The organism is Lonsdalea iberica (assembly GCF_002111585.1).
Taxonomy (GTDB): domain Bacteria; phylum Pseudomonadota; class Gammaproteobacteria; order Enterobacterales; family Enterobacteriaceae; genus Lonsdalea; species Lonsdalea iberica.
Map to the genome: position 1 here is coordinate 1 of NZ_LUTP01000012.1, position 57,671 is coordinate 57,671.

Below are 57,671 nucleotides of genomic sequence, written 5' to 3' on the forward strand. Positions count from 1 at the left end.
TAGTTTCCAGCAGCGCCGCTTCCACGATGGAACGCAAGCCACGTGCTCCGGTCTTGCGCGCCATGGCTTTTTTCGCGATGGCCGTCAACGCGTCGTCACGAAACTCCAGCTCAACGCCTTCGAGTTTGAACAGCGCCTGATACTGCTTGGTCAGCGCATTCTTAGGCTCACGCAGAATCTGAATCAGCGCCGCTTCATCCAGCTCTTTCAGCGTCGCCACTACTGGCAGACGACCGATAAACTCAGGAATCAGACCAAACTTGATCAGATCGCCCGGCTCTACCTGTCCCAGCAACTCGCCTTCGGTCACTTTCTGCGAAAGACCTTTCACCGTCGCATTGAAGCCAATACCGCGCCCAGTGTCTGTACGCTGCTCGATAACCTTATCCAATCCCGCGAACGCACCGCCGCAGATGAATAGGATCTTCGAGGTATCGACTTGCAGGAACTCCTGCTGCGGATGCTTACGACCGCCCTGAGGCGGAACGGCGGCGATAGTCCCTTCAATCAACTTCAGCAGGGCCTGCTGCACGCCTTCGCCAGAAACGTCACGTGTAATCGACGGGTTATCCGACTTACGGGAGATTTTGTCGATTTCATCGATATAAACGATGCCGCGCTGCGCTTTCTGTACATCATAATCACATTTCTGCAGCAGTTTCTGGATGATGTTCTCAACGTCCTCACCCACGTAACCGGCTTCGGTCAACGTCGTGGCATCAGCCATGGTGAAAGGCACATCAAGGAATCGAGCCAGTGTTTCTGCCAGCAAGGTTTTACCGCTACCGGTGGGGCCAATGAGCAGGATGTTGCTTTTGCCCAGCTCAACGCCGTTACTGCTGTCACCGTTGCGTAAACGTTTGTAGTGGTTGTATACGGCCACGGCCAGCACTTTCTTGGCCTGCTCCTGACCAATCACGTAATCGTCAAGGTGATGACGAATTTCGTGCGGGGTCGGCAACGCACTGCGTTCACGATGCGGGGCCACTTCTTTAATCTCTTCGCGAATAATGTCGTTACACAAGTCAACACATTCATCGCAGATATACACTGACGGCCCGGCAATCAGCTTACGAACCTCGTGCTGGCTTTTGCCGCAGAAAGAGCAGTACAGCAACTTTCCTGAACCGTCTTTGCGCTTATCTGTCATCAGTAAACCTCTTCTTTAGTCTCTTGCCCGCAGGCTAACCATACAGCGATAGCGCCACAGCGAACGCCACTATTTCATAGCCAATAAGCGCAATCACACTCGCACAAAAGACTATCGGCCGAACACCGTCTACAGCTATATAGAGCGACCATCATCAAATGGATTTAGTCGCGATGAGTCAATACGGAATCGACTAATCCGTAGTCTACTGCCTCATCGGCAGAGAGGAAACGGTCACGTTCCGTGTCTCTTTCTATTTCTTCAAGAGACCGTCCCGTATGTTTAGCCATCAATTCGTTCATCCGCGACTTCACTTTCAGGATTTCTTTGGCATGAATTTCAATATCCGTCGCCTGTCCCTGATAACCGCCCAGCGGCTGGTGAATCATAACGCGCGAGTTCGGCAGGCAGAAACGTTTCCCTTCCGCACCGGAGGTCAGCAGGAACGCCCCCATTGAGCACGCCTGTCCCATACAAATAGTACTTACGTCCGGCTTGATGAACTGCATGGTATCGTAGATGGACATTCCCGCAGTGATCACCCCGCCCGGCGAGTTGATGTACAAATAAATGTCCTTCTCAGGGTTTTCAGCTTCCAGAAACAGCATCTGGGCCGTGATCAGGTTGGCCATGTGGTCTTCGACCTGGCCAGTCAGGAAGATCACACGCTCTTTTAACAAGCGGGAATAGATGTCGTAAGAACGTTCCCCACGTGCAGTCTGCTCTACGACCATTGGCACCAGGGCCATATGCGGAGCCTGTTTTACTTGTTCGCCACTGTATGACATCAACGTCTCCTAGATAAAATGCATTTGGCGCATATTGCCCGATTCTACTTGAGATACGAAGTGAAAACCACGCCCAGACCCTATGTGGTCGCCCTACCTCGAGCCCTCAGAATATCCAGCGATACGTCATCGATTATCAGACAATTGGGCGTCTTGTATCTATTTTCAAGCTTACAGCACCGATTATTTTCGATTAACCCGGCATTACTCTGAAAGAAGCGCTGAAGATTCGGCTCACGCTTAAATTAATGATAGTGCAAATAAATGCTTAGCAGGCGTAATTTCAGGACAAACCGTCACATAATCAGGCGGAAAAAAAAGCCCGCAGCGTTAAAACTGCGGGCTGTGTCAGACTGACAACCTTGAAAGGTTAACGCGATTAGGCGTTGTTAGTCTGGTTCATCAGATCGTTGAACCCAACTTCTTTCTCAGTCACTTTAGCCTGAGACAACAGCGTTTCGATCGCCTGCTCTTCCAGAGCGACGTTACGCATGTTGTTCATCATTTCTTTGTTCTTTTTGTAGAACTCAACCACTTCCTGCGGATCTTCGTAGGCAGCTGCCATTTCGTCGATCATTGCGGTAACGCGGTCTTCATCGGCTTTCAGCTCATTAGTGCTGATGACTTCACCCAGCAGCAGACCGACAACAACGCGACGTTTAGCCTGAGCTTCGAACAGTTCGCGCGGCAGTTCCAGAGCCTGTTTTTCATCGCCACCGAAACGCTGTGCAGCCTGACGGCGCAGTACGTCGATTTCACCGTCGACCAGCGCAGCCGGTACATCGATGTCGTTGGCGTCAACCAGGCCGTCGATAACCTGAGTTTTTACACGGTTACGCACAGCGGATTTCAGCTCACGCTCCATGTTTTTGCGCACTTCGGTACGCAGGCCGGCGACAGAACCATCTTCAACGCCGAAACGTTTGATGAAGTCAGCCGTCAGTTCCGGCAGCTCACGCTCTTCGACTTTTTTCAGTACGATAGCGAACTGAGCGGCTTTACCCTTCAGGTTTTCAGCGTGGTAGTCTTCCGGGAAGGTGACTTCGATAGTGAACTCTTCACCTGCCTTGTGGCCGACAACACCGTCTTCGAAGCCCGGGATCATACGGTTCTGGCCCATCGCCAGCACGAAGTCAGAGGCTTTGCCGCCTTCAAACTCTTCTCCGTCGACAGAACCGCTGAAGTCGATGGTGACGCGGTCTTCAGCTTCTACTGCGCGTTCAACCTCTTTCCAAGTCGCCTGCTGCTTACGCAGGGTGTCCAGCATGGCATCGACGTCTTCGTCTTTAACTTCCACCAGCGGTTTTTCGACTTCAATGCTATCCAGACCTTTCAATTCAACTTCTGGATACACTTCAAACTCAACGCTATAGGTAAAATCAGATCCCGCATCGTACTCGCCCGGAACATACTTCGGCGCACCTGCAGGAGTGATATTTTCCTTGATGATCGCATCGACAAACTGACGCTGCATCAAGTCGCCCAGCACGTCCTGGCGCACGGAAGCGCCATAACGCTGAGCAACGATATTCATCGGCACTTTGCCTTTACGGAAGCCGTCGATACGAACTTTTTTTGCCACGTTGACCAGCTCGCTCTTAACAGCATTCTCGATGCTGTCAGCAGCAACGGTAATCGTTACGCGGCGCCCAAGGCCTTGGGTGGTTTCAACTGAAACTTGCATCTTGTTACCTCAAAAAATCACAGTGCTCGGTCAACCTCAAAAGCCGTTTTCACAAAGCGCCCGAAGGCAAGCTTTCTGATCACAGACTCACATCACCAGGACGGCCTCGCGAACCAGACCCGTTCCTTGTAGTCAGAAGCGTCCCGAATACATTCAGGAAAAATAAGACGCGGCATTATAGCGGCATAGGCTGACCGAGTCGAGGAGAGTCACCCGCGTATTGCCGCACGGATAATTACGGCTTTTGAATGTGCTCTGGGAGCCTTTACACCGTGGCATCACCGGCGTTAACGGCCGATTCCCGCGCCGCCGCAGGCCGGTGATGCAGGGGCGGTTTGGTGCTGATCGCGCCACTCCTGCGGAGTGTAGACGTACAGCGCGAGCGCATGAACGGCGCCGGCCATCTCCTCAGTCAGCAGCTCATAGACCGCCCGATGGCGCTGAATGAGGCGCTTACCTTCGAAAAGATCGCTGACCAACACCACTTTGAAATGGCTCTCCGACCCCGCGGGCACCCGATGGCGATGACTTTCGTTGATGACCTCAAGGTATTCCGGCGCCAATCCGGCGTGCAGCTTGGCTTCAATGGTTTCTCGGGTCATGGGATAACCTTAAATAGTAGTTTGGGAACCGGGCAAGTTAGGGGCCATTTTTACATGACAGGTGTGAGCGATCACGGGAATTTTCTCTCGCTGGCAACGATGTCGCGCTATGTTTTCACAAGGCAACAGCATGCAGAATAATCCGCTAATGCCGGTGTGGAGGGGTCTCCGACAAGATGTGGCATATCTTTTCTTCGGGAAGTTGTGATAAAAACAGAATCGATTGCCCTATAGGCAAAGAGCTTCCGTCGCGAGCGATTCTCCGTTCTTTCTCTTGCCTGGGGCAATGGTATGATGTCGCGCGTTTTTAACGATTAACTTTCTTATTATTACTGAGAACATTCGCATGTATAAAAAATTTATTTTTCCGCTGCTCGCCGTCATGGCGCTGGCGGGCTGCGCAGGCAAAGGTAATACGCTGAATATCAACCCTAACATCGCGTTGCCTTCTCAGGATCCCAGCCTGATGGGCGTGACAATCAGCATTAACGGAGCCGATCAACGTCAGGATCAGGCGCTTGCCAAAGTAAACCGCGACAGTCAGTTAGTGACGCTGGTCCCTTCACGCGATCTGCGGTTCCTGTTGCAGGAAGCACTTGAGAAGCAAATGTCCGCACGCGGCTACATGATTGGCACCGGCGGTCCGGTCGCGCTGCAGATCGTGGTGAACACGCTGTATGCGGACGTCACCGAAGGCAACCTGCGTTACACCATCACCACCAAAGCGGATATTTCGATTATCGCCCAGGCCGCCAACGGCAATAAGCAGGTCAAAAACTACCGCTCCACCTACAATATTCAAGGCGCATTGACGGCCACCAACAACAAGATCACCACCGCGGTGAATCAAGTGTTAGGCGATGTCATCAGCGACATGGCGCAAGACACCAGCGTCAACGAGTTCATCAAGACCAACGCACGCTAATTTCACCGCAGTTCCCCTTGCCCCGTCACCGGGGCAAGCAAAAGGATGTTGCATGCCTAGTCAGCTCCACACGCTTTTCAAGCAACGTAATTCTCTGATTCTGCTCATTCTGGGTTTTGCCTCGGGCCTCCCTCTGGCATTGACCTCCGGCACGCTACAAGCCTGGATGACCGTAGAGAACGTCGATCTCAAAACCATCGGCTTCTTTTCGCTGGTCGGCCAGGCCTATGTCTTTAAATTCCTATGGTCGCCGATGATGGATCGCTATACGCCGTCTTTCCTCGGTCGCCGCCGAGGCTGGCTGCTGCTTACGCAATTAGGCCTCGTGGCGGCCATCGCGGCCATCGGCACATTATCCCCCGCGGAGGATCTCTGGTGGCTGGCGGCGCTGGCCGTCGTTATCGCTTTCTTCTCCGCATCTCAGGACATTGTCTTCGACGCCTACAAGACAGATTTATTGCCTGCACAGGAGCGCGGCAGCGGGGCTGCTGTCTCTGTACTGGGGTATCGACTGGCGATGCTGGTCTCGGGCGGACTGGCGTTGTGGATTGCCGATCGCCTGCTGGGTTGGCAGTCGACTTATTGGCTGATGGCGGGTCTGATGCTGCTGTGTACGCTGGCGACCTGGCTGGCCCCGGAGCCGGACAATACCCAGCCTGCGCCACGCTCACTGGAACAGGCCGTGATGGCGCCGCTGCGGGATTTCTTCGGTCGTAATAACGCCTGGCTTATTCTGCTGCTGATTATTTTTTATAAGCTCGGCGATGCGTTCGCGGTCAGCTTGAGCACCACGTTCCTTATTCGCGGCGTGGGCTTCGATGCCGGCGATGTCGGGCTTATCAATAAAACGCTCGGCCTCTTCGCCACCATCGTCGGCGCCCTATACGGCGGGATCCTGATGCAGCGCTGGTCGCTTTTCAAGGCGCTGATGATTTTCGGGCTATTGCAGGCGGTCTCCAACGCGGGCTATTGGCTGCTGGCGATCACGGACAAGCATTTGTTCTCCATGGGCGCCGCCATTTTCATCGAAAACCTGTGCGGCGGTATGGGGACGGCGGCATTTGTCGCTCTGCTGATGACCTTGTGCAACAAGTCGTTCTCCGCTACACAGTTCGCCCTGTTGTCCGCGCTAGCTGCCGTCGGCAGGGTCTACGTCGGTCCTTTAGCCGGTTGGTTCGTCGCGGATTACGGCTGGGCCTGGTTCTATTTATTCTCGGTCGGGATCTCTTTCCCCGGTCTGCTGCTGCTCTTACTGTGTCGCCGCACGCTGGAGTACACCCAGGCTCACGATGATTTTCTGCCGCGACGCACTTACTCGCGCGGATATACGCTAGCAGTACGTACGCTGTTTTCCGGCGCCGCATGCTTCGCGCTCGGCGCGGCGGTTTGGGGTATGTTCGGACTGGGGTGGATACATAGCGCATCCGCGGCTGAAACGTTAATGACCCTGGGCGTGGCGCTGGCCGCGATCGGACTCACTCTGGGCAGTCTCTTGGATTATCTGTCACTCAAACGAACGTAAACAAAACAAACGGGCTGTGTCACAGCAGCCTATTCCTTCCTTTTACTCCTGCCACCGACCCGATGTCACCCACGGCCGCCCTCGCATGAGGGGCGTTTTTCGGCAGTCGTCATCTTCTTTTTACTGATTTTTTACTTTGACAAACCGTCATCTCGCACTAGACCTTAATAGCAGTGGCACGATAATTTTCGAGGACGCGTTGTCATTTTTCATACGGATATACCATTCCCTGAAGAAACTATTACCCACTGTTTTTAAATATGTTTTTTTACAAACCACCACATTGGTGACACAAAGAGAAAATCAGAGCAACAATCCGCTGACAACACTTTAATCATGTTTACAGTGTGGTAACCTTCCCGTAAAATGCCCGCTCGCGTGAAATAATGGATAGAGCCCCTTGTCATTGAGGTCGCTAGATGAGACTCAGGAAATACAATAAGTTTTTGGGGATGTTCTCTTTATTCGCAGCCACCCTGCTCCTTAACGGCTGTGATATGGCATTGATGAACCCCAAAGGACAAATTGGGCTTGAACAGCGTTCGCTAATACTGACTGCCTCGGCTGATGTTGATCGTTGTCATCCCCGTAATCATTATGGCGATAGTATTTGCCAGGAAGTACAGAGCTTCCAACGATAAGGCCAAATACACGCCAAACTGGTCACACTCCAACAAGATTGAAGCCGTTGTTTGGACGGTACCCATCATCATCATCGTCATCCTCGCTACCCTTACCTGGAAGACAACTCACCAGCTTGATCCTTACAAACCGTTGGATTCCGACGTCAAACCCATCAACGTCGAAGTCGTATCGCTTGACTGGAAATGGCTGTTTATTTATCCCGATCTGGGTATTGCCAGCGTGAACGAACTTGCCTTCCCGGCCAACGTTCCCGTCTCGTTTAAAATCACGTCGAACTCCGTCATGAACTCGTTGTTCATCCCTCGCCTCGGCGGGCAGATTTACGCCATGGCCGGTATGCAGACGCAGTTGCACCTGATTGCGAATGAGCCCGGCAAATACGACGGTATTTCCGGTGCTTACAGCGGCAAAGGTTTCTCCGGCATGAAGTTCACCGCTATCGCGACGCCGAATCAACAGGCGTTCGACCAGTGGGTGAATACGGTGCGTCAGTCTTCCCATACGCTGAGCAACATGAGCGAATTTGAAAAACTGGCACTCCCCAGTGAATACCATCCCGTCGAGTACTTCTCGCAGGTACAGCCGAACCTGTTCCGACAGGTGATTACTAAATTTACTGGCAACGAAATGCACATGCAGCACCATGCGGAAAGCGCGCCGAAAGACGAAGGCATGCAGTCTCATGAAGGCATGGACATGAGCGAGCACTCCTCTCATTAAAGGAGCCGAGGGATAATACGATGTTCGGAAAATTAACTCTTGATGCGGTTCCATACCATGAACCGATTATCATGGTCACCGTGGCAGCAATCATTCTAGGTGGGCTGGCGCTGCTGGCCCTGATTACCTATTTTGGCAAATGGAAATGGCTGTGGACTGAATGGTTCACAACCGTTGACCATAAAAAAATCGGCATCATGTATGTCATTGTCGCGCTGGTGATGATGCTGCGCGGCTTCGCCGACGCCATCATGATGCGTACTCAGCAGGCTCTGGCCTCGGCAGGTGAGGCCGGCTTCCTGCCTCCTCACCACTACGACCAGATCTTTACCGCGCACGGCGTGATCATGATTTTCTTCGTGGCGACGCCATTTGTGGTCGGCCTGATGAACCTGGTCGTTCCGCTGCAAATCGGTGCTCGTGACGTTGCCTTCCCTTTCCTGAACTCACTCAGCTTCTGGATGTTTGTCGCCGGGGTCATCCTGGTCAACCTCTCGCTGGGCGTGGGCGAATTCGCTCAGACAGGTTGGGTCGCCTATCCTCCCCTTTCGGGTAAGGAGTATAGTCCCGGCGTCGGGGTCGACTACTGGATATGGAGTCTGCAGATATCCGGGCTGGGCACCACGCTGACCGGCGTGAACTTCTTCGCCACCATCATGAAAATGCGCGCGCCCGGCATGAGCATGATGAAGATGCCGGTATTCACCTGGGCGTCACTGTGCACCAACGTTCTCATCATCGCTGCATTCCCCATCCTGACGGTCACCATTGCATTGCTGACGTTGGACCGTTATCTGGGCACCCATTTCTTCACCAACGATATGGGCGGCAACATGATGATGTACATCAACCTCATCTGGGCCTGGGGCCATCCTGAGGTGTACATCCTGGTACTGCCGGTCTTCGGCGTGTTCTCCGAGGTGACCGCGACCTTCTGCCGCAAACGCCTGTTCGGCTATACGTCTCTGGTGTGGGCGACCATCGCCATCACCGTGCTGTCATTCATTGTGTGGCTGCACCACTTCTTTACGATGGGGTCCGGCGCGAACGTGAATGCCTTCTTCGGCATCGCCACCATGATCATTTCCATCCCGACCGGGGTGAAAATCTTCAACTGGCTGTTCACGATGTATCAGGGCCGTATTCAGCTAAATTCGGCGATGCTGTGGACCATCGGTTTCATCATCACCTTCTCTATCGGCGGAATGACCGGGGTACTGCTGGCCGTACCGGGCGCGAACTTCGTGCTGCACAACAGCCTGTTCCTGATCGCCCACTTCCATAACGTCATTATCGGCGGCGTGGTGTTCGGCTGCTTCGCAGGGATCACCTACTGGTTCCCGAAAGCCTTCGGCTTCACCCTGGATGAAACCTGGGGTAAGCGTGCCTTCTGGTGCTGGATTATCGGCTTCTTTGTCGCCTTCATGCCGCTTTATGCGCTGGGCTTCATGGGCATGACTCGTCGCCTGAGCCAGCAGATCAATCCGGAATTCCACCCGCTGCTGATGGTGGCTTCCGCCGGTGCCGCGCTGATCGCGCTGGGTATTCTGTGCCAGCTGATTCAGTTCGTCGTCAGTATCCGCGACCGTGAACAGAACCGCGATATGACCGGTGACCCGTGGGATGCGCGTACGCTGGAGTGGGCGACGTCCTCCCCTGCCCCGTTCTACAACTTTGCGGTCGTCCCGCAGGTTCATGACCGTGATGCGTTCTGGGAAGAGAAAGAGAAGGGCGAGGCCTATCGCCGACCAAACGGCGGCTATGAAGAGATTCATATGCCCAAGAACACTGCCGCAGGCCTGGTCATCTCCGCCTTCGCCCTGGTGTTCGGTTTCGCCATGATCTGGTACATCTGGTGGCTGGCCGCCGTCGGTTTCGTCGGCATGATAGCGACCTGGATTGTGCACAGTTTCAATCAGGACGTGGACTACTACGTTCCCGTGGAAGAAATCGAGCGCATTGAAAACGCAAATTTCGAGAAACTCAGCAAGGCAGGCGTGAAAAATGTCCACTGATACTATGAGTCACACGAATACCGCCCATGCAGAGCATGGGCACCACGATGCGGGAGCCACGAAAGTGTTCGGCTTCTGGATCTACCTGATGAGCGACTGCATCCTGTTTGCCTCGCTGTTCGCCACCTACGCCGTCCTAGTGGACGGCGTTGCCGGCGGACCGACGGGTAAAGATATTTTTGAGCTGCCGTTCGTCTTGGTCGAAACCTTCGCCCTGCTGTTCAGCAGCATCACCTACGGCATGGCGATGATCGCCATGAACAAGGGCGACAAGTCGCGGGTTAACCAGTGGCTGGCGATGACGTTCCTGTTCGGTCTGATCTTCATCGGCATGGAGCTTTATGAGTTCCATCACCTGATCGCGGAAGGATACGGACCGGATCGCAGCGCATTCCTGTCCGGTTTCTTCGCGCTGGTCGGCACGCACGGTATCCATGTCACCAGCGGTTTGATCTGGCTGGCTATCATGATGATTCAGGTCTCACGCCGCGGACTGACCGCGACCAATAAAACCCGCCTGATGTGCCTCAGCCTGTTCTGGCATTTCCTGGACGTGGTGTGGATCTGCGTCTTCACCGTTGTTTACCTGATGGGGGCGATGTAATGAGCCATTCTACGCATGACAGTGCCGGTGCCAGCCATGGCACCGTCAAGTCCTATCTGACCGGCTTTATCCTGTCAATCATCCTCACCGTGATCCCCTTCGCGATGGTGATGACCGGCGCCGCGGCGACGCACATCATTCTGCTGACCGTGGTCGGCTGCGCCGTCGTACAGATTCTGGTCCATCTGGTGTACTTCCTGCACCTGAACACGTCGTCGCAAGAGCGCTGGAACGTAGTCGCGCTTGTCTTTACCGCCCTGATTATCGCGATTGTAGTTGGGGGTTCTATATGGATTATGTGGAACACCCATCACAACATGATGATTCAGTAACTGGACCGTCACCATGATGATTAAGCAATACCTACAGGTCACCAAGCCAGGCATTATTTTTGGCAACCTGATTTCTGTCATCGGGGGATTTTTACTCGCGGCCAACGGCAGCATTGATTATCCCCTGTTCATAGCGACGCTCTTCGGCGTGTCGCTGGTCGTGGCTTCCGGTTGCGTTTTCAACAACGTCATCGACCGCGATATCGACAAAAAAATGGAGAGGACCAAAAACCGCGTTCTGGTGAAAGGGCTGATTTCGCTGAAGGTGACGTTGGCCTATGCCGCGCTGCTGGGTATTGCGGGCTTTGCCTTACTGTATGTCGCCGCCAATCCGCTGGCTATGTGGCTGGCGGTGATTGGCTTCGTCGTCTACGTCGGCGTCTATAGCCTTTATATGAAACGGCACTCTGTCTACGGCACGCTGATTGGTAGCCTGTCTGGCGCGGCTCCCCCTGTCATCGGCTACTGCGCCGTCAGCAACCAGTTCGACGCTGGCGCGTTGATCCTGCTGCTGATTTTCAGCTTATGGCAAATGCCGCACTCCTACGCTATCGCCATCTTCCGCTTCAAAGACTACCAGGCCGCGAATATTCCGGTGCTGCCGGTGGTGAAAGGGATCTCCGTCGCAAAGCATCATATTACACTGTACATTCTGGCGTTTATGATTGCCACGCTGATGCTCTCCTTGGGCGGCTATGCCGGGTATAAATATCTGGTCGTCGCGGCGGCGGTGAGCCTGTGGTGGCTGGGCATGGCGCTGTCCGGGTATAAAAACCTGAACGACGATCGCCTCTGGGCCAAGAAGTTGTTCGTGTTCTCGATTGTCGCTATCACCTCGCTGAGCGTGATGATGTCAATCGACTCCATCACTCCGACGCAGGAAGCGATGCTGACCTACCTGCGTTAACGACGCCAGCTAGCAGAAAAAAAACAGACGGCATGCCGTCTGTTTTTTTATTTCTCCCAACTCCGCCAAATCAGGTAACAAAACGCGCATTTACGCGCGTGCATCCGAGGCTCTAAAATAGCGCCAGAAAAACACCCGAGGTATAGATGAACGATAACCGAATGACGCCTGCCGAGTTACGGGCCACGTGGGGACTGGGAACGGTCTTTTCACTTCGCATGCTGGGCATGTTCATGGTCCTCCCGGTCTTGACCACTTACGGTATGGCCTTGCAGGGCGCCAGCGAATTCCTGATAGGCGTCGCCATCGGTATCTACGGCCTGATGCAGGCGCTGTTTCAGATCCCGTTCGGGCTGATGTCTGACCGCATCGGTCGTAAACCCCTCATCGTCGGCGGCCTGCTGATGTTCACCGCCGGTAGCGTCATCGCCGCCCTCAGCGACACCATCTGGGGCATTATTTTCGGCCGCGCCCTACAAGGTTCGGGAGCTATCTCTGCGGCGGTCATGGCCTTACTGTCAGATTTAACGCGCGAACAGAACCGCACCAAAGCGATGGCGTTCATCGGCGTCAGCTTTGGGATCACTTTCGCCATTGCGATGGTAGTCGGGCCTATCGTCACCCATGCTTTAGGTCTGCATGCGCTTTTCTGGGGTATCGCGATTCTTTCCGTCATTGCGATAATCATTACGCTCGCGTTTATCCCGAACGCCTCTCAGCATGTCCTCAACCGTGAGTCAGCGATTGTCCGCGGCAGCGTCCGAAAGGTGTTGGCGAATAGCCGACTGCTGAAGCTGAATATCGGCATCATGTGCCTGCATATCCTGCTAATGTCGAGCTTCGTGGCGCTGCCGCGAGCTATGGAACACGCGGGACTTCCACCTCAGGATCACTGGAAAGTGTATCTGGCGACGATGCTGGTTTCGTTCGTCGCCGTCGTGCCTTTTGTCATCTATGCCGAGCTGAAGCGCCGTATGAAGCAGGTATTCATCCTCTGCATCGTCATTCTTATCGCCGCCGAACTGGTACTGCTGAGTGCGGATGTCAGCCAGCTATGGCGAATTATCATCGGTATTCAGCTGTTTCTGCTAGGGTTCAACGTAATGGAAGCCTTACTGCCTTCACTCATCAGTAAAGAGGCCCCGGCCGGGTATAAAGGCACCGCCATGGGCGTTTATTCCACCACGCAGTTTATCGGCGTTGCGATTGGCGGCAGTCTGGGCGGCGCGCTGTTCGAACTGCACGGCGCCGCGCTGGTCTTCGGCGCCAGCGCTATCATCGCGCTAGGCTGGCTGATACTGAGCTTCACCATGCAGGAACCGCCCTATCTCAGCAGCCTACGGATCACCCTGTCTGATGAAGCGCTGCAAAGCCCCCAGCTCGAGCAAAGAATGCACGGCTTGCCAGGTGTCGCCGAGGTCATCATCGTGCCTCAGGAGCTCAGCGCCTATGTCAAAATCGACAACAAACAGACCAACCGCAAAACGCTGGAGCAGTGGCTCGATACAGCATCGGCATCTGTGTAACACGGCTGTGCTGACCACGGCAATGTTGCCATCGCCCCCTCCCGCCTAAGCGTCATACGCCTCCATCTATTGAGGGGCGTCCCCCAAAAACCCCGTTAATTCAGGCACCTTTTCCTCGAACGGTCGTTGCACCATGCAATGCACTCCCTTTGTGCAGACGCACAACAAAGAGACATGCTCCGTTCCTTAAAGAACAGCTCGCGTGCACGATTCGGCGGAGAGATGTCATTCCCCCTCCCCCGTGCCTCCGACAAAACAAGGAGCACCGCATACCGGATTAATTAATTTTTCTTAACAATGCCGAGTAACGGGCGCTGTGTTCTTGCTCTTCGTCGGCCGTATTGCAGGCGGAGGAGCCGTACTGAGCAATATCGAGGGAAAATGGCACGGTATATGCTTAACAAATAGGAATCGCACCCACACAGCAGGCTGGCTTAACGCACAATAAGGAAATCAATATGACTGGGAAAAAACCGTTTCATTCCGCTTTTTTTACGCTCAGAAAGGCACTGTATTTCTCCGCCGCACTCGGCGCTCTGGCGAACGCTCCGGCTTTTTCCGCACCGCTGAAAGTCGGCGCCGACCTCACCTATCCTCCCTACAACTATCTTGATAATCATAAGCCTGCCGGGTTCGATGCCGAGTTCATCCAGCTCGTGGCAACAGAACTCAAAACCAAACCTGAGTTTATCGATACCCGCTTCGCTAACCTTATTATGGGGCTGAATACGGGCAAATTCGACGTGGTCGCCTCTTCACTTTACATCACGCCCGAACGCGCCAAACAGCTAGATTTTATTCCCTACGTTAAAACCGGCGGTGTCCTGATCGCGAGAAAAGGCGACCCGTTTCAACCGACGGAACTCGGCATGCTGTGCGGTAAAAAAGTCAGTTCAATCAGCGGGGCGGCATGGGTGTTGAAAATGTCGCAGGGCTCCCAAACGCTGTGTGTGGATAAAGGGCTGAAGCCTATCGATATCCGGGAATTTCCCACCGCGCCAGAAGCCAGTCAAGCCGTGCTGTCGCGCGCGGTAGACGTTCAGTTTGATGATGCGGCGGTGGCTTTTGACGTCGCCAACAAAACCCAAAAGCTGACGGTCAGCAGCGGCATCGTCTATCCCATTCTGATAGGGCTGGGCGTAAAAAAAGGCAACCAGGAGAAATTCAGCAGTCTGAATACCGCCGTCAAGACGGTCATCAAGTCGCCGGAATACCAGCTGTTATTGGAAAAATACAACTTGAAGGCGTACTCCCCCAGCGAAGTGCAAGCAGCGTTAAACGGCACGTTGCAATAGATCATTATCCTTTACGTCCCCACAGGTGAAGAAGCCTGACCGTGCGGGAAGGGGCATCATCAGTCAGGGCAACCTATGCGCCCTGACCAGCCGTGACGGCGCGTGACGGGTAGGACGTCAACGATTCGGCGTCTTCACATTATCGCGAACAGAAAGCACGGCCGTCGTTTTTCATCATGCGTGTTATTCCGGTGAGCAATCCAGATGCATGACCGCTGATGCCAGCGTCAATTTCATCACAGGAAAAACTATGGATTTCGATACTCATTATTTCTTTGAGCTGTTCTCTTATTCTGATTTTTGGCAAGCCACGCTGGTCGTGATTGCGCTGAGCGTCGCCTCCTGGATTGGCGGCAATATTCTGGGCCTTGTGCTGGCGCTGGCGAAACAATCCCATTTCCTGCCGTTGCGGGCGCTCGCCAAAATCTATATCTGGTTTTTCAGAAGCCTGCCGCTGCTGGTGTTGATTATCCTCATCTACAACCTGCCGCAATTTTTTACGTCGACGTCAGATTTTCTGTCATCGCCGTTTATTTCCGGTCTGATCGCGATGGTGTTGTGCGAATCCGCGTTTATCGCCGAGATTTATCGCGGCGGACTGATGTCCGTGCATAAAGGGCAATTGGAAGCGGCGAAGTCCCTCAATATCAATTACGCCGGCATACAAAAACGCATCATTATTCCCCAGGCGATGCGCATCGCGCTTCCCTCGCTGGCAAATGAATTCATCGTCATCGTCAAACTGACCTCGTTGGTGTCCGTCATTTCGCTCGGGGAAATTCTTCTGGTGGGGCAGCGGCTGTATACCCAGAACTTCAAGGTCATCGAAACGCTGCTTGCGGTGTCGTGCTACTACATCTTCATCGTGACCGTCTTTGACCGGCTGGTGACCGCGTTGGAAAAATGGCTCGACACCAGCAGCAGGAAAGCCCGGGGATTGAGCGATCACGAACTCGCCTTGCTACAGGCGCAACCGCCCGCTCCCGCGCCGCAGTCGGCCCGCAAATATGCCAGCGACAAGCACCGCGTGACCCTGGCATTGGAAGGCGTCTGCAAACGCTACGGCAATAAATTGGTGCTGAAAAACATCGATCTGAAGATTAAAAAAGGCGAAGTGATCGCCATCATCGGCCCATCCGGCTCAGGCAAGACCTCGTTAATCCGGACCATGAACGGTCTGGAGTCGCTCGATGCGGGGAAAATCTTGCTGGATGACCAGCCGTTTCTTCACCCCACGGAGAACGGCAGGCCGACGCAGCATTATTACCAGCAGGCAGAGAAAATCGGCATGGTTTTCCAGGGGTTCTATCTCTTCCCGCACATGACCGCGCTGGAGAATGTGATGTTCGCGCCGCTCTACCATCACATCGGCGCCAAAGACGACATTCTGGCTCAGGGGTTAACGCTGCTGAAGAAAGTCGGGCTGCTCGAACACGCCCACAAATACCCCCACCAGCTTTCCGGCGGCCAGCAGCAGCGCGTGGCGATCGCCCGTGCGCTGGCGATGACGCCTTCCATCATGCTGTTTGACGAACCGACGTCAGCGCTGGACCCAGAGCTGGTCGGCGATGTACTGAAAGTCATCGAAGACCTTGCTAACGAGGGGATGACAATGGTGATCGTGACGCACGAAATGTCTTTTGCATTCAAAATTTCCGACCGCATCGTCTTTATGGAAGAGGGAGAGATTCTCGCCGTCGGCTCACCGAATGACATCCTGCATTCCACGGACGAGAGATTAGTGAAATTTCTCCACAATCAGAAGAGTGCACTAACGACACTCGAGCTTTGACGCCAAGAACGATGGACGGGCTGAATTCACCGTAACGGCTGCTTCCCCGCCGTAGACTAAGATTAAGTAACGTGAGGTTTACTATGGCTATCGATATCGTAAGAGATGATGTTATGGACAGAGAAAAAGTTTCGCCGTTCGCTGAATTATCTACGCATTGGACCTTTAGAGATGACAGGAGGAAAGCCATCACGCGGGTCTGGGACCAGTCTGAACAGGAGGTGGTGTCATCTCTGTTTGAAACCCTCCACATACCTGACGATACCGAACATAAGATCCATCAATTGGCCCACAAGCTGGCCTCATCATTGCGCAAAAAGAAAGTCAGTAAAGATCGCGAATCGATGATTCAGAACTTGTTGCAGGAGTACTCGCTATCTTCGCGCGAAGGCGTGGCGCTGATGTGTCTGGCCGAAGCTTTGCTGCGTATCCCGGATGACGATACCCGCGACTTATTGATTCGCGACAAACTCTCGGGCCAGAACTGGAAGTCTCATCTGGGTAAGAACTCATCCCTGTTTATTAACGCGGCGACATGGGGACTGCTTGTTACTGGTTCGGTCGTCAGCTACGGTGACAAACACGCCTTGTCAAACAGCGTGAATACAATTATCGCTACTGCCTCTTCCGCGCTGATCCGTAAGGCGATGGACGTCGCCATGCATGTCATGAGCGAACATTTCGTCACCGGAGAAACCATTTCGCAGGCGTTGCAGTCTATCACGCCCATCGAGAAAGCCGGATTCACCTACACTTTTGATATGTTGGGGGAAGCGGCGCTGACCCAACGAGACGCCGACAACTACGTTCAACGCTGTCAGGACGCACTGCACGCCATCGGCAAACACAGCCGCGGCAAAGGCATTTATGACGGCACGGAATTTTCACTCAAACTCTCCGCACTACATCCTCGTTATACGCTGCACCAGTATCAACGGATGTTTAGCGAACTGTATCCCACGCTGAAGTCACTGGTGCTCCTCGCCAAATCTTATGATGTACCGATCACCATTGATGCCGAAGAGGCCGACCGGCTGGACATCTCGCTGGATTTACTGACCCGTCTGTGTGAAGAGCCGGAACTGCAGTCCTGGGACGGCATCGGCTTTGTGGTCCAGGCCTACCAGAAGCGCTGCTACAGCATGATCGACTACCTGAAGGAGCTGGCTCGTCAGACGCAACGGCGCCTGCGGGTGCGTTTGGTTAAAGGCGCTTACTGGGACAGCGAGATCAAACGCGCACAGGTTGCCGGGCTTGACGCGTATCCGGTGTTTACGCGCAAGGTCTACTCCGACGTCTCGTTTCTGGCCTGCGCGAACGCCCTGCTGTCCGAACCCGAACGGTTCTATCCCCAGTTCGCCACGCACAATGCGCACTCGCTGGCGGCCATCTATTATCTGGCGGGAGAGACTTTTTCACCGCATCAATATGAGTTTCAGTGCCTCCACGGCATGGGCGTTCCGCTCTACCGGGAAGTCGTTGGCGAAGAGCATCTGGATCGCCCCTGCCGTATCTACGCCCCAGTGGGTTCACACGAAACCCTGTTGCCTTACCTGGTTCGCCGGTTACTGGAAAACGGATCCAACAGTTCGTTCGTGAATCAGATCGCGGACCCGAACGTTTCTCTCGACAGCCTGATTGCCAGTCCCGTCGAGACCGTTTCCACGCTGGCGAAAACGGAAAACCAGCTTGGACTGCCACACCCCCGCATCCCGTTGCCCCGGCATATCTACGGCGCATCCCGAGAGAACTCGCGGGGACTGAACCTGTATAGTGAAGCCTGTTTGCATGAGCTGTACACAACCCTGACTTACAGCTCGCAGGAGAAAATTCATGCCCAACCCCTCACGGCGACGAGCTCCCCACTTGGGACGCCGAGCGATATCATCAACCCGGCGAACCCACGCGATATCGTAGGCACCGTCTGCGAAGCGACTGACATCGATGTCGCCCATGCTCTGGCTGACGCGCAACAGGCAACGCGTCAGTGGTCCGCCGTTGCGCCGTCAGACCGTGCGGAAATATTGATCCGCGCCGCCCAATTGATGGAGCAACGTATCGGTGAACTCATCGGCGTGCTGGTCAGGGAGGCCGGAAAAACCTACAGCAACGCCATCGCCGAAGTTCGCGAAGCCGTGGATTTTCTCAACTATTACGCCTTGCAGGTTCAGCAGACATTCAAAAATGAGAGCCACGTACCACTGGGCGTCGTCGTCTGCATCAGCCCCTGGAATTTTCCGCTAGCCATTTTCACCGGCCAGATAGCCGCCGCGCTGGCGACCGGCAATACAGTGATTGCCAAACCGGCCGAGCAAACGCCGCTGATCGCCTACCTCGCTGTGAACATCCTGTATGAAGCCGGTATTCCCAAGGACGTTTTGCAGATGCTGCCGGGACGCGGCGAAACCGTCGGAGAGCCGCTGATCGCCGACGAGAACGTCAAAGGCGTGATGTTTACCGGCTCCACCGCCGTCGCCCTGTCGATCAACCAAAAAATTGCGGGACGCCTGGACGACGCCGGACGCCCGATACCCCTGATTGCGGAGACCGGCGGCATTAATGCCCTGGTTGTCGACTCGTCCGCTCTGCCGGAGCAGGTTATTATCGACTGCATGACCTCCGCGTTTGATAGCGCCGGTCAGCGCTGCTCCGCATTGAGACTGTTGTGTATCCAGAACGACGTTGCCGAGCCGCTGCTCGAAACCTTACGCGGCACGATGGTCGAATATCAGATGGGCAACCCTGAACAGCTTGCCACGGATATCGGTCCGGTCATCGATGAAGAAGCCATGGGCGGAATCCGCGCGCACATCAGCGCGATGCGCGATAAAGGTTTTTCTGTCTTTCAGGCCAGCCACACGGCGATGCGCGACGTCACGGACGAGGCTCAGGGGTATTTCATCACGCCCGCGCTTATCGAAATCAAGGACATCGAAGATTTGAAGAAAGAGGTATTCGGTCCGGTGTTGCATGTACTGCGCTATGACAGCCGCCAGTTGCCGGAGTTGGTGAATAAAATCAACGCATTGGGGTATGGTCTCACCTTCGGCGTTCACTCTCGCATCGACCGCACCATCAATAAAGTGGCGGAGAACATTAAGGTGGGCAATGTGTACATCAACCGTAATGTGGTGGGCGCGGTGGTCGGCGTTCAGCCCTTCGGAGGCGAAGGACTCTCCGGCACCGGTCCTAAGGCCGGCGGGCCGCTGTACCTGTATCGTCTGCTGAGCCAGTGCCCTGCCGATGCCACGCTGCAAGGTTTACGCTACACCGCGGTCACCGGTCCGGAAGCCCTGCCGACGAAGCCCGGCGCCTTTAGCGCCCATATAGCGTTGCAGGCCTGGGCGGAACAGCAGCAAAACAGCGATCTGCTGCACTGTTGCAAAACGTTTAAAGAAAATAGCGCAGGCTATACCGTTAGCGCGCTTCCCGGTCCTACCGGCGAAGATAACGACTACCGGCTTCTGCCTCGGGAACGCGTTTTGGGGCTGGCGCTGAATCCACAGGATTTGCTGATCCAACTCGCCGCCGTCACCAGCGTGGGCGGCAAAATGCTGTGGCCAGACGCCTCCATGAACATTGCCCTCTATGAAAAGCTGCCCGCTGACGTCAAATCGGCCATCGACATCTCGCCAGCCTCGACGCTTTACGAACAGCCCTTCGACGCGGTGATCCATCACGGCAATGCCGTATCGCTACAGAAGGTCTGCACTCAGTTGGCCGCCAGACACGGCCCTATTGTGTCCGTGCAGGGCTTGAGCAGCGGAGACAAGGCCATTCGCCTTGAGCGCCTGCTGATTGAGCGCGCGATCTGCACCAATTCGGCCGCGGCGGGAGGCAATACGCGTCTGATGACGCTTTAAATGAGAAAGGCCAGCTTAGCTGGCCTTTTGCTTCATGGGTGAAGCCCGCTTAGTCGCGGAAATTGTTGAATTGGAAAGGCTGGCCCAGATCCGCGCCGCGCACCAGCGCCATCACGCTTTGCAGATCGTCACGGGACTTGCCGGTCACTCGCACCTGCTCGCCCAGAATCTGCGCCTGAACTTTCAGCTTGCTGTCTTTGATCAGCTTGACCAGCTTCTTCGCCTGAGCCGTCTCGATTCCCTGCTTCAACCCAGCTTCCACGCTGTAAGTTTTACCGCTGTGCTCCAGCTCTTCAGGCACCTCTACCGCGCTGCCTTCGATGCCGCGTTTGGCCAGCTTCTCCCTCAGAATATCCACCAGCTGCTTAACCTGAAAGTCGGATTCGCTCGCCATCTTGATGGTTTGCGCTTTCTCATTCAGATCAAAGCTGGCGGGCACGTTGCGGAAATCCCAGCGGGTGCTCAGCTCGCGTGACGCATTCTCCACCGCATTGCGGACTTCCTGCATATCAATTTCCGAAACAATATCGAAAGATGGCATGATTTATCTCCTGACACAAAAAGGCTGCCGAGCATGATACCTGCTCGCCGGTCATAAGCAAAATGGACGCCGGGATGACACAGACCGCCAACCGCAGGCGGCGAATACGGCGGACAAAACGATGAGCGATGCCTTATCATGTATAAAGTGATGCAGATCACATTTTCATTTCACCCTGGGAGAGAGGCATGAATATTACCGTCCTCGGCTGCGGCGCCATCGGGCAACTTTGGCTCGCCGCGCTTCATCAGCAAGGGCACGACGTACAAGGTTGGCTGCGCATCCCCCGTCCCTTCTGCCCGGTGAATGTGATCACGCTCCACGGAGAACACCGCAACCTGAATATCACCGCCAACGATCCCGAACATCTGGCGCAGAGCGAGCTGTTGCTAGTGACGCTCAAAGCCTGGCAGGTCTCTGACGCCGTCTCCGCTCTCCTGCCGCGCCTGCGTCCGAACTGTACAATCCTGCTACTGCACAACGGCATGGGAACGCTGGAAGAACTTCCGACGTTAACCCAACCGGTGCTGGCCGGTATCACTACCCACGCCGCACGCCGCGATCGCACGGCCGTCACCCATATCGCCGCAGGCACGACCCATATCGGCTACGTCCGTATCGGCGGCGTCAATGACATTGACGACCAGAGCTCGCTGGCGGAACTTTTGCAACAGGCCCTGCCGGACGTGGCCTGGCATAACAATATCATCGCCACCTGCTGGCTGAAGCTGGCCGCCAACTGCGTGATCAACCCGCTGACCGCGCTGTATCGCTGCACCAATGGTGAGCTGGCGTCTCATACGCAGGCATTGACGTCGCTGTGTCAGGAGATAGCGCAGGTCATGGACCGGGAGGGGCTGCACACCTCGACCGAAAGCCTGTTACTCTATATCCATCAGATCATCCACAACACGGCGGCCAATACCTCCTCAATGTCGCAGGATATATTGGCGCAGCGGCACACCGAGATTGATTACATTACCGGCTACCTGCTGAAACGCGGACGAGCTCACGGCTTAACGCTGCCGGAGAACCGCCGCCTGTTCGAACAGATTAAGCAAAAGGAGAGTGAATATGAGCGCATCGGTACTGGTTTGCCTGGCCCCTGGTAGCGAGGAAATCGAAGCGGTCACCACGATTGACCTGCTGGTCAGAGCGGGGATTCAGGTGACGACCGCCAGCGTCGCCGGCGATGGCGACCTGAACATCACCTGCTCGCGCGGCGTCCGTATTCTTGCGGAGGTCCCGCTGGTGGCCGTGGCTGACCGGGCCTTCGACGCGGTGGTCTTGCCGGGCGGACTGGAAGGAGCCGAGTGCTTTCGCGATAGCCCGCTGCTCATCGAGCGCCTGCGCCAGACGCACCAGGAGGGCAATATCGTCGCCGCGATCTGCGCGTCCCCCGCCGTGGTGCTGGAGTATCATCAGTTATTTCCGGTAGGGAATATGACCGGCTATCCGGGACTGAAATCGCAAATCCCGGAAGAGAAATGGCTCGACAAACGCGTCGCCTTCGACCCGCGCGTCAACCTGCTGACCAGCCAGGGGCCGGGCACCAGCATCGACTTCGCCCTGAAACTGATTGACCTGCTCCTCGGCAAGGCAAAGGCGGCCGAGGTAGCCGCTCAGCTAGTGCTCCCCCCGGGCATCTACAATTATCAGGACTGACTTTCATGCATTAAAAAAGGCGCTTCAGCGCCTTTTTTTACCTACATCGCTTAGCCCGATCAGGGGCGATAGACCTTCACATTGTTGAAGCCCTGTTCGAGCAGATATAGCGCCTGAAGACGGCTCATCACGCCGCGCTCGCAGTAGAGCAAATAGGTTTTGCTCTGGTCTAGATCGCCAAATTGGGTCGCCAGCTTATAGAACGGCAGCGACTGAATGTCGACCTGCTCCAGCGTCAGCGGATGATCATCCTGTTCGTCCGGCGAACGGATATCCAGCAGGATGTCGTTGGCAGCGAACGCGTCCACCGTTTCGACTTCCACCACTTCCTGCGTGGTCTGCTCGGCAATTTCACGAATATCCAGATTACGCGCTTCGCTCACGACGCGATCGAGAATATCGAAGTCGAAGCGGCTCTCTTCGTGCTCGATTTTAGCTTTAACCGCTTTGACCGTCGGACTCTTGGAAATCACGCCGCAATACTCTGGCATGGTCTTGGCAAAGTCTTCCGTGCCCAGCTGACGCGCCATATTGATGATATGTTCTTTATCGTGCGAGATCAGCGGACGCAAAATAAGCGTATCTGTCGCGTTGTCGATCATACGCAGATTGGTGAGCGTTTGGCTGGACACCTGTCCCAGCGCTTCGCCGGTCACCAGCGCCTGTACGCCATAGCGTTCAGCCACTTTCGATGCCGCACGAACCATCATGCGTTTCAGCACAACGCCCATCTGACCGTCGTCGACTTTCTCAAGAATTTCGCCCACCACCGGTTCAAAATCGACGGCGACGAAACGAACGCGATGTGAGCTGCCGAACCGGTTCCACAAATAGTGAGCCACCTGCTTAACACCGATTTCATGCGCGGCGCCGCCCAGATTGAAGAAGCAATAGTGCACGCGACAACCGCGACGCATCAGCATGTAGCTGGACACGCCGGAGTCGAAGCCGCCCGAAATCAGCGACAGAACATCTTCTTGCGTGCCGATCGGGTAGCCGCCAATCCCTTCGTAGCGGCCTTTAATCAGCAGCAGGCGATCCTGTTCGATTTCCAGATGCACGGTCACCTGCGGCGAGGTCAAATTGACGCGCGCGCTCTCAATGTGCTGGTTCAGACCGCCGCCGACGTAGCGTTCAACGTCCTGAGAGCTGAAGTCATGCTTTCCGCGCCGTTTGACCCGCACGCAGAAGGTTTTGCCTTCCACCTGATCGCGGTACATGGCCAGCGTTTGCTCGAAGATATTGTGCAAATCGGTGTAGTCGTGCTCTTCCACTTCGAGGACGTGGTGAATCCCCGGGATACGCGTCAGGGCATCGCGTATAATGGCGCGCTGACCTTCGTCCTGAGCACGAACTTCGATATGATCCCAGTGACGGACAACCGCCAGCGTTTCATCATACTGTTTTAAAACGTTTCGGATGTTCCCTGTGAGGATTTTAATAAAGCGCAACCGCACAGATTGGCTTTTGATGGTGATTTCCGGGAACAATTTAATGATAAACTTCATGGTGGCTGTCGTTACTTGATCGTAAAGGCGTAAACAATTTTACCCTAAGGCTAAAATCACGTTATCGGTAATATCGACGTTGCTCCGGCGGTCTTACCAATAGCATCCAGGGCGCGGAGTATATCACTTAATTGCGGCATACGGCGCGTCTTAACCGCACAAATGCACGATGCGGAACAACGAGCCACAGCCCCCTTATGCGCTTCGATACGTAGGAATAGGACCCAAAACCGACTATGCCGAAAAAAAACGAATCATCCGTGAGTTTCGAAAGTTCGCTGAGCGAGCTGGAACAGATTGTCGCCCGCCTCGAGTCGGGAGAACTGCCGTTGGAAGAGGCGCTACAGGCGTTTGAACAAGGGATTCAGCTGGCACGACAAGGCCAGTTAAAGTTGCAGCAGGCGGAGCAGCGCGTGCAAATTTTGCTTAGCGATGAACCTGAAGCGGCCTTGACACCTTTTACCCCGGACAACGAGTAGCCACGCCATGACAGAATTCTTTGAGCAACTGCGTGCCCACCACCAGCGCACGGACGCCACGCTGAGCCAGTTTATCGCCGACCTGCCATTTCAGAATACTCCGCTGGTTGACGCCATGAACTATGGGGCATTACTGGGGGGTAAACGGCTACGTCCGTTTCTGGTCTATACGACCGGACAACTTTTCGGCCTGAAGCTGGAAAGTCTGGATGCGCCAGCGGCGGCCGTCGAGTGTATACACGCCTACTCATTGATTCACGACGACCTGCCTGCCATGGACAATGACGATCTGCGCCGCGGGCAGCCGACCTGCCACATTCGGTTCGGCGAAGCCAGCGCGATCCTGGCTGGTGACGCGCTGCAAACGCTGGCGTTTTCGATTTTGGCGGATGCGCCGATGCCGCAGGTCGGCGACCGCGACCGTCTGGCGATGGTCTCCGAGCTGGCGCAGGCCAGCGGCGTCGCGGGCATGTGCGGCGGGCAGTCGCTGGATTTGGTCGCCGAAGGGCATCAGGTCGATTTAGCCTCGCTGCAACAGATTCACAGTCACAAAACCGGAGCGCTGATCCGGGCCGCCATACGGATGGGCGCTTTGGCCGCAGGCGAAGCGGGCCGACAGGCATTGCCCTATCTCGACCGTTACGCAGCCGCCATCGGATTAGCTTTTCAGGTACAGGATGACATTCTGGATGTCATCGGCAACAGTGCCACCACGGGCAAACGCCAGGGAGCCGATCAGCAGTTGGGTAAAAGCACCTACCCGGGGCTGTTGGGGTTGGACAAGGCGAAAGACAAGGCGCAGCGCCTCTATCAGGACTCTCTGGAGGCGCTGGACGATCTGGTCAAAGTCAGTTCCCCTACGCTGGACGTTTCACCGCTACGGGCGCTGGCGAGTTACATCGTTGAACGCGATAAATAATTCCAACATAAGACACCGCTAAATGAGTATCCGATGACCCTTGATATAGCGAAATACCCCACGCTGGCGCTGGTAGAAACCCCGGATGAACTGCGCCTGCTGCCCAAAGAAAGTCTGCCGAAACTGTGCGATGAGCTTCGGCAATACCTGTTGGACAGCGTCAGCCGTTCAAGCGGGCATTTTGCCTCCGGTCTCGGTACGGTAGAACTGACGGTGGCTCTGCACTACGTCTACAACACGCCGTTTGATCACGTGATCTGGGACGTGGGCCATCAGGCCTATCCACACAAAATCCTGACCGGCCGACGCGAGCGTATTGCCACTATCCGGCAGAAAGGCGGCCTGCACCCGTTTCCCTGGCGCGAAGAGAGCGAGTTCGATGTGCTAAGCGTCGGCCACTCCTCTACGTCCATCAGCGCCGGTATCGGCATGGCCGTCGCCGCCGACCGTGAAGGATTGGGGCGGCGCACCGTGTGCGTGATCGGCGACGGCGCCATCACCGCCGGGATGGCGTTTGAAGCCATGAACCATGCGGGCGATATCGACCCGGATATGCTGGTGGTCCTGAACGACAACGAGATGTCTATCTCCGAAAATGTGGGCGCCCTGAACAACCATCTGGCACAGTTACTGTCCGGCAAGCTGTATTCCACGCTGCGCGAAGGCGGCAAAAAAGTGCTGTCCGGCATGCCCCCCATCAAAGAGCTGGTTCGCCGCACCGAAGAGCATCTCAAGGCGATGGTCGTGCCCGGCACGCTGTTCGAGGAACTCGGCTTTAACTACATCGGACCCATCGACGGTCACGACGTCAACGTCCTGACGCAGACGCTGAAAAACATGCGTAGTCTGAAAGGGCCGCAGCTGCTGCACATCATGACCAAGAAAGGACGTGGCTATGCCCCTGCTGAACAGGATCCTATCAGCTGGCACGCCGTGCCCAAGTTCGATCCGGCCAGCGGTATGCTTCCGAAGAGCAAGGAAGCGCTCCCGACCTACTCCAAAATCTTCGGCCAGTGGCTGACGGAAACCGCCGCGGGCGACAGTAAGCTGATGGCGATCACCCCAGCCATGCGCGAAGGCTCCGGGATGGTCGAGTTCTCCCGCCAATATCCCAAACAGTATTTTGATGTGGCGATCGCCGAACAGCATGCCGTTACTTTTGCCGCCGGACTGGCGATTGGCGGCTACAAGCCGGTCGTCGCGATCTACTCCACCTTCTTGCAGCGGGCCTACGATCAGGTCATTCACGACGTCGCCATTCAAAAGCTGCCGGTACTGTTCGCCATCGACCGCGGCGGCATTGTCGGTGCCGACGGGCCGACGCATCAGGGCGCGTTCGACCTCTCATTCCTGCGCTGTATCCCTAATATGGTGATCATGGCGCCGAGCGACGAGAACGAGTGTCGCCTCATGCTGCACACCGGCTATCACTATCAGGATGGACCAGTCGCCGTTCGCTATCCGCGCGGCAGCGGTCTGGGCGTAGAACTAACGCCGCTGGAGTCCATTGCTATCGGCAAAGGCATTGTGCGTCGCGAAGGCGAAAAGCTGGCTATTCTCAACTTCGGGACGCTGCTGCCTGAAGCGCGTGAGGCGGCGGAAAACCTGAATGCGACGCTGGTCGATATGCGTTTTGTCAAACCGTTGGATGTCGAGTTGCTGGGCAGGTTAACGGCAAACCACGACGCGCTGGTAACGCTGGAAGAAAATGCAGTGATGGGGGGAGCCGGCAGCGGCGTGAACGAATGGGTGATGGCGAATCGCCGCCCCGTTTCGGTGCTGAATCTGGGCCTGCCGGACCGCTTTATTTCTCAGGGATCACAGCAGGAAATCCGCGTCGATTTGGGACTGGATGCGGCAGGCATTGAACAACGCATTCGGGAATGGCTGGCCTGATCTCAGACTCCCCGCCGACGCGGCAGCGTCAGGCAGGGAGCCGGCACAGAAGCGATAAGGCGAGATGAACTACATGCGCTCGTGGTGGCGCAGACTTACCACGGCAGAAAGTGGCCCAACAGGTAGATCAGAGCCGCCGCCACAACGCCTGCAATGACATCGTCCACCATGATCCCCATTCCGCCATGCACATTTCGGTCGAACCAGCGAATGGGCCATGGCTTCCAGATATCAAGAAGACGAAAAAGCAAAAAACCAGCCGCCACCCATCGCCAATGCATTGACGGCACGGCCATCAGCGTAATCCACATCCCCACGAATTCGTCCCACACGATACTGCCGTGATCGTGAACACCGATGTCTTTCGCGGTACGCTGACACAGGTAAACGCCGATGCCAATGCTGAGCATGACCAATAGTGAGTAGAGCTGCCACGGCAACAGAATCATCAGATACCACAGCGGGATCGCCGCCAATGATCCTACCGTCCCCGGCATCCAGGGTGAGAGTCCGCTGCCCAGCCCGGTCGCCAGAAAGTGCCACGGGTTCAACATTCGCAAGCGGTTTTCGCCTCACGCGAGCCTTTATCTTCACCCACCAAAGTGGTCATAGCCTTTGAGATCGATGTCGACAGATTCGCCGTGTTGGAAGAAGCGCAGCCCTTCGGCCGCCGGACATATCTGTCCGATGCAGGTGTAGCGCACGCCAAGGTGGCTGAGCGCCATATCCAACGCGCCGCGATTTAGCTCGGGCACGGTGAAGCAAAGCTCATAGTCCTCTCCCCCGCTTAACGCCCAGCGTCTGGCGCAATCGGCATCCACCGACTGCTGCAGCGCTTCGGAGTACGGCAGCCTATCCAGATTGATGTGCGCGCCGCATTCGCTGGCGGTAAGGATATGGCGGAGATCGGAAGCCAGACCGTCGGACAGGTCGATGGCGGAATGAGCCAGGCCGCGTAGCGCCTGCCCTTGCAGGATGCGCGGCTGAGGCCGCAGATGACGTTGCAGCAGGTAGCGGCGCCGTTCGTCGTCCTCGACCTGTAGGCGATCCTGCAAAATAGCCAGGCCCGCAGCGCTGTCGCCCAACGACCCGGTCACGTAGATCCAGTCGCCGACATGCACGCCATCGCGCCGCAGGGCGCGTCCGGCGGGGACCAATCCCTGAATCGTCATGGTGATACTGAGCGGACCGCGGGTGGTGTCGCCACCCACCAGCTGCATGTCGTAGTAATCAATCAGTTCGAACAGGCTGTCGCTATAGGTCTCCAGCCAGCCGTTGTCGATAGACGGCAGCGTCAAGGCGAGGGATAACCATGCCGGGTCGGCGCCCATCGCGGCAAGATCGCTTAGATTGACGGCCAAAGATTTGTAGGCCAGGTCCGCCGGATTGATATCCGGCAGGAAATGTACGCCGGCAACCAGCGTGTCGGTACTGACCGCCAGCTGCGTTTTATCAGCCACCGTCAGCAGCGCGCAGTCGTCTCCGATGCCCAGTTCAACGTCCCGGCGCGTTGTTCTCACCCGGTCAAAATAACGGGCAATCAGATCGAATTCACCAGCAACCATATCTCGTCCAGGCCGTCCCGAAGTTCAAACTTTCGGGACGGGTAATCCGGTCCCGAATGACTTATTTCTTACGCAGGCGTGGGGCCGCTTTATCCAACACGCCGTTGACAAATTTGTGGCTGTCTTCAGCGCCGAACACTTTAGCCAGTTCGATGGCTTCGTTGATGGCCACTTTATACGGCACATCGTCACGTCGGCTCAGTTCGAAAACCGCCAGACGCAGAATCGCTTTTTCCACCTGACCCAGTTCTTCCAGCTTGCGGGACAAGTATGGCGTCATCAACTCATCCATACGGTCGGCCTGCGTCGCCACCCCGGTCAACAGCTCGCGGAAATAGGTGATGTCAACGCCTTTGACATCCTGCTCGCTCAGGAATTGTAGTTCAACATCGGCAATATCGTTTTTAGATAACTGCCAGGAATAAAGCGCTTGAACCGCACATTCACGGGCGCGGCGACGAGCAGCAGGTTTCACGGAAATACCCCTTACTTAATCAGGCTTACTTGATAGCGTGTAATACATTAATCATTTCAAGCGCGGTCAACGCAGCTTCTGCGCCTTTATTACCCGCTTTGGTGCCGGCGCGTTCGATAGCCTGCTCAATGCTTTCCGTCGTCAGTACGCCGAAAGCCACGGGAATGTCGCTGTTCATGGCAACCTGCGACAAACCTGAGCTGCATTCGCCAGCCACAAATTCAAAATGGGCTGTCCCACCACGGATCACCGTTCCCAGCGCCACCACGGCATCGTAACCGCCGTTTTGAGTGCTTTGGGTCAACGCGCGTACCGCTAGCGGTAGTTCGTAGGCTCCCGGCACCCATACCACGGTGATGTTCTCTTCTTTCACCTGGCCGATGCGTTTCAGAGCATCAACGGCGCCTTCTAACAGGCTGTCGTTGATGAAATGGTTGAAGCGGGCAATTGCAATCGCCACGCGGGCATTAGGAGTAGCAACAACACCTTCAATAACGTTCATAGCTTTCCTTTGACTGGTTTAAGTGCCCCGCAGGGGGGCGGATTCTATCATATTCTTCCGGCGTCGTGTCCGGTTTTGTCAGCCGATATTTTGTACAACGCGACGCCCGTACCACGGCCTCAGGACTGCGGTTTGAGGGTCAGACGCAGATCGGGACCGACCTGCGCCACGTGGGACAGCGTAAACTCCGGCGCCTGGGACAATTGGGACAATCCCGGCAAGGCGCAAAGAGGACGCGCCGCCTCTCCCAGCAGTTTCGGCGCGAGATAAAGCAGCACTTCGTCCACCACGTTGGCGCGCAGCAACGCTCCAGCGAGCCGTGCACCTGCTTCGACCCACACCGAGTTAATCTCGCGTTTGCCCAGCATCATCATCAGCGCCACCAGATCGATCCCCTCGCCCTGCAATGGCAGCGCCAGTTGTTCGACGGAAGACGGCCAGGCTTGCGCATCGGCCTTCTGGCGCGCCAGCCAGGTTGAGCCGGGCTGCTGGATCAGGCGGTGACGAAACGTGACCCTCTCCTGACTGTCGACGACCACCCGTACGGGCTGACGTAGCTGGTCCTGCGGATAGACGCGCTGCGTATCCGGATCAAGCTCCTCCCAGCGCACGGTCAAAGAGGGGTCATCAGCCAGCACGGTCGCACTACTGCTCAGGATGGCGGCACTTTCGGCGCGAAACCGCTGCACGTCCTGACGCGCTTGCGGCGACGTGATCCACTGGCTTTCGCCGGAAGCCATTGCCGTGCGGCCATCCAGAGACGCCGCCATTTTGAGCTGTACGTAAGGCAGTCCGGTGCGCATGCGCTTGAGAAAGCCGCGATTGAGCTGTTCCGCCTCCGCTGCCATTACGCCGTAACTGACATCAATGCCGGCCTGATGCAATCGCGTCAGCCCGCGTCCAGCCACCTGTGGATTTGGATCCTGCATAGCGGCCACCACCCGCTTCACGCCAGCGGCGATCAGCGCATCCGCGCAGGGCGGCGTCCGCCCATGATGGCTACAGGGTTCCAGCGTGACATAGGCCGTTGCGCCATGCGCGCGGTCGCCGGCCATGCTCAACGCGTCAACTTCCGCATGGGGACCGCCCGCCTTCTGGTGATAGCCTTCGCCGACGATCTCGCCGTCGCGGGCGATCACACAGCCTACGTTGGGATTGGGCGCGGTGGTAAAACGCCCGCGGCGCGCGAGTTCCAGCGCCCGTGCCATATAAAACTCATCCGACGGTAATGTCATTCCCAGCCTCTCTTTTCAGCGCCGCCTGCGCGGCATGACGGAGTTAATCCTGTAGACGGGCGATCTCTTCCCCGAATTCACGGATATCTTCAAAGCTGCGGTAAACCGAGGCGAAACGGATGTAGGCAACCTTATCCAGCTTTTTCAGCGCATCCATCACCAGATTTCCCAGCATCTTCGCGGTAACTTCCCGTTCTCCGGTGGCTCGCAGCTGCGATTTGATATGGTTAATCGCCATCTCCACGTCATCGGAGCTCACCGGCCGTTTTTCCAGTGCTTTCTGCATACCACTGCGCAGTTTGTCCTCATTGAAGGGCTCCCGCACATCGTTGCTTTTGACGATACGAGGCATCACGAGCTCCGCCACTTCGAAGGTGGTGAAACGTTCGTTGCAGACCAGACACTGGCGACGACGACGTACCTGTGCTCCCTCACTAACTAGCCGGGAATCAATCACTTTGGTATCAACTGCAGAACAAAATGGGCAATGCATAACCTTTCCCGCTCCCTCCGTTTATCATGAGAATAGTTTACCCTGAATTCCGCGCCTAACCCAGCCTCCATATGGCGCGACGCAGCCACATGCGCCCTCCAGACATCGGTTTAGATTGGGTTGAGGATTGATCTGCTAAGTTGTGACTCCGCATAATGGCGCTGGCCGTTTATGGCCTTCGCCTGAGCTGAAACTGGCCTCTCGACCGCACGATCGCGTCGTCTGGGATGGCATCGACTACCGGAGAAATTTAATGGAACCCGAACCCCACCCTGCGCAGGCAGGACTTCTTCGGTAAGGCAGCCCCCCGCTTTTCTCACTGCCTTACCGACCGATAAGTAAGGCAGTGACGTTCAGATATCGTCCCTGCTAATTTTAAAAACCGATGCGCCGGCGAATGCCCCCTGCGCGTCAGCACGCCGCGACGTCACTCCGTCGTGGCGGAGGGACTGTTATGCTATTTACACGCCTCACCCGGCAATGGCTCACCCAAATTAGCCGCCATCTGCCTTCTCGTTTGTTTCATCGCGCGCCCATGCCGGACGGCCAGGCGAATGCGATTCCGGAGCGTCTCGCCCGTCAGTGTCATCACTACGCCTGGCAGAGTGAAGAAGCGCTCTACCAGGCTTTTGACAGCCATCCCGAAGGGCTGATGCCCAATGAAGTCCGCCAGGCACGACTAACCTACGGCGGAAATCAGATCCCCGGCGAACAGGCCGCGCCCTGGTGGCTGCATTTATGGCGCTGCTATCGCAACCCTTTCAATCTATTGCTGACGCTGCTGGCGCTGATTTCCTACGCAACGGAAGATCTGACCGCGGCACTGGTCATCGGGCTGATGGTGCTGATCTCGACGCTGCTGCACTTTATTCAGGAAGCACGTTCGGGAAAAGCCGCGGATACGCTGAAGGCGATGGTCAGCAATACCGCCACCGTGCTGCGATGCGATGATCAGACCGGACGCAGCGAATATCAGGAAATCCCGATGGATCAGTTGGTGCCGGGCGACATCGTCAAGCTGGCGGCCGGCAACATGATCCCGGCCGACCTGCGCGTGTTGCAGGCGCGCGATCTGTTCATCAGTCAGGCATCGCTGACCGGCGAGTCTCTGCCCGTCGAAAAAGTCGCGCAAAGCCGCCTTACGAAAAACGCCCCGGCACTGGAAAGCGACACGCTGTGCTTCATGGGCACTAACGTTATTAGCGGTACGGCGCAGGCGATAGTTATCGGCACCGGCGCCAACACCTGGTTTGGCCAATTAGCAGACCGAGTCACGAATCAGCCCGATCAGGAAAACGCCTTTCAGAAGGGCATCAGCCGGGTCAGTTGGCTGCTGATCCGCTTTATGATGGTCATGACGCCCATCGTGCTGGTCATCAACGGCTACACCAAAGGCGACTGGTGGGAAGCGGCGCTGTTCGCGCTGTCGGTCGCCGTCGGCCTGACGCCGGAAATGCTGCCCATGATCGTCACCTCAACGCTGGCGAAAGGCGCGGTAAAACTCTCTCGCCAGAAAGTGATCGTCAAACGCCTGGACGCCATTCAGAACTTCGGCGCGATGAATATTTTGTGCACCGATAAGACCGGCACGCTAACGCAGGATCGCATTGCGCTGGAAAGTCATACCGATGCGTTCGGACGCTGCAGCCAGAAGGTGCTGCACCTGGCGTGGTTGAATAGCGCGCATCAAACCGGGCTGCGCAATCTGCTCGATCAGGCCGTGCTGGACGGCATTTCAGATAAAGAGCAGCACGACGCCCTCGCCCGCTGGCGCAAGGTAGATGAGATCCCCTTCGACTTCGAACGCCGCCGGATGTCGGTCGTCGTCACCGAAAACGATCGGGAGCATTGGCTGATTTGTAAAGGCGCGCTGGAAGAAATACTGAGCGTGTGTTCCTCCATACGCATCGGCGAAGAAACCATGGCGCTGGATGAGGATCGGTTGCTGCGGATCCGCCACCTCACCGACGATTGGAATCGCCAAGGCCTGCGCGTCGTGGCCGTCGCCAGCAAGATGGTCGACGCCGAGCCGCGGGATTATGCCCGCGCGGATGAATCGGACCTGATTCTGGAAGGCTACATCGCCTTTCTCGATCCGCCGAAAGAGAGCACGGCGCCCGCGTTGAAAGCGCTGAACAACAGTGGGATCGCGGTCAAAATCTTAACCGGAGACAGTGAACTCGTGGCCGCCAAGGTCTGTCGCGATGTCGGCATCGACTGTTCACAGACGCTGCTCGGCAGCCGCCTCGACGAAATGACCGACGAGGAACTGTCGACTCAGGCGGAGACCACCACGCTGTTCGCGCGGCTGACGCCGATGCACAAAGAGCGAATTGTGCGTCTGCTGCGGGCGCAGGGCCATGTCGTGGGCTTTATGGGCGACGGCATTAACGATGCCCCTGCTCTGCGGGCCGCGGACATTGGCATCTCCGTCGACTCCGCGGTGGATATCGCCCGGGAAGCCGCCGATATCATCTTGCTGGAAAAAAGCCTGATGGTGCTGGAGCAAGGGGTGATCGAAGGACGTAGAACCTTCGTCAACATGCTGAAATACATCAAGATGACCGCCAGCTCGAACTTTGGCAACGTGTTCAGCGTTCTGATCGCCAGCGCGTTTCTCCCGTTCCTGCCCATGCTGCCGCTGCATCTGCTGATCCAGAACCTGATGTACGATATTTCGCAGATCGCCATTCCGTTCGATAACGTGGACGATGAGCAAATACGCCGCCCGCAGCGCTGGAATGCCGGTGATATCGGTCGCTTCATGGTGTTCTTCGGCCCGATCAGCTCTATTTTCGACGTGATGACGTTCGCTTTAATGTGGTGGATCTTCCAGGCCAACGCCCCAGAGGTGCAGACTCTGTTCCAGTCCGGCTGGTTCATTGAAGGGCTGCTTTCGCAGACGCTGATCGTGCATATGATCCGCACCCGTAAAATTCCATTTATCCAGAGCCGTCCGTCATGGCCATTGGCGATGATGACGCTGCTGATCATGGCGACGGGGATCGCGCTGATATTCTCACCCTTGGCCGGGTTCCTGGAACTACAACCGCTGCCTCTGAGCTATTTCCCGTGGCTCATCGCCATTCTTTGCGGCTACATGATGCTGACGCAGGCGATGAAAGGCTTCTTCGCTCGCCGCTACGGCTGGCAATAAACGATCTTTTCAACGGTTGCGCCCCTTCCTGCGGGCGCAGCCTCCCCTCACTTCTCCCATTTGGGCTTGCCACCGGCTGCCAGTGCCCCGTTTTCGTGCCACATCCGCTATTATCTGTTGCAGAATACTTAACCGGCGACGGCGCTTCCCTGCCTTCAGGGGGACGCGCCGTTCCTCAAGGAGACTCCTTCATGACCGTTCGTTTCCGTCTGCTTACCCTGCTGCCGCCCCTAATCGCGCTGGCAGGCTGCGCCCATCAGCAACCGTTGCCTCAGGTGCAGCAGGAGATCAGTCAGTTGAACCAGCGCTTGCAGACACTGGCTGAACAGGCCGTGGCGCTCGAGCGCCAGAACACCCTCAACGCGCACTCCAGCGCGGGCGTATACTTGCTGCCGGCAGCAAAGAACTATGCGCTGGTGGACAGCGCGATCGGTCGACTGAGCGTCTCTCTCAGCCATGTTTCGCAGGAAGCCAGCGGGACATACGGCCAGTTGCATATCCGACTGATCGATGGCGGAACGCTACCCAATTTCCGCGCGCATGTAGATTGGGGCGAACTGGACGCATCGGGAAAGCCGCAGACCGATGGCGCGCAGACCCAATCCTTCGCCGTAGCGCAAACGCTGGTCCCCAAATGGGAAGCCGCGATCGCGCTGCGCCTGACCGGCCTCTCCCCCGAACAGCTGGGCTTTATTCGCCTGTATGATATCGAGAAGGTCGCCGCCCCTGCGCCACAGACGGACCACCTTTCTGCACCCGCGCGCTGACGAATAGCGCTGGCGAGCGTGGGCAGCGCTTCCCCCGCCTTTCGCTCACGCGCCGTGGCGCAGGCCAAAAAAAACCCGCCGTAGCTGGCGGGTTTTTGCGGCTCGCAAAAAGAGGACGTTTACGGTAACAGCGACGGCTGGTCCGCGCCTTCTTTCTCGACCTTTTGCTGAATCATGTGCTCGCGCTTCATACCCAGCTTCAGCGCCAGTGCGGACGCAACGTAAATCGAAGACACCGTACCGATAGATACGCCGATCAGCATCGCCAGCGAGAAGCCCGACAGCATCGCGCCACCGAAGATATACAACATCAGCACCACCACCAGCGTAGTGGCGGACGTCATGATGGTACGGCTCAGCGTCTGCGTCAGCGACACGTTCATGATCTCATACGGCGTACCGCGGCGGATCTTACGGAAGTTCTCACGAATACGGTCGGAGACCACGATACTATCGTTCAGCGAGTAGCCGATGACCGACATCAGCGAGGCCACAATCGTCAGATCGATCTCGATCTGAAACAGCGACAGCACGCCCAACGTGATGATGACGTCATGCGCCAGCGCGATAACCGCCCCCAGCGCCAACCGCCATTCGAAACGGAAACCAACGTAGATCAGGATGCAGATCAGCGCCGCCAGCAACGCCATGCCGCCCGCCTGCGCCAGATCGTTACCGACGCTTGGTCCGACGAACTCGATGCGTTTTACTTCGCCGTGCTGGGAAGTGCTCTGGTTAATCACGTTCAGCACCTGATTGCCCAGCTCTTGCCCGGAGTTGCCGACGTTCGGCGACATGCGCACCATCACGTCACGGCTGCTGCCGAAGTTCTGAACCAGCGGATCGGCAAAGCCGGCTTTCTCCAGCGCCTGGCGCATTTCGTCCAGATCGCCCGGTTTTTCCAGGTGAATTTCAATCACCGTACCACCGGTGAAATCCAGTCCCCAGTTGAAGCCGCGGGCACCGATCAGCACCAGCGAAATCACCAGCAAAATCCCCGAGATCAGGAACGCCAGATTGTCCCAGCGCATAAAGTCGATGACTTTACGGCCGTAGTTGAGTTGCTCTACAGTATATTCCTGTGCCACAACGCACTCCTCAGATAGACAGCTTGTTAATGCGTTTACCGCCGTAAAGCAGGTTCACGATGGCACGGGTACCGACAATCGCCGTAAACATCGAGGTTGCAACCCCGATCGTCGTGGTGATGGCAAAGCCTTTGATCGAGCCGGTACCGACCGCATACAGGATCACGGCGGTGATCAGGGTCGTCACGTTAGCATCCACGATACTGGAGAACGCGCCTTTGTAACCCTCATGAATCGCCTGTTGCACCGTTCGACCGTTTTTCAGCTCTTCCTTGATACGTTCGTTTATCAACACGTTCGCATCAACCGCCACCGCCAGCGTCAGCACGATACCGGCAATCCCCGGCATGGTGAGCGTCGCGCCAGGCAGCAGGGACATAATCCCGACAATCAGCACCAGGTTAGCGATAAGCGCCGTGGTCGCGATAATCCCGAATTTACGGTAGTAGACCACCATGAACACGATGGACGCGATCAACCCCCACAGGCAGGCTTCCAGCCCCTGAGTGATGTTCTGCATCCCCAGCGTCGGGCCAATAGTCCGCTCTTCGACGATCTGAATCGGCGCAATCAGCGCACCGGCGCGCAGCAGTAACGACAGCTGACGAGCTTCGTTCGGATTGTTGATGCCGGTGATACGGAAGCTGTTACCCAAGCGAGACTGAATGGTCGCGACGTTGATGACCTCTTCCTGTTTCTCCAGAATTGAGCGGCCGTTGGCGTCTTTCTTACCGCTGTCCTTATATTCCACGAACAGCGTCGCCATCAGCTTGCCAATGTTGTCCTTGGTGAAGTTGGACATGATATTGCCGCCGGCGCTGTCCAGAGAAATATTGACCTGAGGACGGTTATATTCGTCGGAGCTGGACGTGGAGTCGGTGATGTGGTCGCCGGTCAGGATCACGCGCTTGTACAGCACGACAGGACCGCCTTCGCGCATCTGTTTGACTTCCGAATCACCCGGTACGCGGCCGCTGGCTGCCGCCGTGGAATCCGCATTAGCATTGACCAGACGGAACTCCAACGTCGCCGTCGCGCCCAAAATTTCTTTCGCGCGCGCCGTATCCTGAATCCCCGGCAGTTCTACAACGATACGATCGGCGCCCTGACGCTGCACTAACGGCTCCGCCACGCCCAGCTGGTTCACACGATTACGCAGAATGTTGATGTTCTGCTGGACCGCATACTCGCGTGCTTCGCTCAGTCGCGCATCGCTCATGACCGCACGCAGCGTCGCATCGCCATTGGCATTGATCACCAGATCGCGATGACGGGATGTCAGATAGCTGACGCCCTGATCGCGAGTCTGACCATCGCGGAATCGAATGTCGACGCCGTAGTTATCACTCTTGCGGACGGACGCGTAGGGAATGTTTTTCTCGCGCAGATCGCTGCGCAGGGAGTCCATGGTTTGCTCCTGCAGCTTGCCCAGCGCGGTATCCATATCCACTTCCATCAGGAAGTGCACGCCGCCGCGCAGGTCTAGCCCAAGCTTCATGGGTTCAGCGCCCAACACTCTCAGCCATTGCGGAGTGGCGGGAGCCAGGTTGAGCGCAACGACAAACTTGTCGCCCAGCTCGCCGAGCAGCGCTTCACGGGCGCGGAGCTGTACGTCAGGGTTGGAGAAACGAGCCAGTATCGCGCCGTTTTCAAGCGCAATCGACTTGCTGGAGAGATTCTGTTCTTTTAAGACATTCTGGACCTGGACCAGCGTAGACTCACTGGCGGCGGCACCCCGCGCGCCAGTGATCTGAATCGCCGGATCCTCACCATATAGGTTAGGAAGCGCATACAGCAGACCGACAAGAACAGCCGCGATCAGCATGATGTACTTCCACAAAGGATAACGATTTAACACGGTAGTTCCCTTTGGGAAAAGGCGAAAAATTACAGGGCTTTCATCGTACCCTTCGGCAGCACGGAGGCGACGAAATCACGTTTGATCACGACTTCGTTGTTTTCGTTCAGTTCGATGGCGATGTAGCCATTCTCGGAGACTTTGGTCACACGACCGACTAGGCCGCCGTTAGTCAGCACTTCATCCCCTTTGCTGATGGAATCCATCAATTTTTGTGTTCCTTGGCGCGCTTTTGCTGAGGACGCAGGATCATGAAGTAAAAAATCAGACCGAACACGACCAGCATGATGATCAGAGAGTAAGGGCTTCCCTGCGCCGGAGCCCCCGCTGTTGCTGCAACGGCATCGGAAATGAAAAGACTCATGTAAGTTTCCTCTTTATAAAAACGAAAAAGTGATCAAACCAAATAACGTCAAGGGAGCGACGTCCGCCGCCGCCCTCATACTGCTTATACTGCTTATACTGCGTCAATCGCCGGCGGAACCGGCTTGCCAAGACGCTGGTAGAATTCGGCGACAAAGTCATCCAATTCACCGTCTTCGATAGCCTGGCGTAAACCTGCCATCAGCCGCTGATAATAGCGCAAATTATGGATGGTATTGAGACGCGCGCCGAGTATTTCGTTACAACGATCAAGATGATGCAGATAAGCACGGCTGTAATGGCGGCATGTATAGCAATCACATTCGGCATCCAGCGGCGCGGTATCATCCTTATGCTTGGCGTTGCGAATTTTCACCACGCCATCAGTCACAAACAGGTGACCATTGCGGGCGTTGCGGGTCGGCATCACACAGTCGAACATGTCTACGCCACGTCGCACACCTTCCACCAAGTCTTCCGGCTTACCCACGCCCATCAGGTAACGAGGTTTATCTTCCGGAAGCTGAGGGCAGACGTGTTCCAGAATGCGATGCATGTCCGCTTTTGGCTCACCGACCGCCAGGCCGCCCACAGCGTACCCATCAAAACCAATGTCTACCAGCCCTTTTACCGACACATCTCGTAAATCTTCGTAAACGCTGCCCTGCACGATGCCGAACAACGCATTGCCGTTGCCTAGCTCGTCGAAGCGCTGACGACAACGCTTCGCCCAGCGTAGCGACATCTCCATCGAACGTTTAGCGTAGTCCCAGTCGGCAGGATACGGCGTACATTCGTCAAAAATCATCACGACGTCCGATCCCAGGTCGTGCTGGATTTCCATCGATTTTTCCGGGCTAAGGAAGATCGCATCCCCATTGATCGGGTTTCGGAAATGAACGCCTTCTTCGGTGATCTTGCGGATATCGCCCAGACTAAACACCTGAAAACCGCCGGAATCAGTCAATATCGGCCCCTGCCACTGCATGAAGTCGTGCAGGTCGCCGTGCAGTTTCATGATCTCCTGCCCCGGACGCAGCCACAGGTGGAACGTGTTGCCCAGAATGATCTGCGCGCCCGTCTCTTTCACTTCTTCCGGCGTCATACCTTTGACCGTGCCGTAAGTCCCCACCGGCATAAAAGCCGGGGTCTCTACCACGCCACGCTCAAACACCAGTCGTCCGCGGCGGGCACGACCATCAGTCGTAAACAATTCGTACTTCACTTAACCTCCAGCACCAGAGAAACAGTCTGATGTCGTTATTGATTGCCTATAAAAGTTGCTGCTGGCGGCATTCGCCGCCGATGATAATCGGTTTATTCGCCGACATGTTCCTGTTCCGCCTCGGGATTGCGCGTGATAAACATCGCATCGCCGTAGCTGAAAAAGCGTAGTTGTTCCGCCACCGCCCGACGATAGGCGTTCATGGTATGACGGTAGCCTGCGAAAGCGGAGACCAGCATGATCAACGTGGACTCCGGCAGATGGAAATTGGTCACCAGCGCGTCGATGACGCGGTAGTGGTAGCCGGGATAGATAAAGATGCGGGTATCGCCGAAGAACGGGGCAATAATGGCATCCGAACTGGCCTGCGCCGCGCTTTCGAGCGAACGGACGGACGTCGTGCCGACGGCGATCACCCGGTTGCCACGGGCTTTACACGCCAGCACGGCATCCACGACGTCTTGCGGGACTTCCGCATACTCGGCGTGCATGACGTGATCTTCAATGCTATCAACCCGCACCGGCTGGAAAGTCCCCGCGCCCACATGCAGGGTGACGAAGGCCATTTCAATCCCTTTGTCGCGCAACGCGGCCAGCAGCGGCTCGTCGAAGTGCAGACCGGCGGTCGGCGCCGCGACCGCGCCGGGACGCTGGCTGTAGACGGTCTGATACAGCTCTCGGTCGGCATCCTCATCAGGACGGTCGATATAGGGCGGCAGCGGAATATGGCCGATATCGTTGAGAATGGTCAGCACGTCGCGTGGATCGTCAAAACGAATTTCGAACAGCGCATCCTGACGAGACAGCATCGTGGCCACCACGCTTTCATCCTCGCCCAGCACCAGCTCAGCGCCCGGCTTAGGCGCCTTGGATGCGCGGACATGCGCCAGCACGCGATGCTCGTCCAGTACGCGCTCCACCAGAACTTCCAGCTTGCCGCCGCTCGCTTTACGTCCGAACAGGCGAGCTGGGATCACGCGTGTATTGTTGAAAACCAGCAGGTCGCCGGGCTCCAGCTTATCCAACAAATCGCTAAAGATGCCCAGAGAGGTCTCGCCGCTCGGCCCGTCCAGCGACAACAGACGGCACCCGCTACGCTGCGCCTGGGGATAATGGGCGATGAGGGACTCAGGGAGTTCAAACGAAAAATCGGCAACACGCATGACTATTCACTTAGCTATCTGACAGAGGGAAAAAGAGGCGGCCTAGTCTAGAGCCGGGAACGACCGGCTGCAAGAAATAAGCGGCCTGCAAAAGGAATTGCACTTATACTCCCCGGATGAATTTTCTCGCCCATCTCCATCTAGCCTCGCTGGCCGACAGCTCCCTGCTGGGAAACCTGATGGCTGACTTTGTACGCGGCAATCCCGACGGCCTTTTTCTCGATGAGATCGTCGCCGGTATTCGCCTGCATCGGCGAATTGACAGCCTGACGGACAGCCTGCCGGAAGTTCGCGCCGCGTGCCGCTATTTCAGCCCGGATTATCGCCGCGTCGCGCCGATTACGCTCGACGTGCTGTGGGACCATTTTCTGGCTCTGCATTGGTCGAGGCTGGCTCCTCACGTCACATTGGCGCAGTTCGTCGCCGATGCTCGCAGGGAAATTGAGCCTCATCTGCCGCACACCCCTGAGCGTTTCCGCAATCTGAACAACTATCTATGGACCGAGCGTTGGCTGGAGCGCTATGCCGAGCTGCCTTTTATCGGCGAAGTCCTGTACCGCATGGCGCAACGGCGTCCTCGACTGGCGGCGCTGGCGGGCTCTTTCGAGGATATCGAGCGCCACTATCATCAGCTTGAAACCCTGTTCTGGCAGTTTTATCCCGTCATGATGGAGACGGCCAAAAGCGGACAATTGTCAGCGTCAGCCCTGCGGTAACAGAACGATTTCGCAAACTAATACCAATTGATGTAATAGGCTGAACCTATCTCATTGATTGGCCGACCACGTCTTTATTCATACTGGCGAAATACCTATACTCGGCAGGGTTTATATCCCTCCGCTTTACTCATTTCTCATCACTATCACCACGGGAGTTATTATGATTCTGGTCACTCGTCCCGCCCCCGATTTCACTGCAGCCGCCGTTTTAGGCAGCGGAGAGATCGTTGAAAATTTCAACCTGAAAGAGCATATCAACGGTAAACCGGCCGTCATCTTCTTCTGGCCGATGGATTTCACCTTCGTGTGCCCGTCAGAACTGATCGCTTTCGACCATCGTTACGAAGAGTTCCAGAAGCGCGGCGTTGAAGTCGTCGGCGTCTCCTTCGACTCCGAGTTCGTTCACAATGCCTGGCGTAACACCCCTATCGATAAAGGCGGCATTGGCGAAGTGAAATACGCGATGGTGGCAGACATCAAACGCGAAATTCAGAAAGCCTACGGCATCGAACACCCGGATGCGGGCGTCGCGCTGCGCGGCTCTTTCCTGATCGACAAAAACGGCATCGTGCGCCATCAGGTCGTCAACGATCTGCCGCTGGGGCGTAACGTTGATGAGATGCTGCGTATGGTTGATGCGCTGCAGTTCCACGAAGAGCACGGTGAAGTGTGTCCGGCGCAGTGGGTGAAGGGTGAAGAAGGCATGGGCGCGTCTCCGGACGGCGTCGCCAAATATCTCTCTCAGAACGCCAACAAGCTGTAATTCAACGGCCTGTAACGTCAAAAACCCCGCGGTAATGGCCGCGGGGTTTTTTATTGACAGAGATTCAAGCCGGACCGAGCAACTCGGTCACGCCATCCGGCCTGCGGTCATTAGGCGGCTTTACGCCGCAGGAAGACGAAGTAACCCGCCAGCAACAGCGCAATCCACAGGCAACCGGCATACAGCGAGATACGCGTATCCGGGAAGTAACCGATCAGGCCGATGATAAACGCCAGGAAAACAATCCCTACTGCGGACGTCACCGCCCCGCCCGGCACTGGGAACGCCAGCGCTTTGGCCTGTTCACGGGTAAGCTTGCGGCGGAAGGCGATTTGGGAACACAGGATCATTATCCATACCCAGACCGTTGCGAAGGTCGCCAGCGACGCGATAACCAGGAACACTTTTTCCGGCATGATGTAGTTCAGATAAACCGCCGCCAACAGCGCCACCATCATCACTACCACCGTTACCCACGGAATGCCGCCACGGGACAGGCGCATGAACACTTTGGGCGCATGGCCCTGTTCAGCCATACCGTGCAGCATCCGCCCGACCCCGAACACATCGCTGTTAATCGCCGACAGCGACGCCGTGATCACCACGAAATTCAAAATGCCGGCGGCGGCATTAATGCCCATGTGCTGGAAGGTCATCACGAACGGGCTGCCGCTGGTGCCCACCTGATTCCACGGATAGATGGACATGATGACGAACAGCGTCCCGACGTAGAACACCAGAATACGCCAGGGAACGGAGTTGATGGCGCGCGGGATGGATTTACGCGGATCCTGCGCTTCACCCGCGGTGATACCGATGATTTCCACGCCGCCGTAGGCAAACATCACCATCTGCAACGACAGTACCATCCCCATCACCCCATGACTGAAGAAGCCGCCGTTGGTCCAGAGGTTGTGGATACCCGTCGGCTGGCCGCCGTTGCCTATCCCCCAGAGAATGATGCCGATACCCGCCGCTATCATCAGAATGATGGTCGCGACTTTGAAGAAGGACAGCCAAAATTCCAGCTCGCCAAAAACCTTCACATTCATCAGGTTAATCGCCCCGATGATCAGCACGACGCTCAGCACCCAGACCCAGTGCGGCACTGCGGGGAACCAAACGCCCATATAGATGCCGAAGGCCGTGACGTCGGCAATGGCAACAATCAGCATTTCAAAGCAGTAGGTCCATCCGGTGATATAACCGGCCATCGGACCCAGATAATCGCGCGCGTAGCGGGAAAAGGAGCTGGCCTGAGGATCGTTGACCGACATTTCCCCCAGCGCACGCATAATGATGTAAGCCGCCACGCCGCCGATGAGATAAGCCAGCAGCACGCTGGGGCCCGCCATCTGAATGGCGCTGGCGGAACCATAAAACAGACCAGTTCCTATCGCCGAACCTAAGGCGATAAAACGGATATGCCGCGCGCTTAAGCCACGCTTGAGCTTGGACTCTTGTTCCATATTTAAAGCAACCCTGTTTTACAAACGAAAAAACCACAGGCAGAAGCCTGTGGTGAAAATCCCTCTTGCCGTACTAAGTGCGCGCAGCAGCCGTATGACGAGCGATCAATCGGTCGTAAACGGCAGCCACCAGCAATACGGCCAGCGACGGCAACAGCCAGGCCAGCCCTTGTTTACTCAGCGGCAAGTAGTTCGCCCACTCTGGCAACCAGGAAGCAAAGGCCGACGATTTTACGCCATCAATCACGCCGAAGACCAGACTGATCAGCATCGTAGGGGCAACAATGTAACTGCTGTTATTCCACCAGCGCAGGGTGAAGCTCAACATCACCAGGACGATACACGGCGGGTAAATCGCCGTCAGAATCGGAATAGAGAGCTGGATCAGATGGCTCAGGCCCAGGTTGGACACCACCATCGAAAACAGTCCCAGCACGAAGACCAGCGTGCGGTATGAGAACGGCAGATATTCGGCGAAGAATTCCGCGCAGGCGCAGGTCAGCCCCACCGCCGTTACCAGACAGGCTACAAAAATCAGGATCCCCAGGAAGGCGCTTCCCATGTTGCCGAACGTGTATTGTACGTACGCGTGCAGAATCTCAGCACCATTCTGAGCTTCCGGGATCAGCTGGCCGCTGTTAGCACCGAGATGGAACAGGCTCAGATAGACCAGTGCAAGGCCAAGCCCGGCGATCAAACCGGCCATCACGGTATAACGCGTCAACAGCTTGGCATCGGTGACGCCACGCGAACGGGCCGCGTTAACGATAACGATACCGAACACCATCGCCCCCAGCGTATCCATTGTGATGTAGCCATTCAGGAAACCACTGGAGAACGGGATTGTTTGATACGCTGCCGCAGGCGGGATAGACGAACCCGCGGGCCACAGCAGCGCAGCAACCCCGAGGATGCCGAGCGCGATGATTTTGACGGGCGCCAGAATATGCCCCACGGTATCCAGCAGGCGGCCGGGATACAGAGAGATGCCGATGACGATGGCGAAGTAGACGAGGCTATAAATCAGCAACGGCATGCCGCCGGATCCGACCAGCGGAGCAATACCGGCTTCGAAAGAAACGGTCGCTGTGCGCGGCGTGGCAAACAGCGGCCCCACAGCGAGGTAACAGACTGTCGCCAGCACAATCCCGGCTTTCCGGCCAATCGGCGTACTTAGGGCGTCGATGCCGCCGCCCACGCGCGCCAGCGCAACGACGGTGATCACAGGCAGACCCACGGCGGTAATCAGGAAGCCTAGCGCGGCGATCCAGACGTGAGGACCCGCTTCCAGTCCGACGATAGGCGGAAAAATAATGTTACCCGCCCCCACAAACAAGGCAAAGGTCATAAAACCTAATGCCACGATATCTCTGGTTTTTAAACGATAATTCATAACGTATGTCGTGTTGCCTGTAAAACGAACTGAAAAGAGACCGGAACGGGGTCGTCGCCGGTATGAATCCGCTCTTGATTTCGGATGGTGCGCAGAAGTATAGGAATGGTTATTTTCCACACAGCGTTTGTGGTGGCTAAGTAAACCGTTTATAGCGAAAAAATACAAGGCGAGATTATAAAAGCAGAATATCGAACTGAATTATTTGTAATATCCAGTGAATGTGATTAGTTTTTCTTTATTGACTAACACATGATTTGTGCATTTAAGCCCCATCCAGAGCAATAATATGGCACTTTCATGCCGCTCTGCGCTAAATGCAGTCATAAACAAAACTTATTCATATAAAAAACGCCGATATTCGCTATCGGCGTTATAAAAAAGGGAGTGGCTCGGCGTCACCATACGCGTTTAGCGATCTCCACAACGCGCTTTAGCTTCTCCCACTGCTCCTCTTCAGACAGGGTATTCCCCTCTTCCGTTGAAGCAAAACCGCACTGTGGGCTTAGGCAGAGCTGATCCAACGCAACGTACTGCGCCGCTTCAGCGATCCGATTCTCCACGTCAGCCACCGCTTCGAGCTCGCCGGTTTTGGTCGTTATCAAACCCAGTACGACCTGCTGATGGCCCGGACGAACAAAACGCAGCGGTTCGAAGCCGCCGGCTCGTTCCGTGTCATATTCCAAGAAGAACTCATCCACGTTCACGCCGCCAAACAAGGTGCTGGCAACGGGCTCGTAACCGCCTTCAGCGATCCAGGTCGAGCGGAAATTACCTCGGCATACGTGCAAACCTATCACCAAATCGGCCGGTTTGTCGGCCAGCGCCTGATTCAACACCCGCGCATACGTGCTGGCGAGAATTTCGGGATCTTCACCGCGCTCGCGGATTTGGCGTTTCTGATCCTCGGCGCAGAGATATGCCCACACGGTGTCGTCCAACTGTAAATAACGGCAGCCCGTATCATAAAAGGCCTGAATGGCGTCATGCCAGGTCTGAGCCAGGTCGTCAAAATAAGCGTCCAGCGTCGGATAAACGGTGCTGTCGATCGCGTCGCGGCCGCCCCGGAAGTGCAACACGCTGGGGCTCGGGATCGTCATTTTAGCGGCGGCGTCTCCCGCAATGCTGTTCAGATAGCGGAAATCGTCCAGCATCGGATGGCGCGGATTGAATCTGACCTTTCCGGTGACCTTGATGCTGCGAGATTTGGTCTGAATACCGTTGAACTGGATACCGTGGCCGGCTTCATAACCCTCAACCCCTTCCAGCCCCTCGAAGAAGTCGAAGTGCCACCACGACCGACGAAATTCGCCGTCGGTGACCACCTGTAACCCCACGGCTTTCTGACGCTCGACGGCGTGCAGAATTTCGCGATCCTCCACTGCGCGCAGCTGCGTCGCCTCGATTTCACCTGCCAGGCATTGCTGGCGCGCCTGCTTGATCGCCGCCGGGCGTAGTAAACTGCCCACGACATCAGCGCGGAACGGAGGTTTAGCTTGTGTCATGTTTGACTCCTGAGTCGCTGCTGGCGGTGGCTGACCGCAACAGTCCGAGTTAATGAGAGACCGTGGAATATCGCCCTTAAACTGGACATCCAGACGGCTATAGTGATTTCATCGTGACATGAATCGCGCTATCCGACAAGAGAATAGTTTTCATTCCGCCCAACGGCGTTGCATGGCGTAAAAGGAACCAGGAAGTGTTCTGAGCAGGTCGTCGCGCTACCGACGACCTGCAAAGTTACAACGGTGAAGGCATCGAGTGGGGCTGGGAAGAAGGCGCAGTCACAATCAGACGATTGGGCAGCGTGAATAAAAACCGGGAACCCTCTCCCAGATCGCTGAGAATTTCCAGTCGAGAGTCGTGATGGCTAAGCGCATGTTTGACGATGGCCAAGCCCAGGCCGCTCCCCCCCGTTTGACGCGAACGCGCCTTGTCCACGCGGTAGAAGCGTTCGGTTAGCCGGGGCAGATGCTCCGGCGCGATGCCCGGCCCGTTGTCGCTAACCTGGAATTGCGCCCCCTGAGACGTTCGTTGCCAAGTGACTTCAATCCGAGTCCCTTCCGGCGTATGGTTGATAGCGTTATATACCAGATTAGAGACGGCGCTGCGCAGTTGCTCTTCATTCCCGAACACCATCAGCTGTTCATTGACGCGAAAGACGATCTCGTGCCGGTCCTGACTCAGCGTCTGCGCTTCGCGCTGCAACACATGCAGCATTAGCGGTATGTCGACCTTCTCGTTGAGATTGATGGTCGCGGCCGCTTCGATTCGCGAGAGGGTGAGCAGCTGTTTCACCAGACCATCCATCCGCCGCGTCTGCTCTTGCATAGTATTGAGCGCCCTGGCCTGCGGCGGTCCGTCCATCGGTCCGTCGTGCATCATCTCCAGATACCCTTGCAGCACGGTGAGCGGCGTACGCAGCTCGTGGCTCACGTTGGCGAAGAAGTTGCGGCGAGCGCCTTCCAACTGATGCATCTGCGTCACGTCGCGCACCACCATCATTGTTTGACCTTCAGAATAGGGCATGAGACGAAACTCGACGTGGTGACCATTGTTGAGCTGCAACGTCAGCGGACGCTCAAACTCCTGCGACTGCATATAGCGGGAAAATTCAGGGTAACGCAGGAGGTTGAGCACATTCTGCCCGCTGTCGTCAGGCCAGCGCAGCCCCAGCAGATGTTGAGCCAGACGGTTGCACCAGATGATCCCGCCCTCTTCCGTCGTGATGACGATAGCGTCGGGGAGCGACTCCGCGCCGCTGCGAAAGCGTTTGATCAACACCGCCAGCTCGCGGCGGCGGCGGCGACTGCGCAGCTGCATTTGATACAGACCATAAAGCAGCGGCTCCCAGCTGCCGCGACCGGGAGGCGGCGTCATGCTGCGGTCGATCCAGAGCCAGTGAGACAAGCGGAGCTGGTTATAGTAGTTCCAGCACAGGGCAGACAGCACCGCCGCCAGCAAGAACCACGACAGATAACCGAATATCAGTCCCAGCAGCAGCGCGGGAAAGCAGAAGATCGCCAACTCCGCCGCCAGCCTTTTCCAGGATAAGCGTTCTAACACGTGAGGTTGTCTCCACTGCGACCGGGATCAGTAACGCGTCGAAAATCGGTAACCGGTTCCCCGTACTGTCTGCACCAGTTTGTCGTGCCCGCTGGCTTCCAGCGCTTTGCGCAGGCGGCGTATATGAACATCGACGGTGCGATCTTCGACATAGACATTTGTGCCCCAGACATGGTTCAGCAACTGTTCCCGACTATATACCCGTTCCGGGTGAGTCATAAAGAAATGCAATAGCTTGAACTCGGTCGGCCCCATGTCCAGCGCCCGGTCCTCGGTGGTAACGCGATGCGACGAAGGGTCCAGGCTGAGGCCACGCATCTCGATCACTTCATCAACGGCCATCGGAGAGATGCGTCGCATCACCGCTTTGATACGCGCCACCAGTTCCTTGGGGGAGAACGGTTTGGTGATGTAATCGTCCGCGCCCACTTCCAGACCTTTGACGCGGTCTTCCTCTTCGCCGCGCGCGGTCAGCATCATGACGGGAATATCGCGGGTCAGCGTTTCACGCTTCATGTGTTTGATGAACTGCAAGCCGGAACCGCCGGGGAGCATCCAATCCAGCAAGACCAGCTCAGGATAAGGTTCCGACAGGCGATTAATCGCACTGTCGTAATCTTCGGCTTCTACGGGCTGGTAACCGTTCTGTTCCAGAACGAAACACACCATCTCACGGATAGGCGCCTCATCTTCTACTACCAAAATGCGTCTTGCCATCATTAATCCTGCCGTTAATCGTCGCTATTGGCGTGCGGTGGGGATTATGCGTCAGTTTTATGACAAATTTATGATAAAGCGGTTCCCTCGTCATGCTCGGTTAACTGACCGCGCTGGAACGGATATTCCCTGAGACAGCCCTAAACTGTCTGTTTATAATCGCCGATAATCGTAACACTCAGCTACCCCCGACGCCGTAACAGGACGCGCCATGCAAATTATTCATACCTCCGACTGGCATCTTGGACAGTACTTTTACACTAAGAGCCGGGCCGCGGAACATCAGGCGTTTCTGCGCTGGCTGATTGAACAGGTGGAGCAGCATCACGTCGACGCCGTCGTCGTGGCCGGCGACATTTTCGATAATGGCACGCCACCAAGCTACGCCCGAGAGATGTACAACCGCTTCGTCGTCGAGCTCCATCAGACCGGCTGTCAGCTGGTTATTTTGGGTGGAAATCATGATTCCGTCGCAACGCTTAACGAATCGCGACTGCTGCTCTCTTGCCTGAATACGCAGGTCATAGCGAGCTGCGAAGGCGATATTGAAGAACAGGTCATCGTCCTAAATACCCGCGAAGGCGAGCCCGGCGCGCTGCTGTGCGCAATCCCGTTCCTGCGACCGCGCGACGTGCTCACCAGCCAGGCCGGGCAGTCGGGCTCCGACAAACAGCTGGCGCTGCAGGAGGCGATTGCCAACCACTACCAGCGCAGCTATCAGCGGGCCGTGCGCCGGCGCGAAGAGATGGGTCTCTCGCTACCGATTGTCGCCACCGGCCACTTGACGACGGTGGGCGTGACCGCGACCGATTCAGTGCGGGATATCTACATCGGTACGCTGGATGCCTTCCCCGCTCAGGCGTTTCCGCCGGCGGACTATATCGCGCTCGGTCACATTCACCGTCCTCAGCGCATCGCTCAGACGGAACACATTCGCTACAGCGGCTCGCCTATCCCGCTGAGTTTCGACGAGCTGAACCACGAGAAATCCGTCTACCTGGTGCGTTTCGAGCAGGACAAACTCGACGAGGTCTCGCCCTTAACGATCCCCGCATTTCAGCCCATGCAGTTGGTCAAAGGCAGCCTGTCCGAAATCGAACGTCGCCTGGCCGGTTTTCGTGAATATGACGGTGAAAAGCCGGTTTGGCTGGACATCGAAATCGCCACTCAGGACTACCTGAGCGACATCCAGCAGCATATTCAGAACCTGACGGACGATTTGAACGTGGAAGTGGTGCTCTTGCGGCGCGCGCGCGAACAGCATCTGCAAATGCTGGTTCAGCAGGAGAAAGAGACCCTGGACGAACTGCTGCCCGGTGAAGTCTTCGAGAGACGGCTGGCGCTGGAGCCGGATTTGGAGGAACGCCAGCAGCAACGTTTGCGTACGCTGTTCACTCAGGTCCTGCAAGACGTGGAAGACGATAGCCAGGAGGCAACCGCATGAAGATTTTGAGTCTACGGCTGAAAAACCTCAACTCGTTGCAGGGTGAATGGAAAATCGATTTCACCCGCGAGCCGTTTGTCAGCAATGGCCTGTTCGCTATCACCGGCCCCACCGGCGCCGGTAAGACCACGCTGCTGGACGCCATTTGCCTGGCGCTGTACCACCAGACGCCGCGACTGAAAGTTACCCCCAGTCAGAACGAGCTGATGACCAGGCACACCGCGGAATGCCTGGCCGAAGTCGAGTTTGAGGTGAAAGGCATCGCCTATCGCGCCTTTTGGAGCCAGCGCCGAGCGCGCAACGCGCCGGACGGCAACCTACAGGCGCCGAAGGTGGAGTTGGCGTACTGCGCGGACGGCAAAATCATCAGCGATAAAGTCAGCGACAAGCTGTCGACCATCGCGCAGATTACCGGGCTGGACTTTGACCGTTTCACAAAGTCCATGATGCTGTCTCAGGGGCAATTTGCGGCCTTTCTCAACGCCGACGCAAATGACCGCGCCGAATTGTTGGAAGAGTTAACCGGCACCGATATCTACGGGCGGATCTCCGAGCGCGTCTATGAGCAGCATAAAGCCGCGCAAAACGCGCTCGAACAGCTACAGACGCAGGCCGGCGGCATTGAATGTCTGAGCAGCGAGCGGCGTGCGGAACTTGAACAACAGCTCAGCGAGCTCCAGCAGCAGGAGCTGGAGAATACGCGTCATCGCGATGATATCACCGGCCATCAACGCTGGTTTGAAACCCTGCAAGAACATCAGCGGGCGATGACGTCGAGCCAGGAAAAACAGCGGTCGCTACAGTTAGACTTCGTTCAGGCGAAGCCTCAATTGGAGCGTCTGGATGCCAGCGTTCCCGCGGAAAAACTGCGCCCGATCTACAGTGAGCGCCAACGTTATGCGCAGGAAAAGACGCACCTCACGAATCTTATCGCCAAACTCGATCTGCAAATGACGCAGCAGCAGAGCACACTGTCGCAACTGCAGACGCAAAAAGAAAACGCGGCGGCGCGCCAGCAACAGCATGTCGAAGAGCGCCAACGGCAGGAAACCCTCATCAGCGAGCAGATCCAGCCGCTGGACCAGCGTATCGCCACGCTGCGGGAACAACGCGACCAGCAGCAGCAGTCGCAGGACCAGCAGAAGCAGTTGCAAAAAGATCTGATCGAAAACCAGTCAAAACTGCGTCAGGAACGCGATCACGTTCAGACGCGGCTGGCCCAAATCGCGGAATTCAGACAGCAACACAGTCTTTATCAATACTGGGGCAGCCACATCCCGTTATGGGAAGCGCAGTTTCCCCAGTTGCAAGCACTGCAACTCGAGCTGAAATCCCAGCAAGCCAAGGCGGGTGAACAGCAGATCCGCGCCGATTATTTCCAGCAACAGCACGCTACGCTGTTGGAAAAACAGCAGGCGCAACAGGCGACGACGGAAGGCGCCCGGCAGAATTTCGAGCTGTTGCAGCAACGCATTCAGGCGCGTGAATCGTCGCAGCCGACGGAGGCGCTGCGTCAGCAGTTGGATGATTTGGCGGCCCAGCGTCAAGACCGTCAGCAGTTCGCCACCCACGCGACCGTATTGCAACGCCTGCTAAGCCAACACACGCTTCTGGAATCTCAGCTACTGGACGATCACCACCGCATCCAGGAGTTGGAGCGGGAACAGGAGCAGCATCGCCGGGAGCATCAGCAGCGTGTCAGCCACCTGAACGATCTGGATAACCGCCACGAACTGGAATTGCGCATTGCCAATCTGGAGAACGAGCGTAAACAGTTGCAGCCCGATAAAGAGTGCCCTCTGTGCGGCTCCACGCACCACCCGGCCATCGAGCGCTACCAGTCGCTGCGTCCGTCTGAAACCCAGCGGCGGCTGCATACGCTGCGACAGGAAGTGGATGCGTTGCAGGCTAAAGTGGTGCAAAGCACGACCCAACTGCATCTGTTGCAGCAGCAGCGACAGCAGCAGCATCTGCGGCTGAATCAGGTTAACGATGAAATCGCCGCCCTGCGTCAGGAGTGTCAGAACGTCAGCGAACGCTTGCATATCGACTTTGACCTGAATCAGCCGGAAGCATTAACCCGCTGGCAGGATCAGTGCGACGCGCAGGAGAACGCGTTGCAGGCGCAGCTCGCCGAACGTGAACAAACTCGACGACAGATTCAGGATAGTAAGGATTTACTGACCTCCGCGCAGCAGTCGCTGCAACAGACTGAGCAGCAGCTGGCGCTCAATGCGCAGCAACAGGAAGCGTTAACGCAGTCCCGCCAGGAATTGCAGCAGGCGCAGGAAAAAACCGAGAAAGAGCTGGCCCGGCTGAACGACGCCCTGAGCCATAAGCTGGCCGAGTTCAATCTCGACGCCCCCGCCGACGCCCGACAAGAAGAGTGGCTGAACCTTCGCCGACGCGAATGGCAGCGCTGGCAGGAGAACGAACACGAACAACACGTGTGCGAACCCAGGCTGTCGGGGCTAATTGCCGATACCGAACATACGCAGCAGCGCCTGAAAGACACGGAAACGGCCCTCGCCACGTTACAGCAGCAGCTGAAAGCAACGCTGCAATCGCTGGAAACGGCGCAGCAGTTGCGCTGGAATTTATTAGGTAATCAGAGCGTTAAAGAGGTACAGGCGCACCTGCGTCAGCAGGCGCAGGATGACGAGCAAGCTCTCAGACTGGCGCAGGATAAGTGGCAGTCAGGCCAGTCACAACTCAGCCGGACGACCGGCGAAAAACAGTCGCTGGAACAGCAGTGGCAACGCACCGATAACACGTTGAAAGAGGCGGAAAGCCGCTTTACCGACGCGTTGCGGGCCAGTCCGTTCGATGATGAAAGCGACTTCACCCGCGCGCTATTGAGCGAAGAGGCGCGCGAGCAACTCGTCGCACTGAAGGAACGGCTCACTCAACGTCAGCAGCAGGCCGATGCGCTACATGCGCAGGCGGAAGAAAAACTCGCCCAGCATCAGGCGGCCAGACCGAAATCGCTGCAGGAAAACCTGGTTTATGCGGACGTGCTGCAGATGCTCGCCGAACTTGACGATATGCTGAAAAACGGCGCGCAGCAGCAGGGGGAGATCCGTCAACAGCTGCAAAGCGACCAGCAGTTGCAGGACAAACAACGCACCTTGCTGGAAGAGGTTGCACGGCGCAGGCAGCAATGCGAAGACTGGGCGCAGCTCAATCAGCTCATCGGCTCTCAGAAAGGCGATAAGTTCCGACGCTTCGCACAGGGGCTGACGCTGGATCATCTGGTGTATCTGGCTAACCGCCAGCTGTCGCGCTTACACGGGCGCTATCTGCTGCAGCGTAAAGCCTCCGATACGCTGGAACTGCAGGTGGTCGACACCTGGCAGGCCGACGCCACGCGAGATACCCGTACGCTCTCCGGCGGGGAAAGTTTTCTGGTCAGTCTGTCGCTGGCGCTGGCGCTTTCCGATCTGGTCAGCAATAAGACCCGCATCGACTCTTTGTTCCTCGACGAGGGCTTCGGCTCACTGGACGGAGACACGCTGGATTCCGCCCTGGACGTGCTGGACAACCTCAATGCGACGGGAAAATCCATCGGCGTCATCAGCCACGTTGAAGCGATGAAGGAGCGTATTCAGGTCCAAATCCGTGTGAAAAAACGCAACGGGTTGGGGATCAGCCAGTTGGACAGTCTCTACGCGGTCAAATAACCCCTGCGTGCTACCCGCGCCAATCCCGCGGGCGACGGCAACCGCCTTTTTATCTTAACGTCGCCCGCCTCAGTCGTTATCATGCGCGCTGACATTAATCCTGCGCGCGTCTTCTTTTTGCGCATCAGCCTGGAATAACCGAATGCTGTGGTTTAAAAATTTAATGATTTATCGCCTCAGCCGCGACGTCCGTTTGTCTGCGGACGAAATGGAAAAGCAGCTGGCCTCATTCTCTTTCACGCCGTGCGGCAGTCAGGACATGACCAAAAGCGGTTGGGTGACGCCGATGGGCTCCCACAGCGATGCCCTGACGCACGAAGTTAACGGACAAATTTTGATCTGCGCCCGCAAAGAGGAAAAAATCCTGCCGTCGCCGGTCATCAAGCAAGCGCTGGAAGCCAAAATCGATAAGCTGGAAAATGAACAGCATCGCAAACTGAAAAAAACCGAGAAAGACGCCCTCAAGGATGAAGTGCTGCACAGCTTGCTACCGCGTGCGTTCAGTCGGTTCAGCAGATCTGGCTGTGGATTGATACGGTCAACGGCCTGATTATGGTCGACGCCGCCAGCGCCAAAAAGGCGGAAGATACGCTGGCGCTGCTGCGCAAAACGCTCGGTTCACTGCCCGTGGTGCCGCTGACGATGGAAAGCCCCATCGAGCTGACGATGACCGAGTGGGTCCGCTCCGGCACAACGCCGCAAGGTTTCGCGCTGCAAGACGAAGCCGAACTGAAAGCCATTCTGGAAGACGGCGGTATCATCCGCTGCAAGAAGCAAGACCTGCTCAGCGACGAAATTGCCGCGCATATCGAAGCGCAAAAACTGGTGACTAAATTGGCGCTGGACTGGCAGGAGCGCGTTCAGTTGATGCTGTGCGACGATGGCTCGCTGAAACGCCTGAAATTCTCAGACGAGCTGCGGGAGCAGAATGACGATATCGACCGTGAGGATTTCGCACAGAAATTCGATGCGGATTTCATTCTGATGACCGCTGAACTGGCCGCGCTCATCGCTAACCTGATCGAAGCGCTGGGCGGCGAAGCTCCGCGTTGATCCCTTCCCCCTCTTTCGTTAACACGCCCCCGCCTGTAGGCGGGGGAATAACGATCACAGTTTGAAGTGACCGACCGCCGAATTCAGCTCCTCGGTTTGCGATTGCAGCGAAACGAACGCGGCGGCAGACTCCTGAACTAACGCCGCATTCTGCTGCACCATCGAGTCCAACTGCGCCATCGCCTTGTTGATCTCCTGAATCCCCCTCATCTGCTCTTCCGATGCATGGGTGATCTCTGACATCACCGTCGTGACCGTCGATACGCCGCCGACAATTTCATTCATGGTGCTGCTGGCCTGACGCACCTGCTTCGAGCCTGCGCCCACGCTGCGCACCGTGGATTCGATCAGTTCCTTGATCTCTTTTGCCGCCTGAGCGCTGCGCTGAGCAAGCGCTCGCACCTCACCCGCAACGACGGCGAATCCCCGGCCCTGCTCGCCGGCGCGAGCGGCTTCGACGGCGGCGTTAAGCGCCAGAATATTGGTTTGAAACGCAATGCCGTCAATCACACCGATGATGTCGCCGATTTTTCCGGACGCCACCACGATATCGTCCATGGTCACAATCACATCCGAGACCACTTTGCCGCCGCTGCGGGCGTCTTTCGCCAATATTAGTGAGCGCTCATTCACATGCTGCGCCGACCCCGCCGACTGGGTGACCGTCGCCGATATCTGTTCCAGCGCCGACGCCGTTTGCTGCAAGCTCGCCGCAGAGGCTTCGGTACGAGAGGACAAGTCGTTATTACCCGCGGAAATCTCGTTGGCCGCCATTTGCAGCGAGGCGCTCACATCGCGGATTTGCAGCATAATCATGCTGAGTTTGTCGACGAAGCGGTTAAACGAGCGTGCGATCTGCGCCACTTCATCATGGCCTTCATCCGGCAAACGCTGGGTCAGGTCATTGGTTCCGTTGCTGATGTCGTCCATCGCATCACGCACCTGCAGCAGGCGTTTTAGCGACGAATTTACCATCACGCTGACGACAAGCGATCCGAGCAGCGCAATGACCACCAGCGTAATCACCGACGTCAGAAGCAGCGAATGCATCCCCGCCGTCGCCTGCGCCTTGTCGAGCGCGACGAGCACATACCAGTCCGTTCCCGCGACAGGTCGGGCGAGCACCAGTTTGTCCACGCCGGAGAGCGTCACCTCGACGGGAGTTTTGGCGGACAGAATGCGATCCAAGGCAACCTCGGGCGCGATGTCATTCAGCGGTTTCATCGTCAGTTCCGGGTTGGGGTGGGCGATGATGGTGCCGTCGGATTGAATCAGCAGGCCGTAACTTTCGCTCGTGGGATGAATGGCATTGACGTTGGCGATCACATTTTTCATCGCCATGTCGCTACCGACAACGCCTTTCAGGGTGCCATTATCGATGACTGGCGCGACAAACGACACCACGATGGTATTGGTCACCATATCCACATAAGGTGTGGTCACCAGCGGCTTGCCCTCTTTTACCGCTTGCTGATACCACGGCCGTACCGTCGGGTTATAGTCTGCGGGAATGCCGCCGGTCTCGACGAACTTGGCCGTCCCGTTGGCGTAGCCCATATACACGTTAATAAAGTCGCCCGACCGGGTTATCTGCCGGAATATCGGCACAGGATCGTCGCTGCCAGCGGCGACGTCGTACAACGAGGCCATCATCTGTTTTTTCGATGCCACCCAGTCGCCAATCGCCAGGCTGTGGCTTTCCGTCACGGCAGACAGCATATTATCAATGGATTTATCGTTATATTTCCCTGTGACCTGATAATTCAGGAAGGTATTAATGATCAGAGATAAAACGATAATTGCGGTACATACAGCCAAAATACGAGCGCGTGTAGTTTTGAGCATAGTAGTCAACCATTTGTAATAACGATTTGAATATCCAATATAATTTCTCAATTAAATCCCAGAGAATTTCTTTTCTTTATCGATTAGGCCAGCGTTCTTTTTTTTCCTCCTGATACCCCCATCCCCTCCCGCGCGGCTGCGGGCCCCTTCAGCAAAATACAACGTAAGGAAATTTATTCACAGCGTTATGTCCTTTTTTATATAAGAAAATCACACTAAAATCGATAAATCAGGCGTCCGAAAAACCCTTTAA

General features: G+C 56.3%; 43 protein-coding genes and 3 pseudogenes. 23 read left to right on the forward strand and 23 right to left on the reverse strand.

What is annotated here, in order from left to right; genetic code table 11:
- The 4 genes from clpX to bolA all read right to left on the reverse strand — a co-directional run.
- Positions 1-1,150 (reverse strand): ATP-dependent protease ATP-binding subunit ClpX (clpX, locus tag AU511_RS06455; protein ID WP_094109162.1); only part of this gene is annotated, 1,150 nt, incomplete at its 3' end.
- 164 nt (positions 1,151-1,314) lie between these two features.
- A complete protein-coding gene (clpP, locus tag AU511_RS06460) occupies positions 1,315-1,938 on the reverse strand; it encodes an ATP-dependent Clp endopeptidase proteolytic subunit ClpP (protein ID WP_026738835.1) in 624 nt (207 codons plus the stop codon).
- A 379-nt stretch (positions 1,939-2,317) separates the two neighbouring features.
- Complete coding sequence (gene tig / locus AU511_RS06465) at positions 2,318-3,622, reverse strand: trigger factor (RefSeq protein WP_094109163.1); 1,305 nt, start codon at positions 3,620-3,622, stop codon at positions 2,318-2,320.
- 287 nt (positions 3,623-3,909) lie between these two features.
- On the reverse strand, positions 3,910-4,224 hold the full coding sequence (bolA, locus tag AU511_RS06470) for a transcriptional regulator BolA (protein WP_094109164.1): 315 nt from the start codon (positions 4,222-4,224) through the stop codon (positions 3,910-3,912).
- A 346-nt stretch (positions 4,225-4,570) separates the two neighbouring features.
- Between bolA and AU511_RS06475 the strand changes: the two genes are divergently transcribed.
- The 11 genes and pseudogenes from AU511_RS06475 (at position 4,571) to putA (ending at position 20,370) form a co-directional block, all read left to right on the forward strand.
- On the forward strand, positions 4,571-5,149 hold the full coding sequence (locus AU511_RS06475; protein ID WP_094109165.1) for a lipoprotein: 579 nt from the start codon (positions 4,571-4,573) through the stop codon (positions 5,147-5,149).
- Positions 5,150-5,201: 52 nt separating this feature from the next.
- Entirely contained in the window at positions 5,202-6,671 is a 1,470-nt protein-coding gene (gene ampG / locus AU511_RS06480) for a muropeptide MFS transporter AmpG (RefSeq protein ID WP_094101082.1), read from the forward strand.
- Positions 6,672-7,090: 419 nt separating this feature from the next.
- Positions 7,091-8,036: pseudogene (cyoA, locus tag AU511_RS06485) on the forward strand (cytochrome o ubiquinol oxidase subunit II).
- 20 nt (positions 8,037-8,056) lie between these two features.
- A complete protein-coding gene (gene cyoB / locus AU511_RS06490; RefSeq protein ID WP_094101081.1) occupies positions 8,057-10,051 on the forward strand; it encodes a cytochrome o ubiquinol oxidase subunit I in 1,995 nt (664 codons plus the stop codon).
- A complete protein-coding gene (locus AU511_RS06495; protein WP_094109166.1) occupies positions 10,041-10,655 on the forward strand; it encodes a cytochrome o ubiquinol oxidase subunit III in 615 nt (204 codons plus the stop codon). The genes cyoB and AU511_RS06495 overlap by 11 nt, the downstream gene beginning before the upstream one ends.
- Complete coding sequence (locus tag AU511_RS06500; protein ID WP_094109167.1) at positions 10,655-10,987, forward strand: cytochrome o ubiquinol oxidase subunit IV; 333 nt, start codon at positions 10,655-10,657, stop codon at positions 10,985-10,987. The genes AU511_RS06495 and AU511_RS06500 overlap by 1 nt, the downstream gene beginning before the upstream one ends.
- A gap of 16 nt (positions 10,988-11,003) precedes the next feature.
- Complete coding sequence (gene cyoE, locus AU511_RS06505; protein WP_094109208.1) at positions 11,004-11,894, forward strand: heme o synthase; 891 nt, start codon at positions 11,004-11,006, stop codon at positions 11,892-11,894.
- A 146-nt stretch (positions 11,895-12,040) separates the two neighbouring features.
- On the forward strand, positions 12,041-13,420 hold the full coding sequence (locus AU511_RS06510; RefSeq protein WP_094109168.1) for an MFS transporter: 1,380 nt from the start codon (positions 12,041-12,043) through the stop codon (positions 13,418-13,420).
- 458 nt (positions 13,421-13,878) lie between these two features.
- On the forward strand, positions 13,879-14,715 hold the full coding sequence (locus AU511_RS06515; RefSeq protein WP_094109169.1) for an ABC transporter substrate-binding protein: 837 nt from the start codon (positions 13,879-13,881) through the stop codon (positions 14,713-14,715).
- A 250-nt stretch (positions 14,716-14,965) separates the two neighbouring features.
- Positions 14,966-16,507 (forward strand): amino acid ABC transporter permease/ATP-binding protein, encoded by a 1,542-nt coding sequence (locus tag AU511_RS17875; RefSeq protein WP_094101076.1) that lies wholly within the window; start codon positions 14,966-14,968, stop codon positions 16,505-16,507.
- 113 nt (positions 16,508-16,620) lie between these two features.
- Positions 16,621-20,370 carry a trifunctional transcriptional regulator/proline dehydrogenase/L-glutamate gamma-semialdehyde dehydrogenase gene (putA, locus tag AU511_RS06525; protein WP_240503778.1) on the forward strand — a complete coding sequence of 1,250 codons (3,750 nt, stop codon included), beginning with the start codon at positions 16,621-16,623 and terminating at the stop codon, positions 20,368-20,370.
- Between the two features lie 49 nt (positions 20,371-20,419).
- Here the strand turns inward: putA and AU511_RS06530 are convergent, their stop codons facing one another.
- Positions 20,420-20,911: a YajQ family cyclic di-GMP-binding protein gene (locus AU511_RS06530; RefSeq protein ID WP_094109171.1), complete on the reverse strand. Its 492-nt coding sequence runs from the start codon at positions 20,909-20,911 to the stop codon at positions 20,420-20,422.
- A gap of 188 nt (positions 20,912-21,099) precedes the next feature.
- On the opposite strand from AU511_RS06530, the gene panE reads away from it, so the two are divergent.
- Both panE and yajL read left to right on the forward strand, forming a co-directional pair.
- Positions 21,100-22,023, forward strand: coding sequence for a 2-dehydropantoate 2-reductase (gene panE, locus AU511_RS06535; RefSeq protein ID WP_094109172.1), 924 nt, complete (start codon positions 21,100-21,102; stop codon positions 22,021-22,023).
- On the forward strand, positions 21,986-22,576 hold the full coding sequence (gene yajL, locus AU511_RS06540; RefSeq protein WP_094109173.1) for a protein deglycase YajL: 591 nt from the start codon (positions 21,986-21,988) through the stop codon (positions 22,574-22,576). Before panE ends, yajL begins: the two co-directional genes overlap by 38 nt.
- Positions 22,577-22,635: 59 nt before the next feature.
- On the opposite strand, the gene thiI is transcribed toward yajL, so the two are convergent.
- Positions 22,636-24,084: a tRNA uracil 4-sulfurtransferase ThiI gene (thiI, locus tag AU511_RS06545; RefSeq protein ID WP_094109174.1), complete on the reverse strand. Its 1,449-nt coding sequence runs from the start codon at positions 24,082-24,084 to the stop codon at positions 22,636-22,638.
- Between the two features lie 236 nt (positions 24,085-24,320).
- On the opposite strand from thiI, the gene xseB reads away from it, so the two are divergent.
- The 3 genes from xseB to dxs are packed head-to-tail and all read left to right on the forward strand — an operon-like array spanning position 24,321 to position 27,378.
- Positions 24,321-24,563, forward strand: a complete 243-nt coding sequence (gene xseB, locus AU511_RS06550; RefSeq protein WP_094101071.1) for an exodeoxyribonuclease VII small subunit — start codon at positions 24,321-24,323, stop codon at positions 24,561-24,563.
- Positions 24,564-24,570: 7 nt separating this feature from the next.
- The gene (ispA, locus tag AU511_RS06555) at positions 24,571-25,482 is read left to right on the forward strand and encodes a (2E,6E)-farnesyl diphosphate synthase (protein ID WP_094109175.1); all 912 of its coding nucleotides are present in this window, start codon (positions 24,571-24,573) and stop codon (positions 25,480-25,482) included.
- Between the two features lie 33 nt (positions 25,483-25,515).
- Positions 25,516-27,378 carry a 1-deoxy-D-xylulose-5-phosphate synthase gene (dxs, locus tag AU511_RS06560; RefSeq protein ID WP_094101069.1) on the forward strand — a complete coding sequence of 621 codons (1,863 nt, stop codon included), beginning with the start codon at positions 25,516-25,518 and terminating at the stop codon, positions 27,376-27,378.
- A gap of 95 nt (positions 27,379-27,473) precedes the next feature.
- On the opposite strand, the gene pgpA is transcribed toward dxs, so the two are convergent.
- From pgpA to nrdR, 6 genes are all read right to left on the reverse strand, one after another.
- Positions 27,474-27,932 carry a phosphatidylglycerophosphatase A gene (gene pgpA / locus AU511_RS06565; protein WP_100059649.1) on the reverse strand — a complete coding sequence of 153 codons (459 nt, stop codon included), beginning with the start codon at positions 27,930-27,932 and terminating at the stop codon, positions 27,474-27,476.
- A gap of 36 nt (positions 27,933-27,968) precedes the next feature.
- Positions 27,969-28,943, reverse strand: coding sequence for a thiamine-phosphate kinase (gene thiL, locus AU511_RS06570; RefSeq protein WP_094109176.1), 975 nt, complete (start codon positions 28,941-28,943; stop codon positions 27,969-27,971).
- Between the two features lie 61 nt (positions 28,944-29,004).
- Positions 29,005-29,418 (reverse strand): transcription antitermination factor NusB, encoded by a 414-nt coding sequence (gene nusB, locus AU511_RS06575; RefSeq protein WP_094101066.1) that lies wholly within the window; start codon positions 29,416-29,418, stop codon positions 29,005-29,007.
- Between the two features lie 25 nt (positions 29,419-29,443).
- Positions 29,444-29,920: a 6,7-dimethyl-8-ribityllumazine synthase gene (ribH, locus tag AU511_RS06580; protein ID WP_094101065.1), complete on the reverse strand. Its 477-nt coding sequence runs from the start codon at positions 29,918-29,920 to the stop codon at positions 29,444-29,446.
- Between the two features lie 119 nt (positions 29,921-30,039).
- Positions 30,040-31,155 (reverse strand): bifunctional diaminohydroxyphosphoribosylaminopyrimidine deaminase/5-amino-6-(5-phosphoribosylamino)uracil reductase RibD, encoded by a 1,116-nt coding sequence (gene ribD / locus AU511_RS06585; RefSeq protein ID WP_094109177.1) that lies wholly within the window; start codon positions 31,153-31,155, stop codon positions 30,040-30,042.
- A 43-nt stretch (positions 31,156-31,198) separates the two neighbouring features.
- A complete protein-coding gene (gene nrdR, locus AU511_RS06590; protein ID WP_094101063.1) occupies positions 31,199-31,648 on the reverse strand; it encodes a transcriptional regulator NrdR in 450 nt (149 codons plus the stop codon).
- 454 nt (positions 31,649-32,102) lie between these two features.
- On the opposite strand from nrdR, the gene mgtA reads away from it, so the two are divergent.
- Positions 32,103-34,805, forward strand: a complete 2,703-nt coding sequence (gene mgtA, locus AU511_RS06595) for a magnesium-translocating P-type ATPase (protein ID WP_094109178.1) — start codon at positions 32,103-32,105, stop codon at positions 34,803-34,805.
- Positions 34,806-34,996: 191 nt separating this feature from the next.
- Positions 34,997-35,572, forward strand: a complete 576-nt coding sequence (locus AU511_RS06600) for a SadB/YajI family lipoprotein (protein WP_094109179.1) — start codon at positions 34,997-34,999, stop codon at positions 35,570-35,572.
- A gap of 119 nt (positions 35,573-35,691) precedes the next feature.
- Here AU511_RS06600 and secF read toward each other — a convergent pair whose 3' ends face one another.
- The 5 genes and pseudogenes from secF to queA all read right to left on the reverse strand — a co-directional run bounded on the left by secF (position 35,692) and on the right by queA (position 41,269).
- Complete coding sequence (gene secF, locus AU511_RS06605; protein ID WP_027063691.1) at positions 35,692-36,660, reverse strand: protein translocase subunit SecF; 969 nt, start codon at positions 36,658-36,660, stop codon at positions 35,692-35,694.
- Positions 36,661-36,670: 10 nt separating this feature from the next.
- A complete protein-coding gene (gene secD / locus AU511_RS06610) occupies positions 36,671-38,518 on the reverse strand; it encodes a protein translocase subunit SecD (protein ID WP_094109180.1) in 1,848 nt (615 codons plus the stop codon).
- Positions 38,519-38,547: 29 nt separating this feature from the next.
- Positions 38,548-38,882 (reverse strand): annotated as a pseudogene (yajC, locus tag AU511_RS06615) (preprotein translocase subunit YajC).
- Between the two features lie 93 nt (positions 38,883-38,975).
- The gene (tgt, locus tag AU511_RS06620; RefSeq protein WP_094101059.1) at positions 38,976-40,106 is read right to left on the reverse strand and encodes a tRNA guanosine(34) transglycosylase Tgt; all 1,131 of its coding nucleotides are present in this window, start codon (positions 40,104-40,106) and stop codon (positions 38,976-38,978) included.
- A gap of 92 nt (positions 40,107-40,198) precedes the next feature.
- Positions 40,199-41,269, reverse strand: a complete 1,071-nt coding sequence (gene queA, locus AU511_RS06625) for a tRNA preQ1(34) S-adenosylmethionine ribosyltransferase-isomerase QueA (RefSeq protein ID WP_094109181.1) — start codon at positions 41,267-41,269, stop codon at positions 40,199-40,201.
- 116 nt (positions 41,270-41,385) lie between these two features.
- On the opposite strand from queA, the gene AU511_RS06630 reads away from it, so the two are divergent.
- Positions 41,386-41,985: an acyl carrier protein phosphodiesterase gene (locus AU511_RS06630; RefSeq protein WP_094109182.1), complete on the forward strand. Its 600-nt coding sequence runs from the start codon at positions 41,386-41,388 to the stop codon at positions 41,983-41,985.
- Positions 41,986-42,148: 163 nt separating this feature from the next.
- Positions 42,149-42,751 (forward strand): peroxiredoxin C, encoded by a 603-nt coding sequence (locus tag AU511_RS06635; RefSeq protein WP_094109183.1) that lies wholly within the window; start codon positions 42,149-42,151, stop codon positions 42,749-42,751.
- 110 nt (positions 42,752-42,861) lie between these two features.
- On the opposite strand, the gene proY is transcribed toward AU511_RS06635, so the two are convergent.
- From proY to phoB, 5 genes are all read right to left on the reverse strand, one after another.
- Positions 42,862-44,220 carry a proline-specific permease ProY gene (gene proY / locus AU511_RS06640; protein WP_094109184.1) on the reverse strand — a complete coding sequence of 453 codons (1,359 nt, stop codon included), beginning with the start codon at positions 44,218-44,220 and terminating at the stop codon, positions 42,862-42,864.
- A gap of 73 nt (positions 44,221-44,293) precedes the next feature.
- Positions 44,294-45,613 (reverse strand): branched-chain amino acid transport system II carrier protein, encoded by a 1,320-nt coding sequence (gene brnQ, locus AU511_RS06645; protein WP_094109185.1) that lies wholly within the window; start codon positions 45,611-45,613, stop codon positions 44,294-44,296.
- Positions 45,614-46,011: 398 nt separating this feature from the next.
- Positions 46,012-47,118, reverse strand: coding sequence for a cobalamin-independent methionine synthase II family protein (locus tag AU511_RS06650; protein ID WP_094109186.1), 1,107 nt, complete (start codon positions 47,116-47,118; stop codon positions 46,012-46,014).
- A gap of 235 nt (positions 47,119-47,353) precedes the next feature.
- Positions 47,354-48,679 carry a phosphate regulon sensor histidine kinase PhoR gene (phoR, locus tag AU511_RS06655; protein WP_094101052.1) on the reverse strand — a complete coding sequence of 442 codons (1,326 nt, stop codon included), beginning with the start codon at positions 48,677-48,679 and terminating at the stop codon, positions 47,354-47,356.
- A 27-nt stretch (positions 48,680-48,706) separates the two neighbouring features.
- Positions 48,707-49,396, reverse strand: coding sequence for a phosphate response regulator transcription factor PhoB (gene phoB, locus AU511_RS06660; protein WP_094101051.1), 690 nt, complete (start codon positions 49,394-49,396; stop codon positions 48,707-48,709).
- A 211-nt stretch (positions 49,397-49,607) separates the two neighbouring features.
- Here phoB and sbcD point away from each other — a divergent pair, with 211 nt between their 5' ends.
- The 3 genes and pseudogenes from sbcD (at position 49,608) to rdgC (ending at position 55,573) form a co-directional block, all read left to right on the forward strand.
- Complete coding sequence (gene sbcD, locus AU511_RS06665; RefSeq protein WP_094109187.1) at positions 49,608-50,840, forward strand: exonuclease subunit SbcD; 1,233 nt, start codon at positions 49,608-49,610, stop codon at positions 50,838-50,840.
- The gene (locus tag AU511_RS06670) at positions 50,837-54,520 is read left to right on the forward strand and encodes an AAA family ATPase (RefSeq protein WP_094109188.1); all 3,684 of its coding nucleotides are present in this window, start codon (positions 50,837-50,839) and stop codon (positions 54,518-54,520) included. The genes sbcD and AU511_RS06670 overlap by 4 nt, the downstream gene beginning before the upstream one ends.
- A 142-nt stretch (positions 54,521-54,662) precedes the next feature.
- Positions 54,663-55,573, forward strand: a pseudogene (gene rdgC / locus AU511_RS06675) (recombination-associated protein RdgC).
- Between the two features lie 54 nt (positions 55,574-55,627).
- Here rdgC and AU511_RS06680 read toward each other — a convergent pair.
- Entirely contained in the window at positions 55,628-57,418 is a 1,791-nt protein-coding gene (locus tag AU511_RS06680) for a methyl-accepting chemotaxis protein (RefSeq protein WP_094100857.1), read from the reverse strand.
- Positions 57,419-57,671: the final 253 nt, after the last annotated feature.

Coding starts and splice junctions, on each gene's coding strand:
- clpP (WP_026738835.1), bottom strand. CDS start 1,938: ATGTCATACAGTGGCGAACAAGTAAAACAGGCTCCGCATATGGCCCTG.
- tig (WP_094109163.1), bottom strand. CDS start 3,622: ATGCAAGTTTCAGTTGAAACCACCCAAGGCCTTGGGCGCCGCGTAACG.
- bolA (WP_094109164.1), bottom strand. CDS start 4,224: ATGACCCGAGAAACCATTGAAGCCAAGCTGCACGCCGGATTGGCGCCG.
- AU511_RS06475 (WP_094109165.1), top strand. CDS start 4,571: ATGTATAAAAAATTTATTTTTCCGCTGCTCGCCGTCATGGCGCTGGCG.
- ampG (WP_094101082.1), top strand. CDS start 5,202: ATGCCTAGTCAGCTCCACACGCTTTTCAAGCAACGTAATTCTCTGATT.
- cyoB (WP_094101081.1), top strand. CDS start 8,057: ATGTTCGGAAAATTAACTCTTGATGCGGTTCCATACCATGAACCGATT.
- AU511_RS06495 (WP_094109166.1), top strand. CDS start 10,041: ATGTCCACTGATACTATGAGTCACACGAATACCGCCCATGCAGAGCAT.
- AU511_RS06500 (WP_094109167.1), top strand. CDS start 10,655: ATGAGCCATTCTACGCATGACAGTGCCGGTGCCAGCCATGGCACCGTC.
- cyoE (WP_094109208.1), top strand. CDS start 11,004: ATGATTAAGCAATACCTACAGGTCACCAAGCCAGGCATTATTTTTGGC.
- AU511_RS06510 (WP_094109168.1), top strand. CDS start 12,041: ATGAACGATAACCGAATGACGCCTGCCGAGTTACGGGCCACGTGGGGA.
- AU511_RS06515 (WP_094109169.1), top strand. CDS start 13,879: ATGACTGGGAAAAAACCGTTTCATTCCGCTTTTTTTACGCTCAGAAAG.
- AU511_RS17875 (WP_094101076.1), top strand. CDS start 14,966: ATGGATTTCGATACTCATTATTTCTTTGAGCTGTTCTCTTATTCTGAT.
- putA (WP_240503778.1), top strand. CDS start 16,621: ATGGACAGAGAAAAAGTTTCGCCGTTCGCTGAATTATCTACGCATTGG.
- AU511_RS06530 (WP_094109171.1), bottom strand. CDS start 20,911: ATGCCATCTTTCGATATTGTTTCGGAAATTGATATGCAGGAAGTCCGC.
- panE (WP_094109172.1), top strand. CDS start 21,100: ATGAATATTACCGTCCTCGGCTGCGGCGCCATCGGGCAACTTTGGCTC.
- yajL (WP_094109173.1), top strand. CDS start 21,986: ATGAGCGCATCGGTACTGGTTTGCCTGGCCCCTGGTAGCGAGGAAATC.
- thiI (WP_094109174.1), bottom strand. CDS start 24,084: ATGAAGTTTATCATTAAATTGTTCCCGGAAATCACCATCAAAAGCCAA.
- xseB (WP_094101071.1), top strand. CDS start 24,321: ATGCCGAAAAAAAACGAATCATCCGTGAGTTTCGAAAGTTCGCTGAGC.
- ispA (WP_094109175.1), top strand. CDS start 24,571: ATGACAGAATTCTTTGAGCAACTGCGTGCCCACCACCAGCGCACGGAC.
- dxs (WP_094101069.1), top strand. CDS start 25,516: ATGACCCTTGATATAGCGAAATACCCCACGCTGGCGCTGGTAGAAACC.
- pgpA (WP_100059649.1), bottom strand. CDS start 27,932: ATGTTGAACCCGTGGCACTTTCTGGCGACCGGGCTGGGCAGCGGACTC.
- thiL (WP_094109176.1), bottom strand. CDS start 28,943: ATGGTTGCTGGTGAATTCGATCTGATTGCCCGTTATTTTGACCGGGTG.
- ribH (WP_094101065.1), bottom strand. CDS start 29,920: ATGAACGTTATTGAAGGTGTTGTTGCTACTCCTAATGCCCGCGTGGCG.
- ribD (WP_094109177.1), bottom strand. CDS start 31,155: ATGACATTACCGTCGGATGAGTTTTATATGGCACGGGCGCTGGAACTC.
- nrdR (WP_094101063.1), bottom strand. CDS start 31,648: ATGCATTGCCCATTTTGTTCTGCAGTTGATACCAAAGTGATTGATTCC.
- mgtA (WP_094109178.1), top strand. CDS start 32,103: ATGCTATTTACACGCCTCACCCGGCAATGGCTCACCCAAATTAGCCGC.
- AU511_RS06600 (WP_094109179.1), top strand. CDS start 34,997: ATGACCGTTCGTTTCCGTCTGCTTACCCTGCTGCCGCCCCTAATCGCG.
- queA (WP_094109181.1), bottom strand. CDS start 41,269: ATGCGTGTTGCCGATTTTTCGTTTGAACTCCCTGAGTCCCTCATCGCC.
- AU511_RS06630 (WP_094109182.1), top strand. CDS start 41,386: ATGAATTTTCTCGCCCATCTCCATCTAGCCTCGCTGGCCGACAGCTCC.
- AU511_RS06635 (WP_094109183.1), top strand. CDS start 42,149: ATGATTCTGGTCACTCGTCCCGCCCCCGATTTCACTGCAGCCGCCGTT.
- proY (WP_094109184.1), bottom strand. CDS start 44,220: ATGGAACAAGAGTCCAAGCTCAAGCGTGGCTTAAGCGCGCGGCATATC.
- brnQ (WP_094109185.1), bottom strand. CDS start 45,613: ATGAATTATCGTTTAAAAACCAGAGATATCGTGGCATTAGGTTTTATG.
- AU511_RS06650 (WP_094109186.1), bottom strand. CDS start 47,118: ATGACACAAGCTAAACCTCCGTTCCGCGCTGATGTCGTGGGCAGTTTA.
- phoB (WP_094101051.1), bottom strand. CDS start 49,396: ATGGCAAGACGCATTTTGGTAGTAGAAGATGAGGCGCCTATCCGTGAG.
- sbcD (WP_094109187.1), top strand. CDS start 49,608: ATGCAAATTATTCATACCTCCGACTGGCATCTTGGACAGTACTTTTAC.
- AU511_RS06670 (WP_094109188.1), top strand. CDS start 50,837: ATGAAGATTTTGAGTCTACGGCTGAAAAACCTCAACTCGTTGCAGGGT.
- AU511_RS06680 (WP_094100857.1), bottom strand. CDS start 57,418: ATGCTCAAAACTACACGCGCTCGTATTTTGGCTGTATGTACCGCAATT.